The following is a 56,668-nucleotide window of genomic DNA, read 5'->3' on the forward strand; positions in this document are numbered from 1 at the left end:
ACGAGGCGCCGGACGGCGTGGCGGTGGCGGCCGGCGCCTTTGACGAACCCGAGCGCCTGCCGCCGACGATCCAGTACGGGGTCGAGCGCAAGCTGCCGTTCGTCGATACGCTGGCCAGCCTGCCGGCCCGTCGTACCGAGGAAGACATCGCGGCGCTGGAGTTCCTGGCCACCATCGTGTCCCATCAGCACCCGGACCACGACACGCCGCACTGGCCGCCGCGCAGCCGGTAGCGCCCCTGTAGCGCCGAGCCCAAGTTCGGCTGGCAGGCCGCCGCGGCCTCAGCTCGGCAGCGAGCGCAGGCTCGGCTCAACAGGGGCCCCGCCGCAGCGCCCGGCCCGCCGATGCTCTACCATAGCCACCCCCTTTCCGGTCCCCGCCCGCATGAGCAAGAACAGCCAGTGGATCGTCGGCGTCAACGCCGTCGCCTCCTCCATCGAGAACGACGCCGAGAACGTCCGCGAAGTGCTGGTCGAGGCCGGTGCGAAGAACCCGCGCCTGACCGAGATCGAGGAAAACGCCCGCCGCAAGGGCATCGACGTGCGCAAGGTGAACAGCCAGGCGCTGGACGGTGTCGGCGGTTCGGTACGCCACCAGGGCGTGGCCGCTCGCTATGCCGCCGCCCGCACTTACAGCGAGAACGAGCTGGAGGGCCTGGTCACCGCAGCCGAGGGCAAGGCCCTGCTGCTGGTGCTGGACGAAGTGCAGGACCCGCACAACCTTGGCGCTTGCCTGCGCTCGGCGGCTGCCGCAGGCGCCACTGCCGTGATCATCCCCAAGGACAAGTCGGCCACGGTGAACGCGACCGTGCGCAAGACCTCGGCCGGTGCCGCCGATCTGATCCCGGTGGTGGCGGTGACCAACCTGTCGCGCTGCCTGAAGGACCTGCAGAAGCAGGGCGTGTGGATCTACGGCCTGGCCGGCGAAGCCACTGCGTCGCTGTACCAACTGGACCTGAAGGGCAACATCGCCCTGGTGCTGGGTGGCGAGGCCGATGGCCTGCGCCGCCTGACCCGCGAAAACTGCGATGGCCTGGTCAAGATCCCGATGCCGGGCGAGATCGAGAGTCTGAACGTTTCCGTCGCCGCCGGCGTCAGCCTGTTCGAGGCCGTGCGCCAGCGCGGTTGATTTCGGGGCCGGATCCCTTTTCCTTGTGCCGTGTCGACCAAGGTCGACACCTACCGGGCCGTTGCCGTGTCGACCAAGGTCGACACCTACCGGGCCGTTGCCGTGTCGACCAAGGTCGACACCTACCGGGCCGTTGCCGTGTCGGCCAAGGTCGACACCTACCGGGTCGTTGCCGTGTCGACCAAGGTCGACACCCACCGGGTAGTCGCCAACCTGGGTTGGCGCCCTTGCCGCCTCACCCCGCGCTGCCGCCCAGTGCCTTGAACAGGGTGACGTCGTTGTTCAGCTGGCCCTGGCGCACGCGCGCCAGCGACAGCTCGGCATCACGCCGGGTCTGCTGGGCCTCCAGCCAGGTGCGCAGGTCGGTGGCACCTACGCGGTAGCGCACTTCCTGCGCGCGCTCCACTTCCACCGCTTCGTCGTACGACGCCTGCGAGGCCGCCACCTGGCGCGCCAGCTGTTCGCGTGCCGACAGCGCGTTGTCCACTTCCGACAGTGCGGTGTACAGCGTCTTGCGGAAATTGGTCGCGGCGATCTGATAGCTGGTGCCGGCGATGTCGGTATCCAGCTGTGCGCGCTGCAGGTTGAGGAACGGCAGCGACAGGCCGGCGCCCAGCGTGGCCACCGGGTTGCGCAGCACGTCACCCAGCGACGTTGCACTGGAGCCGAGGCTGCCGGTCAGGCTCAGCGCCGGGTAGTACTGGGTAGCGGTCACCTTGATGGTCTTCAGGCTGTTGCGCAGGCGAAGTTCGGCCGCGCGCAGGTCGGGACGGCGGCCGAGCAGCTCGGCCGGCAGGCCTTCGTTGATCCACGGGCTGCGTGCGTCCAGCAGGTCCTGCGGTTCGTCCTGCTGCGGCCAGGGCGTGCCGTCCAGCAGCACGGTCAATGCATTGCGCACCTCCACCCGCTGCTGTTCCAGCGCGCTCTGCGAGGAACGCTGCGACTGCAGGTTCTGCAGCGCCTGGCGCACTTCCAGGCGCGATACCGCACCAGCGTCGAAGCGGGCCTGCACCAGGTCGCGGGTGCGCTCCAGCCGCTCCAGGTTGGCCTGGCCGGTGGCGATGGACTGGTTGAGATAGGCCAGGTTCCAGTACTGGGTGATGGTGTCGCCGATCACCAGCAGCGCGGTGTTCTGCCGGTCTTCCTCGCTGGCCTCGGCTTCCCAGCGGGCGATGTCGCGCTGGGTGCGCAGACGGCCCCACAGATCGACTTCCCAGCCCAGCGAGACGCCGGTGGAATAGCTGCGGCGCCAGTCGTCGGCCTGATCGGTGGCGCGGCTGGCATTGCCGCTGACGCCGGACGACGACGGCTGCGGCCACAGCGCGTTGCTGGCCAGTCCGGCCTGCAGGCGCGACCGCTGCACGGCCAGGCCAGCGGCGGCCAGATCGCTGTTGGCGGCCAGCGCCTGCGCCACCAAGCGGTTCAGTCGTTCATCGCCAAAGCCCGTCCACCAGCTGTCCTGGCGGATGTCGCGGCCCGGTGTATCCAGGCTGCTGCGCGGGTCGTCGGCCGGTGCGTTGAGGGTGGCATCGCCACGGCCGTAGCTGGCCGCCACGTCGGGGGCCTGCACCGGGTAGCGGCCCACCGAGGCACAGCCTGAGAGGGCAAGCAGAACAGCGCCCACCAGTAGCAGGCGCGAGGGAGCAGGGAAGGGCAGTCGGGTCATCATCTTCATTCGCGGGCCAGGGCCTCCACCGGGTCCAGCTGCGCGGCGTTGCGCGCGGGCAGGAAGCCGAATGCCACGCCGATCAGGGTCGAGCAGGCGAACGCGGCAACGATCGAGGCGGTGGAGAACAGCACCTGGAAGTCACTGGCGAAGCGGCCGATCATCGAGCCCAGCAGCAGGGCCAGGCCGATGCCGAGCAGACCACCGAGCAGGCACACCAGCACCGCTTCGATCAGGAACTGCTGGCGGATATCACTCTGCCGTGCCCCCACCGCCATGCGCACCCCAATCTCGCGGGTACGCTCGGTGACCGACACCAGCATGATGTTCATCACGCCGATGCCACCGACCAGCAGCGCGATGGCGGCGATGGCGCCGATCAGCAGGGTCATCGTGCGCGTGGTCTGCTCGATGGTCTGGCGGATCTCTGCGCTGTTGCTGAGGAAGAAGTCCTCGGTGCCGTGGCGCAGGGTCAGCAGGCGGGTGATCGCTTCCTGCGCCGCATCCATCGGCGTGTCGTCGTCCACGCGCACGGTGATGCTGGAAACGTGGCTCTGGCCGAGCATGCGCGACATCACCGTGGTGTAGGGCACCCACACGCTGAGGCTGGTGCTGCCACCAAAGCCGAAGCTCTGGCGCTTGGCCACGCCGACTACGCGTGCCGGTACGTTGCCGAGCAGGATCACCTGGCCGACCGGATCGACATCGGGGAAGAACTGGGTCTGGGTGTTCTCGTCGATCACCGCCACCTGGCCGAGGCCCTTCACCGCGTCGGTATCGAAGAAGCTGCCGCTGAGCAGGGTCACGCCCTTGACCCGGAAGAACTGCTCGCCGACGCCACTGACCTGGGCGGTGGAGGACTGGTTGCGGTAACGCGCGGTGACCGAGGTCGACACGCTGGGGGTGGCGCTGTCCACGTAGCTCTGCTTTGCCAGTGCATCGGCATCGCTGGCCTTGAGCGTCTGTACCCGCGCCGAGCGCATGTCGCCGAAACCACGGCCGGGATAGACGTCGATGGTGTTGGTGCCGAGCGCGCTGATGTTCTGCAGGATCTGCTGCTGCGAGCCATTGCCCAGCGCCACCACCGAGACCACCGAGGCGATGCCGATGATGATGCCGAGCATGGTCAGGAAGGTGCGCAGCCGATGTGCGTTCATCGCCAGCAGGGCCATGCGGAACGCTTCGGTGAAGCGGTCACGGGCCGCCCGCCAGCTGTTGCCGCGGGCCACGCCGGTGCTGGCCTCGCGCTGCGCGCGGTAGGTCGGTGCGTTCGGATTGGTGCGGTCGGCGATGATCTCGCCATCGCGGATTTCGATGATGCGCTGCGCGTGTTCGGCCACGCTCATGTCGTGGGTGACGATGATGATGGTGTGGCCTTCGGCGTGCAGCTCGCCGAGGATCGCCATCACTTCCTCGCCGGATTTCGTGTCGAGCGCGCCGGTCGGTTCGTCGGCCAGGATCACCTCGCCGCCGTTCATCAGCGCACGTGCGATCGACACGCGCTGCTGCTGGCCACCGGACAGCTGGCCCGGCTTGTGGTGCATGCGGTCGCCCAGGCCCAGCCGCTGCAGCAGCTGCTCGGCACGCGCGTTGCGCACCGGGCCGGGGCTGCCGGCATACACCGCCGGTACCTCCACGTTGCCGCGCGCATCCAGGTCGCCCAGCAGGTGGTAGCGCTGGAAGATGAAGCCGAAATGCTCGCGGCGCAGTTCGGCCAGTTCATCCGGCGCCATCCTGCCGGTTTCGCGGCCGGCCACCTGGTAGCTGCCGCGGGTAGGGCGATCGAGGCAGCCGAGGATGTTCATCAGCGTCGACTTGCCCGAGCCGGACTGGCCGACGATGGCCACCATCTCACCGGCGTGGATATCCAGGTTGACGTCGCGCAGGACGGCGATCACATCATCGCCAGCCGGGAATTCGCGTCGCAGGTCGCGCAGGCGCAGCAGCGGCGCCTTCGTGCTCATCGGCGCGGACCCATGCCCGGGCCGCCGACCCGCATCTGCATGCCGCCGCGGTTGCCGCCGCCGGCGCTGGCACCGGCCGCACCGGCTTCGCCCACCACCACGCGTTCGCCTTCCTTCAGCCCGGACAGGATTTCGGCCGAGGCGCCGTTGTTGATGCCCACGGTGACCTTGCGCGGTTGCGGCTGGCCCTTGTCGTCCAGCACCCTCACCATGCGCTCGTCGCCGCGGCGCTTCGGTCCCAGTGCCACCGCCGGCACCATCAGCACGTCCTTGGCCTGCTTCAGCAGTACCGAGACCTGCGCGGTCATGTCGATGCGCAGGGTGCCGTCCGGGTTTTCCACGTCGAACAGCGCGTTGTAGTAGACCGCGCTGCTGGAACTGGAGCTGGACGAACTGCTGGAGCTGGACGAATTCTCGTTGGCGATCGAGGCCGGCGCCGGATTGATCTGGCGCAGCGTGGCGTGGTACTTGCGGTCGGGGTCACCCAGGGTGGTGAAGTACACCGGCATGCCGGCCTTGATCTTGACCACGTCGGCCTCGGAGATCTCGGCGTTGACCGTGACCACGTCCAGCCGCGCCAGCATCACGATGGTGGGCGCGGTCTGGTTGGCGTTCACGGTGCGGCCTTCCTCGGCCACCACCGCCACCACGGTGCCATCCATCGGCGCGGTGATGCGGGTGTAGGCCAGGTTGGCGCGGGCGGTGCCCAGCTCGGTCTGGCGGCCCTTGATCTGCGCCTCGTAGGACTGCAGCTGGGCGCGGGCAGTTTTCAGCTGTGCTTCGGCGGCATCGTATTCCTGGCGCGAGGTGGCCTCGGCCGCCAGCATCTGCTGCTGGCGCGCGAACTCCAGTTCGGCCTGGCGCAGGGTGGCCTGCTGCACGGCGCGTTGGGCGGTGACCTGGTCCAGCGAAGCCTGCGCATTGAGCACCTGGTTCTGCTGGGTGGTGGCATCGATCTCGGCGATCAGGTCGCCTTCCTTCACGGTATCGCCCAGCTGTACCTTCAGCGACTTGATCTGGCCCGAGGCCTGCGCACCGACGCTGACCAGCTTGTAGGCGTCGATCACGCCGGTGGCTTCCACGGTCTGCTCGATGTCGCCGCGGCTGACCGGCGTGGTCGCCACCGCCGGGGCGGCGGGTTTGCGCAGCAGCCACCAGGCGGCGACGGCCACGATGAGGGCGAGCAGGGCGATCAGTATCAGGCGACCACGGCGGGTCGCGGGCAACAGGCGGAACGTCACGTCGTGGCTTCACTCTCGGGGCCGCGGCGGCGGCGTTGGTGGGCATTGTGAAGACCGGGCGACAGGCGGCTCAATCCTCGGGGTATGTCTCTATGTAACACTGTCGGTGAATACGCGTAACCACAGGTATCCCGCTCATGGCTGGATACACTGGTACGCATTGCCCCGGATGCGGTTCAGCTGCCGACACGGGATGATCGCGACATGGAGACTGAAAACACGATGCATCGACTGCTGATCGTCGACGACGACAACGACATCCGCACCCTGCTGGCCGAGCAGCTCGGCCGCGCCGGCTACCAGGTGAGCACGGCCGCAGACGGCACCGCCATGCGCCAGCTGCTGGACCGCGAACACGTGGACCTGATCGTGCTCGACCTCAACCTGCCGCGCGAGGATGGCCTGACCCTGTGCCGCGACCTGCGCGCGCGCTCGAACACCCCGGTGATCATGCTGACCGCGCGCGCCGAGCCGATCGACCGCGTGCTCGGCCTGGAAATGGGCGCCGACGACTACCTGGCCAAGCCGTTCGAACCGCGCGAGCTGCTGGCGCGCATCCGCAACGTGCTGCGCCGGACCGAGGCGCTGCCGGCCAACCTGGAGCCGCTGGCGGTGCGCCGTGCGCGTTTCTCGCGCTGGGTGTTCGACCTGGAGCATCGCCACCTGGTCGATCCGGACGACCGCGTGGTGGTGCTGTCCGGTGCCGAGTTCCGCCTGCTGCGCGTGTTCATCGCCCATGCCAACAAGGTGCTGTCGCGCGAACAGCTGGTCGCGCTCAGCAGCGGCCGCAACTACGAGGCGCAGGATCGCGCGATCGACCTGCAGGTCAGCCGCCTGCGCAACAAGCTGGGCGATGACGGTGGGCCGGATGGCCTGATCAAGACCGTGCGCAACGAAGGCTACGTGCTGGCCTCCTCGGTGAACCTGGAATAAGCCGTCATGAAGCGCCTGCGCCATTTCCTGTCCTCGATGGTCGGGCGGTTGTTCGTCATCCTGCTGTTGGGCATGAGCGTGGCTGCGATCGGCGCGACCATGCTGGCCACCTCCAAACGCCAGCAGGAATTCGAGCGGCAGAACCTGAACCGCATCGCCGACCGCCTGCAGGGCTACGTCAACCTGCTCGATGGCAATCCCGAACTGCGCGAGCGACTGCTTGAGATCGGTGGGCCCAGCGTGCGTGCGCTGCAGCCCGGCGCGCGCCTGGGGCGGGCGGATACCGCACTGATGGAAGTCCTGGATGACCGGCCCGGCCCGGTGTCGCGCGCGCATGTGCATTTCACCTCGTTCCGTTCCTGCATTCCCAAGCTGCAGGATCTGCTGCCGCCACCGCCGCCGGGGCACCGACGGCATCCGCGTGAGCGCGATCCGGCCTTCATTCCGCCCAAGTGTCGCGCGGTCGATGTGACGCTCAACGACGGTACGCTGCTGAAGCTGGCGCTGGATTCGCCAGCAGTGGCCCACAACGGCATTCTGGCCGTGGACCCGTGGTTCCTGACCCTGCTGGTGCTGGCCATCGCGGTGCTGGCCTACATCGTCGCGCGCATGGCCAGTGCGCCGCTGCAGGAGCTGGCGGCAGCCGCGGAGGATCTCGGCGACGATCTGCAGCGCGATCCACTGCCGTTGCGCGGGCCGCGCGAGGTGCAGCGCGCCGCCGAGGCCTTCAATGCCATGCAGCACCGCCTGCAGCGGCACCTGGCCGAACGCACGCAGATGCTGGCGGCGATCACCCATGACCTGCAGACCCCGTTGACCCGCCTGCGCCTGCGCCTGGAGAACGTCAGCGACGAGGTGCTGCGCGAGCGCCTGATCGGCGATCTGGCGGCGATGCAGGCACTGGTGCGCGAAGGGCTGGAGCTGGCCCGCAGTGCCGAGAGCGCCGAGCAGCGCGCCGCGCTGGATCTGGATTCGCTGCTGGAAAGCATCGTGGAAGACGCCGCAGAGGGTGGTGCCGACGTGGTCTTCGAGGGCGGCACCGGTGCGGTGCTGATGTTGCGCCCGCTGGCCATGCACCGTCTGTTCTCCAACTTGGTGGATAACGCCGTGATGTATGCCCACCGCGTGCGCGTGCGGGTGGAGCGCAGCGGCGGCACGATCACGGCGATGGTGTCCGACGACGGCCCGGGCCTGGCTGAAGACCAGCTGGAGGCCGTGTTCGACCCGTTCGTGCGGGTGGAAACCTCGCGTTCGCGGGAAACCGGCGGTGCCGGGCTGGGCCTGACCATCGCGCGCGCCCTGGCCGAGAAGGATGGCGCGCGGCTGTGGCTGCGCAACCGTGCCGAGGGCGGTCTGGAGGCGGTGGTGCAGTGGCCGGCCAGTGCGCAGGTGGTGCCGCCTGGCCGGCCCGGCTGACCCCGCCGTCCGCATGCGATGACGCCGGGGCCAGGGTTTGGCCTATCATCTGCGCATCTCCCCAGTTTCTCCCCGATGAGTCAGCCCGTTCCTGACGGCACGCCGTTCCGCGTTGCCCGGTCGTTCCCGCTTGCTGCCATGCCCTGCAGCCGCTACCGGCCACTGCCGTCGAGCTGATGGGCAGGTCAGGGGACAACGGGTGCTGGGTGGAGCGCCGCGTTTCGAAGGCCAGGCAGGCACTGCAGCGCGGTCTGCTGTGGGTGTTGCTGGTGCTGGCGCTGCCGCTGGCCGCGCAGGAGGGCGCGCCGCCGCTGCGCGACTACGCCATCGACGTGTGGACCTCGCGCAATGGCCTGCCGCACAACTCGCTGCGCGATATCGCGCAGACTCCCGAGGGGCACCTGTGGTTTGCCACCTGGGAAGGCCTGGTCCGCTACAACGGCCTGGATTTCACCGTGTTCGACCGCAGCACCCGCCCGGGGCTGCGCGACAACGGCATCGGCGCACTGCTGGTCGATCGGCAGGGAGGGCTGTGGATCAGTGATTCGCGCGGTAACGTCAGCCATCGTGGCAACGACGGCCAGTGGCGGGTCTGGGAGCATCAGGCCGACACCCCGCAGGTGCTGATCCAGTCCATGCAGATGGACAGCCAGGGGCGCCTGTGGCTGCTGTACGAAGGCAAGGGCATCGGCTATCTCACGCCGGACAAGGGCATCGTCTACCAGGCGCCGGCGGCCGACCTGCCGATGGCGATGAGCTTCACCAAGCTGGTGGTCGATGCGCAGGACCGGGTCTGGGTTGGCACGCTTGACGGGCTGGTGCTGCGCGACAACGACGGCGTGCTCAAGCGCGCGCCCGCGGCGTGGGGCCTGGGGGCCGGCACCGGCCTGTCCTGGCCGTACCGGGCTCCTGATGGCGCGCTGTGGATCGTCGCTGGCGAGCGCCTGTACAGCGTGGAGGACGATCAGCTGGTGCTGGTGCACCGGCTGCCGGGACAGCTGCACATGACCTCGATGCTGCAGGACCGGCACGGCGACCTGTGGCTGGGAACCGAGAACCAGGGCCTGCTGCGGATCTCGGCGCATGGCCTGGAACGATTGCCGGCCGGCCTGAACCTGCCGGGCGGGCGCGTGGTCAGCCTGCGCGAGGATGCCGAAGGCAGCATCTGGGTGGGGGCCAACGGTGGCCTGTATCGCCTGCGCGAAACACTGTTCAGCAGCTACACCGAGCGCGATGGCCTCAGTGGCGACTATGTGCGCACGGTGCTGGAGGACCGCGACCGCCAGTTGTGGGTCGGTAGTGCCAGTGGTCTCGATCTGCAGACACCCGATGGCCGCTTCCGCGCGGTTCCGCTGCACAACCGCGGCGGCAAGGCGCCATCGGTATTGAGTCTGGCGCAGGGGCCGGACGGCGACCTGTGGGTGGGTACGTTCGGCGACGGCGTTTACCGGCTGGACCGCGATGGCAGTCTCCGCCACAACTATGCGGCAGCCGACGGCATGCCGGGTGGCAACATCCGCGCGATCAGTGTCGATCCGCAGGGCAGGGTCTGGGCGGGTACGCAGAAGGGCGTGGTACGCATCGACGGCGACCGGGTGCAGGTGTCGACTGCCCCGGGCATGCCCGGTGGCCTCATCACCGCACTCGAGCATGACCACCAGGGCAACCTGTGGATCGGCACCATCGAGGGCATCCGCGTGCTGCGTGGCGACCACGTGCAGTCGATCGACCTGGCACCGATGGGCGGGGGCCGCAGTGTGTTCGGATTCCACCAGCTTGGCGAAGCGATGTGGATCAGCAGCGACCGCGGCCTGTACCGTTGGCTCGACGGAAAGCTGGCGCGCGTCGGCCTGGAGCAGGGCATGCCGGTGGATGCGGTCTTCCAGCTGGTGCCGGATCGTCTTGGCAACGTGTGGATCAGCAGCAACCGCGGCGTGCTGCGCACCGACATGGCGACCCTCAATGCCGTGGCCGATGGCCGCGCACCACGAGTGGTGGTGGAGCGCTACAACGAGATCGACGGCATGGCCAACGCGCAGGCCAACGGCAGCTCCGGGCCATCGGCCATCCTGCGCCAGGACGGCACCTTCTGGGTGGTCACCGCCGGAGGCCTGAGCACCGTCGACCCGCAACGCCTGCAGCGCTTCCGCGAGCGCCCATCACCGCCGGCAGCGATCGAGAGCGTGCAGGTGGATGGCGCACCCGTGCATTGGGAAGGCCCGGATCGCAACTACATTCCCGGCGGCCGACGTCTGGCGGTGAGCTATGTGGGCCTGAGTTACCTGATGTCGGACCGGATCCGCTATCGCACGCGGCTGGATGGCCTGGACACCGGCTGGGTCGAGCGCGGCCCGCAGCGCAGCGTCGAGTTCGTCGGCCTGCCTCCGGGTGACTACACCCTGCACGTGTCGGCGGCGCATCCAGGCGGGGCCTGGGGCCAGCAGGAAGCCGTGTGGAGCTTCACGGTGGAGCCGTTCTGGTGGCAGCGCCGCAGCGTGCAGCTGCTGGGCGGGTTGTTGCTGCTGGCTGGGCTGGTGGTGCTGTACCGCCTGCTGCTGCAGCAGCTGAAGGCCAGCAACCTGCGCCTGGCACGGCGCGTGGACGAGGCAACCTTCGACCTGCAGGCCAAGACCGTGCACCTGCAGGCACTGAACCAGGAAAAGACCGAGCTGGCCGAGCGCCTTGCACGGCAGGCCGAGGCCTTTGAGCGGCAGGCGCGCGAGGATGCGCTGACCGGACTGGCCAATCGCCGTGCCTTCGATGAAACGCTGGCGCGCGACTTCGCCCGTTCACAGCGCAGCGGCCACCCGCTGTGCCTGGTGGTGCTGGACATCGACCACTTCAAGGACGTCAACGACCGCCACAGCCACAGCATCGGCGATGCGGTGCTGGTGCAGGTGGCCAGGCTGATCGCCGCGGCCTGCCGCGATTCGGACCTGCCCGCGCGGACCGGTGGCGAGGAGTTCGCGCTGCTGCTCAACGACACCCGCCTGGAAGAAGCCGCGCAGCTGTGCGCGCGCCTGCGCGGCCTGTTCCATGACCACCCCGACTGGGCCGGTGTAGCGGGCCTGCGCGTGACCTTCAGCGCAGGCCTTGTGGAACTGGATGCCGATGACCGCACCCCGGCGCTGCTGTACCAGCGCGCCGACCGCGCGCTGTACCGCGCCAAGAGCGACGGCCGCGATCGTACGAGTATTGGTTGATCGCATCCACGCATGGCGTGGATCTACTGGTGTTGTCGTACCAACCGGCGGTGCCGACCAACGGTCGGCACCCACCAGAGAAGTGCGGCTAAGCCCCCAGGGGCGGGTTCACGGCGTCCCCCGCGAACCCACCTTGTCCGGCCCGACCGCTGATTTGCTTCACGCCACGAGGGGCTCCGCCGCTGGCTGTCTTACCGCGGCCAGGCGTTGGCGATGGTGCAGAACAATCGTGCGGTCTGTTCGGTGTCATACACCGCACTGTGCGCTTCGTTCGCATCCCAGCCCAACCCGGCGGCCGTGGCTGCACGCGCCAGCACCGTCTGCCCGTAGGCGATGCCGGCCAGGGTGACGGTGTCGAACACGCTGAACGGATGGAACGGATTGCGCTTGTGGCCGGTCCGGGCCACGGCGGCGTTGACGAAGCCCAGGTCGAAATGGGCGTTGTGGCCGACCAGGATCGCGCGCTGGCAGCCGTACTTCTTCATCGCCGCGCGTACCGGGGTGAAGATGTGGTCCAGTGCGGCCTTCTCTTCCTTGGCCAGCCGGAACGGGTGGTCGAGGATGATGCCGGTCACTTCCAGCGACTTCGGGTCGATCTCCAGGCCCTCGGCCGGCACCACATGGGCACTGGCGGTCTGGCCGGGGTAGAGCAGGCCGTTCTCGTCCATCTCGATCGGCACCGCGGCGATTTCCAGCAGGGCGTTGCGCTGGCTGTCGAAGCCGCCGGTTTCCACGTCCACCACCACCGGCAGGAAGCCGCGGAAGCGTTGTGACATCGCGCGCTGCGCCTGGGGGATTGCGGAATCGGAGGCGGCGGCAGGTGCGGGAGTGGGGTCATTCATGCGTGAATTCTAGCAGAGCGACCCTGAGCGCCCGGCCAGCCCGTGGCGCACGGGTTCCCTGCGCAGGAGCGTGTCGACCAAGGTCGACACCCACCGGTGCACCGCGCGCCCACGATTCCGGTAGGTGCCAACCTGGGTTGGCACACAACGCGCCGACCAGGGTCGCCATCTACCGGACTGCGGGCCGTGCCGTCGTGCCCGATGGCTGCCACCGTGCCAACCACGCATCCACGCTCAGCCTGCCGGCGCCGCTGAAAATCAACGGCAGCAGCATCGCCATGAACAGCACCGGCAGCTTGAAGTTGCCGAAGCCCTGGTCAGTGATCGCATAGCCCATCGCGAGGTCACCCAGCGAGTCCCATTGCATCGGCCAGTGCACGGCGTAGGTGGCCACCACGGTCAATACCAGCAGGCTGGCGGCGGCGAAACGCGTACCGAAACCCAACAGCAGGCAGGCCGCGCCGACCAGTTCGAACCAGGTCGCCAGCTGCCAGTTCAGCGTGCTCGGCAGCTGATCGAACGGGAACGGAAAGGCATCCTGCAGGTCGGCGAACCAGTTCTGGCCGTGTAGTTTCTCGCGGCCGGATTCGAAGTATTCCCAGGCCAGCAGCAGGCGCAGGCCGAGCGGGGCCAACCAGGGGGCGAGACGGTCCAGCTGGCCACGCGCGGTGGCCAGGGTCGGAAGGTTCATCAGGGGGTCTCCGCGAATGAGGTGTGTCAGGGAGGGGCTGTGATCGGGCCGATCACGCCGGCCTGCAGGAACTGCCGCAGCAGCGCGGCGCCGGGTCCGGCCAGCGCGTCCTCGGCCAGGCCGTGCGCGGCGGCCAGACGCTGCAGGTAGGCCTGACCATCAAGGCCGGGCTGTTCGCCGATGCTGGACAGCAGGAACACCGCCAGAGGGCTGAGCGTGGCGAATCGCACCTCGCCGTCGGCATCGCGGCGGACCAGAAGGCCAGTCGGCTCGGCCGGCGGCTCGGTCGGTGCGTCCTCGGCACCGAGCCGGTGCACCGGCCACTGGTACAGCAGCGGCCATGCCAACGGCGAGCGCTGCAGCGGCACCCGCAGCGGGTCGGTGTCGTCCTGCGCCGGCAGCGGTTCGGCATCCAGCTGGTACAGCGCGGTTTCCACCCACTCGTAGTGGGCCAGTTCGGCCAACGCCGGATGCGGCAGCAGTGGCTGCGCCTGCAGCCACTGCACGAATTCGGCGGCCAGTTCGGTGAACAGCGGTGTCTGGCAGCGATGGGTCGCGAAGTACTGGCGCACCAGTCCGCTCCAGGCCGGTTCGCCGAGCAGGCGCACGCAGACCGGGAAGCCGTTGCTCAACAGGCCGAGCAGGTTGTTGAACAGGAGTCGTTGGTATACCGCGACCCGGCGTGATTCCAGCCCGGTCGGCGGCGGCACGCCCTGTGGATCACGCAGATGGGCAGTGAATGCGTGCTGCTGCGCGCGCAGCGTGTCGGGAGCATCAGCCATGTGCGCTCCCGGCGTGCGTCGCCTGCAGGCGGCGGATGGTCTGCAGCTCGCCCTGCAGTTCGGCGTAGGGCGGGAAGTTGAAATCGCGCTCAAGCAGGGTGGGGCGTGCGCCGATGCGCGCATAGGTGCGTGCCAGCAGCGCCCAGACCGGGTCGATCACCGCACTGCCATGGGTATCGATCTTCAGGTCCGGTGCCTCGTCCAGGTGCCCGGCCACGTGCAGGCAGACGATGCGTTCTGCGGGCAGCCCGGCAATGAAGGTGTCGGCGTCGTAGCCGTGGTTGCAGGCGTTGACGTAGACGTTGTTGACGTCCAGCAGCAGGTCGCAGTCGGCCTCGGCGAGCACGGCGTTGGTGAAGGCCAGCTCGTCCATCGCCGGCTCCGGCGCCAGGTAGTAGGACACGTTCTCCACTGCGATGCGGCGACCCAGCAGGTCCTGCACACGGGCGATGCGTGCGGCGGTATGGCGCACCGCTTCGTCGGTAAATGGAATCGGCAGCAGGTCGTACAGGTGGCCGTCGTCGCTGCAGTAGCTCAGGTGCTCGCTGTACAGCGGCACGCGGTGCTTTTCCAGGAACTGGCCGACCTGTTCCAGCAGCCGGGTATCCAGCGGCGCACTGCCGCCCAGCGACAGGGACAGGCCGTGGCAGCTCAGCGGATGGCGCTGTGCCAGCTCGGCCAGTGCATCCCCGGCAGGACCACCGACATGGATCCAGTTCTCCGGCGCGCATTCGAGGAAATCGAAGTCGCCCGCCGGTGCATCACGCAGCTCCTGCAGCAGCGCCCGGCGCAGCCCCAACCCGGCGGCCGCCGCACGAAGCGGCGACCGCGGGCTGACGACGCTGGCGCGGACGTCAGTGCTTGCCACCGCACTTGCCTTCGCCACACTTGCCTTCGGCCGCCTTCTTGTCGCCGGACGTGGCCTTGGCGCCTGCCGCAGCGCCGGCAGCCTTGCCCTTGTCGGCGCCGCACTTGCCTTCGGCGGTCTTGCCGTCGGCGCCACACTTGCCTTCGGCATGCTTGGTCGCGTCAGCGGCCATCTTGGTGTCTGCGGCCTTGGCGTCGGTACTGGCCTTGGCTGCCTGCCCGGCAACCAGGTAGCCCTGGGCGAGGTCGCTCATGCTCAGGGCCGAGGCACTGGCGGTCATGCCCAGGCCGGCGGCCAGGGCGGTAGCAGTCAGCAGGGACAGGGTCTTGTTGGAACTGCTCATCGGTCGTGCTCCTGGGTGGTGTGGGCGGGTGCCCGGATGGCCGGCAGGGATGCCGGTGGAAACGATGGTGCAGCGATCCTACTCAACGAATCCTCGCCAAGAACTCAAATTTTCGTGAGGTTTGTTACAGAAGCATCCGGAAGGTTCGCACCGGGCACGCCCGGCGCCCACAACGCGGGTGGAACGCCCAGAAACAGGAAGGCCGCTGTCACCAGGACAGCGGCCACCTTGGAGTCGACTCCGGTGTTGCAGTGCAGCGTCAGGGCTGGCCGGTGCTGGAGGTCTCGTCGCGCTTCTCGCGCGGCGGCAGCGGCTGCTCGCCGTGCACCAGGAACCACACGTTCTCGGCGATGTTGGTGGCGTGGTCACCCACGCGCTCCAGGTTCTTGGCCATGAACAGCAGGTGGGTGCACGGGGTGATGTTGCGCGGGTCTTCCATCATGTAGGTCAGCAGCTCGCGGAACAGCGCGGTGTACTGCGCGTCCAGGCGGGCATCGTCCTCGCGCAGTTCCAGCGCGGCATCGGCGTCGTTGTCGCGGTAGGCGGCAATGGCACGGCGCACCTGCTGCGCAGCCAGGCGGCCCAGCGCACGCAGGCCCTGGATCTGCGGCAGCGGCGGCACCTTGCCCAGCGCGATCGAACGCTTGGCGACGTTGGCCGCGTAGTCGCCGATACGCTCGATGTCGGCCGGGATGCGCAGGCCCGCCAGGATCTCGCGCAGGTCGCGCGCCATCGGGCCGCGCAGGGCCAGGCGCATCACGTCATGGCTGATCTGCTGCTCCAGCGCATCAATGGCTTCGTCGTTGGCGATGATGCGATGGGCGGCGTTCTCGTCGCGCTTCTCGATCACGTCCATCGACGCTTCGAGCTGGGCGACGGCCATCTCGCCCATGCGCACGATTTCGGCCACCAGGCGTTGCTGCTCTTCGTCGTAGCTCTTGACGATGTGGTCGTTGGGAAGGTTCATGGTCTGCAATCCGGGTAGAGCCAGGCCGTGCCTGGCTGGGACATGTGGCGAAGGATCAGCGTCGATCAGCCGAAGCGACCGGTGATGTAGTCCTCGGTCTGCCGCTGCGACGGCTGCGAGAAGATCACTTCGGTGCGGTCGTGCTCGATCAGGTCGCCCAGGTACATGAAGGCGGTGTAGTCGGAAACGCGCGCGGCCTGCTGCATGTTGTGGGTGACGATGACGATGGTGTACTCGTGCTTGAGCTCTTCCACCAGCTGCTCGATGCGGCTGGTCGAGATCGGATCCAGCGCCGAGGTCGGCTCGTCCAGCAGCAGCACCGACGGGCGCAGCGCCACGGCACGGGCGATGCACAGGCGCTGCTGCTGGCCACCGGACAGGCCCAGCGCGCTCTGCCCCAGCTTGTCCTTCACTTCGTCCCACAGTGCGCCCTGGCGCAGTGCCTGCTCGACGCGGTCGGCCATGTCGGCCTTGCTCAGTTTCTCGTGGTGGCGGATGCCGTAGGCCACGTTCTCGAAGATGGTCATCGGGAACGGCACCGGCTTCTGGAACACCATGCCGACCTTGCTGCGCAGGCGGTTCATCGGGTACTTCGGCGACAGGATGTTCTCGCCGTCCAGCAGCACTTCACCGCGCGCTTCCAGCTTCGGGTACAGCGCGTAGATGCGGTTGAAGATGCGCAGCAGGGTCGACTTGCCGCAACCGGAGGGACCGATCAGCGCGGTCACGCGCTTTTCCGGAATCTCCAGGTTGATGCCCTTCAGGGCGTGGAACTTGTCGTAGTAGAAGTCCAGTCCACGCGCAGCCAGCTTCACCGGCGACGGCGTGTGCAGGCTCTCGTGCGAGGACGGCACGGCGATGCGCTGCATCGGCACGGCGTTGGAAAGGTCGTTCATGGCGTTGTCCACGGAAAGGTCAGTCATGGGAGATACGGTTGCGCAGCAGGATGCCGCGGGCGGCAAGGCTGACCAGCAACACGAAGACAGTCAGCACCAGGGCACCGGCCCAGGCCAGCACCTGCCAGGATTCATACGGGCTGCCGGCGAACTGGTTCATCACCACCGGCACCGAGGCCATCGGCTGGAAGATGTTGTTGTTCCAGTACTGGTTGCCGAAAGCGGTGAACAGCAGCGGAGCGGTCTCGCCGGAGATGCGGGCCAGCGCCAGCAGGATGCCGGTGATGATGCCGGCCGAGGCACTGCGGTACAGCACCTGCACGATCACCTTCCACTGCGGGATGCCCAGCGACAGGGCCGCTTCGCGCATCTGCGATGGCACCAGCCGCAGCATCTCGTCGGTGGTGCGCACCACCACCGGCAGCACGATGAAGGCCAGCGACAGGGCACCGGCGAACGCCGAGAAGTTGCCGCCGGTCTGCATCACGTACAGGGTGTAGACGAACAGGCCCAGCACGATCGACGGTGCCGACAGCAGGATGTCATTGACGAAGCGGACCACGGTGCCGGCCTTGCGGGCATTGCCGTACTCGGCCAGCCAGGTACCGGCCAGCACGCCCAGCGGCGTGCCGATGCCGATCGCCAGCGCACACATCACGGCACTGCCGAAGAAGGCGTTGGCGAGGCCACCGTCCTGCATCGGCGGCGGCGTCATCTTGGTGAACAGGTCCCAGTTGATGCCGGCCAGGCCTTTCGAGGCCAGGGTGAACAGGATCCAGCCCAGGAAGAACAGGCCGAACAGCGCGGTGGCGCAGGAGGCGGTGATCGCAACGACGTTGCCGATGCGGCGGCGCAGGTACAACGAATCAGCGGTGGTGGACATCAGTTGCCCTCCTTGCGGGACAGGCGCATCAGCATCAGGCGGGCGATGGCCAGCACCACGAAGGTGACGATGAAGAGGACGAAGCCGAGCAGCAGCAGGGCCGAACGGTAGGTTTCAGTGGCTTCGCCGAAATCGTTGGCGATCAGCGCGGCGATGGTGGTGCCCGGCTCCAGCAGCGACGGCGACAGGCGCACGCTGTTGCCGATCACGAAGGCCACCGCCATCGTCTCGCCCAGGGCGCGGCCGAGGCCGAGGAAGATGCCGCCGATCACTGCCGAGCGGGTGTAGGGCAGGACGATGTCCCAGCTCACTTCCCACTTGGTGGAGCCCAGCGCGTACGCCGACTCCTTCAGGCGGGTGGGCACGGTCAGGAACACTTCGCGCATCACCGAGGAGATGAACGGAATGACCATGATGGCCAGCACGAAACCGGCGGTGAGCATGCCGATGCCCAGCGGCGGGCCCTGGAACATCGGGCCGATGATCGGCCATTCGCCCAGGGTCTCGTTGAGGAACGGGGTGACGTACTCGGTCATCACCGGCACCAGCACGAACAGGCCCCACATGCCGTAGATGATCGAGGGAATGCCGGCCAGCAGTTCGATGGCGGTACCGACCGGGCCACGCAGCCAGCGCGGCGCGACTTCGGTGAGGAAGAAGGCGATGCCGAAGCTGACCGGCACGGCGATGACCATCGCGATGAGCGCGGTGACCAGGGTGCCGTAGATCGGAGCGAGGGCGCCGAACTTGTTTTCGACCGGATTCCAGTCGGCGGAGAAGAAGAAGCTCAGGCCCTGCATCTGCAGGGCATGGCGGCCGCCCCACAGCATCGACAGCGCGGCGCAGGCCAGGGCGATCAGGACGAAGATGACGGTGCCGACCAGCACCCATCGGAACAGTTTGTCGTTGCGGGCATCACGCGCATCACGCGTGGACGGGGCGGCTACAGGCTGGGCGATGGCATTCATGGGGACGGCAGGGCCAGGAAGGGGCGGGGCGGCACGGCGTGGAAGAAGCGGTGCCCGCGTGGGGCGGGCACCGTCGTGTCCATCACTTCAGGTCGGTCGCCCAGTAGGCCTCGATCTGCTTGACCAGTTCGGCCGGCAGCGGCACGTAGTGCAGCTCGTTGGCCTGCGCCTGGCCGTTTTCGAAGGCCCACTTGAAGAAGGCCAGGGTGTCCTGGTTGCGCTTGGCGTCCTTCGGCTTCTTCTGCATCAGCATGAAGTTGGTGGCGGTGATCGGCCACGCCTGCTCGCCCGGAGCGTTGGTGATGACCAGGTTGAAGTCCTTGGCGCTGGCCCAGTCGGCGCTGGCGGCCGCGGCGGCGAAGGTTTCCGCGCTCGGCTCGACCCAGTTGCCGGCCGCGTTCTGCATGGCGGTGTACGGCATGCCGTTCTGCAGCGCGTAAGCCAGTTCGACGTAGCCGATCGAGCCCTTGATCTGCTTCACGTAGGAAGCGACGCCTTCATTGCCCTTGCCACCGACGCCGTCCGGCCACTGCACCGAGGTGCCTTCGCCGACCTTGCTCTTCCACTCCGGGCTGACCTTGGACAGGTAGTTGGAGAAGTTGAAGGTGGTGCCCGAACCGTCCGAACGGTGGACCAGGGTGATCTTGCCGTCCGGCAGCTTCACGCCCGGGTTGGCGGCGACGATGGCCGGGTCGTTCCAGGTCTTGATCTTGCCCAGGAAGATGTCGGCCAGCAGGGCGCCGCTCAGGCGCAGCTTGCCGGCTTCCAGGCCTTCGATGTTGACTACCGGCACCACGCCGCCGATGGCGGACGGGAACTGCGCCAGGCCGGCCTGGGCCAGCTCTTCGCTGTTCAGCGGCTTGTCGGAGGAACCGAAGTCGACGGTGCCGGCCTTGATCTGGGCAATACCGCCGCCGGAGCCGATCGACTGGTAGTTGATCTTGGCGCCGGTGCTGGTGTTGTAGTCAGCCGACCACTTGGAGACCAGCGGGAAGATGAAGGACGCGCCCGCGCCGGACACTTCGGCGGTCACCTTGGCACCGGCAGCGGCCGGGGCGGCGGCGCCGTCGGCAGCCGGCTGCTGCGCGGCCTGCTTGTCGCCACCGCAGGCCGACAGGCCCAGGGCGATGGCCAGGGAAAGGGCGGCGAGGCCGGCCGAGTGCAGTTTCATGGTCACTCCATAGCGGGGAAGAGCCGACGTGGTCGGCGGATGCGGCTATGAAATGATGTTTTTGTTACAGCCGTATTACGACCATGACAGGGGTGTCCTGGATCACGTTCTGACAAGGGTTTCACAGGATTGGCGCCGATCCGGCAGGTGCCCGGAAACCCCCGATCTGCGCACCGATATGACGGTCGGTTGGCCCTTGTAGAGTTGAGCCATGCTCGACTGCTCCCTGTTCTCGGTAGGTGCGGACCGTTGGTCCGCACGCTCCAGCACCCAGCCGAGCGTGGGCTCGTCTCTACAAACGCTCCTGCCTTCCATGACCCCACCGACTCCCCCATGGATCAGCGAAGGCGCAGCGCTCTTCACGACCCATCCCCCAAAAACAAGAAGAGCGCGAGATCTCGAGGATCTCGCGCCCGGGTGGGAGCGGCGGGGGAGAGAGGACCCGCCGCCCCCGTTCCTGCGGGGGAACGCGCTTACTTCAGGTTCTGCGACCAGTAGGTCTCGATCTGGCGGACCAAGCTGTCCGGCAGCGGCACGTAGTCCAGCTGGCGGGCCTGGGCGTCGCCATTCTTGTAGACCCAGCGGAAGAACTCCTGGGTCGCCTTGCCATTGGCAGCATTCTTCGGCGTCTTCTGCACCAGGATGAAGTTGGTGGCGGTGATCGGCCAGGACTCGGCGCCCGGCGCGTTGGTCATCACCAGGTAGAAGTCGCGGGCGTTGGCCCAGTCGGCGCTGGCGGCAGCGGCTGCGAACGAGGTGTCGCTCGGCTGCACGAACTTGCCGGCGGCATTCTTCATCGCGGTGTAGGAGAGCTTGTTCTGCAGCGCGTAGGACAGTTCGACATAGCCGATGCCGCCCTTGATCTGCTTCACATAGGCGGCAACACCTTCGTTGCCCTTGCCGCCGATGCCGGCGGGCCACTGCACCGAGGTGCCTTCACCGACCGAGCTCTTCCACTCCGGGCTGACCTTGGACAGGTAATTGACGAAGTTGAAGGTGGTGCCCGAGCCGTCCGAACGATGCACGACGGTGACCTTGGCGTTGGGCAGGGTCACGCCCGGGTTCAGCGCGGCGATGGCCGGGTCGTTCCAGGTCTTGATCTTGCCCAGGAAGATGTTGGCCAGCACCGCGCCGTCCAGCTTCAGCGCGCCCGGCGCGATGCCGGCCACGTTGACCACCGGCACCACGCCGCCGATCACCGACGGGAACTGCGCCAGGCCCGCAGCAGCCAGGTCTTCCGGCTTCAGCGGCGCGTCGGAGGAGCCGAAATCAACGGTCTTGGCCTTGATCTGGGCAATGCCGCCGCCGGAACCGATGGACTGGTAGTTGACCTTGTTGCCGGTTGCGGTGCTGTAGTCGGCCGACCACTTGGACATGACCGGGTAGATGAACGATGCGCCCGCGCCGGTGATATCGGCGGCGTTGGCGGCGAACACGGACGATGCGGCCAGGATGGCGACAGCGGCGCGCGACTTGAAGGCGTGGATCACGGGGAGACTCCTGGGGTGGTGGTCGAAGGGCGGTTGCCCGACGTTTCGGTGCACATTCCATAACGGTTGCGTGACACCCCCGCGTCTGTCATATGACGCGGGCGTGACACGCGTCATGAGCGATGTCACGTCCGCTGCGCCGGCAGGGCAGCGCGGCTACCGATGCAACGACGAAGGCACGGCCGGGGCCGTGCCTTCGCGGGTCAACGCAGGGGGCTGGACTTACCAGAAGAACTGCGCGCGGGCTTCCAGGATGTTGGGATCATCGTTGACGAAACCGCGCGCCGTGGAGCTGTACTTCTTGCTGTCGACCATCACGTAGTTGAGCATCAGCTTGAAGTTGGAACGCAGGTACCAGTTGGCGCCAACGGTCCAGATGTCCATCTTGCCACCCAGCACGCCATCGACGATCGGCGGGCGACCGGCAACCGGGTTGGCGGCGAGGTTGCCGTCATTGAGGTCCATGTGGTCGTAGCGCACGCCCAGCTGCCACTGGCCGCCGGCCGGGTTGTTCGGCAGGCCGGTGCCCGGGGTCCCGCCCTTGTAGCTCCAGGTCTCGCCGGTGACGTTCCACACGCCGCTGATGTAATAGCCGTCGCTGGTGTAGTTGTCGTGGTCGTAGCGCTTGGCCTTGCTGGTGTAGTACTCCGCCTGGGCCTTGAACGGGCCCTGGAAGTACATCGCTTCGGCACCGATGGTGCTGACGCGGTCGGTGTCGGTCAGGTTGCCGCTGTCGACCAGGCGGGCCGTGGCGAGGTCGGCATTCGGACGTGCACGCACGCGCAGGGTGTCGGCGTCGGTGTCGTAGTTGACGTAGCTCAGTCCGAAGTGCAGGACCTGGCCCTTTTCATTGATCGGGGCCCAGGTGCCACGCGCGCCGTAGCCGCTGCCGTGGGCCAGGTTGCGGGTCAGCTCGCGGCCGAAGGCGCTGGCAGTCACCGACCAGTTGTCCTGGCCGTAGCTGTACGCGCCGCCCAGGCGGCGGGCGATGGCATAGGTGTTGGTGACCGCTGCCTTGGAAATGAAATCGTTGTTCTTGGTGCTGGACAGTTCTTCCAGGCTGTTGGGCTGCTTGAACTGGCCCAGCTGCAGGAAGTGGTTGGCGTTGCCCAGCAGCTTGTACTTCACGTTGGTGTCGAGGAACTTGTCGGCCTTGGCGTCATAGCCGACCACCCACTCCACGTTGCCCGGGCCCTTGCCCTTCAGCACCAGCTCGGCGCGACGCAGTTCGAATTCGCTGTTCTTGCCGTTGCCGGCGTCGCCACCGTTGAGGTCGACCACATCGTTGTGGAACCAGTTGCCGTCGGCCTGGACCAGGCCTTCGAAGGTGATTTCCGAACCGCCGATCACGTCGATGGCGACTTCGGCGTGTGCAGCCGGCACATACAGCGCAGCAGCCACGGCCACCGTCAGGAGTTGGTGATGCAGTTTCATGGAGAGGAGCCTTGCAGGCAGGTGGGAAGATGCGCGCAGGCTAGAAGGTAAAGATTGCGTAAATGTGACAGTTCACGCGCGGCAGACATCCACCGCAGGCCCCGTCACGGCAGGGCCTGCCATTGAAACCGCTTGCGTATGACGCCCGGATTGCGCCTTGGTTGCAGTCGATCCACGCCCTGCATGGATGCGGCCGTCACTCGGCCGGGGTCTTGTCCTTGAACCGGCACAGATCGGCGATCACGCATCCCGGGCAATCCGGCTTGCGCGCCTTGCACACATAACGTCCGTGCAGGATCAGCCAGTGATGCGCGTCGAGCAGGAATTCGGCGGGGATCACCGTCACCAGCTTGTCTTCCACTTCGCGCACATTCTTTCCCGGGGCCAGGCCGGTACGGTTGGAGACGCGGAAGATATGCGTGTCCACCGCCATCACCGGCTCGCCGAACGCGGTGTTGAGCACCACGTTTGCGGTCTTGCGGCCCACGCCCGGGAGTGCTTCCAGCGCATCGCGATCGCGCGGCACTTCACCGCCATGCTTTTCCAGCAGGATCGCGCAGGTGGCAATCACGTTTTTCGCCTTGGCGTTGAACAGGCCGATGGTGGCGATGTACTGCTTCAGTCCTTCTTCGCCAAGCGCGAGAATCTTCGCCGGCGTGTTGGCCACCGGGAACAGGCGGCGCGTGGCCTTGTTGACGCCGACGTCGGTGGCCTGCGCCGACAGCGCCACCGCCACCAGCAGCTCGAACGGCGAGCTGTACTCCAGTTCGGTCTTCGGGTGTGGATTGAGTTCGCGCAGGCGGGTGAACATCTCCACCACGTCGGCGCGCGGCATCGTGCCGCCACGCCGCGCCGGGGCGCGTGCGGTCTTCTTTGTGGTGGCCATTACTGCTCCTTGCCGCTGGCGCGGGCCTTGGCCCGGGCGAGGATGGCGGCCGCTGCGGCGGGCAGGGCGGGCTTCACGTCCGGCGCCGGGGCGGGCGTGCGCCGCGCGTCGCGTTCGGCTTCGCGGCGGGCCAGTCGCACCGCACGCGCGCGGTAGCGTTCGCGTGCCGCCCAGGCGGCCTGAAGCTGCTGCTGGGCCTGCTGCAACCGCTGCGGGAGTTCCGGGTGGCCGGGCAGCAACTGCGCGTCGTCGGCGCGGGCGACATAGTCCATCAGCCCGGCCTGCAGGGCGCCATCGAGATCGTCTGCCTGGACCCGGGCAAACAGCTGCGCGGGGTTGGGTCGGGATGCCATGGCGTCAGCGGTTCTGGAAGGCCGGCGGGCGGCGCTGCAGGAAGGCGCTGGTTCCCTCGCGCATGTCCTCGGTGGCGAACAGCAGGCCGAACTGTGCGCTTTCGTATTCCAACCCGGCTTCCAGGCTGCATTCGCCGCCCACGTGCACCGCATCGAGCAGGCCGCGCAGGGCCAGCGGCGCCGAGCGTGCCAGCTGCCGGGCGATGTCCTGCACGCGGTTGTCCAGCGCGTCGGCCGGTACCACCTCGTTGACGATCCCCAGTTCCAGCGCACGTGCGGCATTGATCGGTGCACCCAGCAGGCATAGCTCCAGGGTGGCGGCGCGGCCGCACAGGCGCAGCAGGCGCTGGCTGCCGCCGAAGCCGGGAATCAGCCCGAGATTGATTTCCGGTTGGCCGACTTTGGCGGTATCGGCGGCAATGCGCAGGTGGCAGGCCATGGCCAGTTCCAGGCCGCCGCCCAGGGCAAAACCGTTGACGCGGGCGATGACCGGTTTGGGCATGCGCTCGATCTGGCGCATCAGGGCCTGGCCCAGCAGCGAGAAATCACGTCCCTGAACCGCGCTGAGTGTGTTCATCTCGGCGATGTCAGCGCCAGCCACGAACGCCTTCGGGCCGGCACCGGTCAGCACCACCACGCGGATCTCCGGGTCTGCTGCGGCGGCGCTGAAGGCCTCGGCCAGGGCCTGCAGGGTCGCGGCGTTCAGGGCGTTGAGCTTGTCCGGGCGCTGGACGGTCACGGTGCGGATGGCGCCGTCGTCGGTGACAGCGATCAGGGCATCGGCCACGGGGAAACTCCTGGAACGTTAAAAAAAAGTGATATTGAACTCCGCGAACGCAGACGGGTCATAGCCTGCATCGTGAGTAGCGGTTACACGTTGCGCCCGTTATCCTAACCCGTCGCCTCAGGGCGGCGCAGAACGTCCCTGAGTTACCACCCCTGGAGAACTGTTTGATGAAGTTGCGTTCTATCGCGGTCGCCGTCGCGGCCCTGGCCCTGACGGGCAATGCCTTCGCCCAGGACGTCTCGTCCGAGAAGGGCAAGCTGAGCTACTACTTCGGTTACGACTACGGCAACAACCTGGCGGAGCTGACCGGTCGTGGTGAGCAGCTGGACATCAACTCGGTGGTGAAGGGCCTGCAGGATGCCTACGCCAAGAAGCAGCCGGCGATCACCGCCGAGCAGCTGAAGCCGGCCGTTGAAGCGTTCCAGAAGCGCGAGCAGGGCCGTGCCCAGGCTGCCAAGGCCGAGTACGAGAAGGCTGCTGCCGAAAACAAGACCAAGAGCGATCAGTTCATCGCGGCGAACAAGGCCAAGGCCGGCGTGCAGTCGCTGCCGAGCGGCGTCCAGTACCGCGTGATCGAAGCCGGCAAGGGTGCCAAGCCGACCCAGGCCAGCACCGTGCAGCTGGAAGTGGCCGGTCCGTTCCCGTACGGCCAGCGCCCGACCGAAGCCCGCCCGGCCCAGCAGATCCCGTCGATCAAGGTCAGCGAAGTCGAAATGAAGGCCATGCGCGAGACCCTGCTGCAGATGCCGGCCGGCTCGAAGTGGGAAGTCACCCTGCCGCCGGACCAGGCCTACGGTGCGGACCCGCGCACCCCGTTCCCGCCGAACGTGGCTGTGCAGTTCGAGATCAAGCTGGTCAGCGTCAAGTAAATCGAAGCAGTAAACCAAACGCGCCGGTGATTCCACCGGCGCGTTTTTGTTTGCGCAGTGCCTGACGGTACAGTCGACTGTCAGTCGACTGCTCTTGGGTCACATCGGGGAAACGCCCGCGCTGCGCGCGCTAGTCGACTGACAGTCGACTCTACCGTCCGACCGGCCCACCCGCGCAAATTCAGCCCGTTCGCGCTACTGTTGCCGGGTGCAAACAATGGAAGAAACGGCGCGTGTTGTCGCAAGTCCCTGCATCGGAGTGTGCACGCTGGATCCGCACCGGCAGTGCACCGGCTGCGGGCGTCATATCGATGAAATCGCACGGTGGTCGTCGATGAGCAACGACGAACGCAGTCGCATCCTGCATCGCGTGCAGCCGTTGCGGGCGCAACTCCAGCAATCACTGCGCGGCTCGCTGGCCGACCACGAACGTTTGATGCGCGCGCTGCATCCGTTGGCCGATCCGCCGGCCGGCGATGGCTGGAACCGCAGCGAACTGATCGATCTGCTGCCGCCCGGGCCTCCGGTGGAAGCGGCCGTGCTCGCGGGAATCGTGCCGCGCGCCAGTGGCGCGCAGGTGATCCTCACCCGTCGCACCGAAACCCTGCGCACGCACGGTGGCCAGGTCGGATTCCCCGGCGGCCGCACCGAGCCCGACGACCGCGACGCACTGGCGGCAGCATTGCGTGAGAGCCAGGAAGAAATCGCCTTGGCTCCGGGCCAGGTGCAGGCGCTGGGCTATCTCGATCCCTTCGTGACGATCACCGGCTATCGGGTCACCCCGGTGGTGGCGGTGGTCGATCCGGACTTCGTGCCGGTGCCGCAGCCCAGCGAAGTGGCCGAGGTGTTCGAGGTGCCGCTGGACTACCTGATGGCGGCGGACAACCTGCGCCAGGTCGAAATCAACCATCGCGGCCGCATCCGTCACGTCCTTGAGTACAGCTGGCCCGGCCAGCGCATCTGGGGCGCCACCGCGGCCATTCTCTACAACCTGCGTCGCCGCCTGGAGCAAGTGCAATGAACCCGAACGATCCGCCGTGGACCACCCTGGTCGATGTCGCCACCCTGGCCGCTGCGTTGGGCGAGGGCGTGCGCGTGGTCGACGCACGCGCCACCGCCAGCACCGCGGTGCGGGTGGTTGATGCGCGTTCCTCGCTGGCCGATCCGCAGGCAGGTAGCGGCCAGTACCTGGCAGGTCATATCCCGGGTGCGGTGTATGCCGATCTGAATCGTGACCTGTCCGATCTGTCGCGCGTCGGCCATGGTCGCCATCCGCTGCCGGACAGCGATGCCTTCGCCGCGAAGCTCGGCCAGTGGGGCATCGGTCCTGACACGCAGGTGGTGGTCTACGACGGCAGCGACGGCAGCATGGCCGCCTCGCGCCTGTGGTGGCTGCTGCGCCTGATCGGGCACAGCAAGGTGGCCGTGCTCGATGGTGGTATCGCCGCGTGGCAGGCCGCACGGCAACCTTTGGCGACGGGGCCGGATGAGGTGACCGCGCTGCCGGCTTACCCGGGCCGTTTCGACACCACCCAGATCGCCAATGCCGAGGAGATCAGCGCACGCCTGAAGCACGCGCCGGGCTGGCTGGTCGACGCACGCGCGGGCGAACGCTTCCGCGGCGAAGTCGAGCCGCTGGACCCGGTCGCCGGCCACGTACCCGGCGCGGTCAACCGTCCGTTTGCGTTGAACGTCGCCGACGGCCGGCTGCGCGATGCACAGGAACTGCGCGTCGAGCTGCAGGGTGTGATCGGCAACCGTGATCCGCAGCAGGTGGTGCTGATGTGCGGCTCCGGCGTGACCGCCTGCCACCTGCTGCTGGCGATGGAAAGCGCAGGCCTGAGCGGCGCACGCATCTACGCCGACTCCTGGAGCGGTTGGGTGAGCGACAGCAGCCGCCCGGTGGCGACCGGCGCCTGAGCGATCCGAGCAAAAAGCAGTCGAGCATGGCTCGACGCGACAAAGGCACCCTCCGATCGATTCGACCCCGTGCCGACCAACGGTCGGCACCCACCAACAGCGGCAGAAATCTGTCGAAGGCGGGGTGGGTCCGGTTGCGGGGGTGTCCGCGGCATGGATGCCGCGGCCAAGCCCCCATGGACGGGTTTACGGCGTCCCCCGCAACCGGCCCCACCCCGCCATCCCTCGGAATGCGAGCTCTTGACGTTGACGTTGCTTCTGCGGGGCAGGGCGCAGCCCTGCCGCTTACCCAACCGGCTGCAGTGGCACCTTCGCCAGCACCCGCGCCCACGGGAACAACGGCCCCGGATCACGCTTGCGCGCCACCATCAGCGTCGGGTCATCGCTGGCCGGCACCTGCTCCCGATCCAGCTGGTCATGCCCGGCAATTCGCTGCAGCGACGGATAGCGTGCCACCAGCGCCTGCAGCAGCTGCTCCAGCGCCTGCAACTGTGCTTCGGTGTACGGCTCGTCCATCGCCTGGTGGCGGCTGTCGAACCAGTGCGGGTAGCGCCCGGTATTGACCAGCTCGATGCCCAGCGTATGCGCGTTCATGCCGCGCACGTGGTGGGCCACCCGTTCCGGTGCCACGTACTGCACCACGCTGCCATCGCGGTCGATGTAGAAATGCCCGCTGTTGCCGGCACCACTGTCGTACAGCACACGCTCGCCGTACTCGCGGGCCATCGCCAGGTCGGGCAGCTCGGTGCAGTGGATCACCACCATCTCCAGCGTGGCCGGGTCGCGCAGTGGCAGGCGGTCTTCGTAGGGCAGGGGCTGCAGCTGCAGGCCGGGCAGGAGCGGGTTGGGCATCCGGCGATGCTAGCATTGCGGCATGAACCTGCCTTCCCTTTCCTTGTCGGCCCGTTCGTGCGGAGCGCACGCATGAGCCGCGGCCACTGCATCCTGTCCCACGGCTTCGAGAGCGGCCCGGAGGCGACCAAGGTCACCGCGCTGGCCGAGGTGGCACAGCGCCTGGGCTGGACCCACGAGCGCCCCGACTACACCGACCTGGACGCGATGAGCGAGGTCAGCCGGGTGGGCGACGTGCCGACCCGCCTGCGCCGCCTGGTCGAGCGCGCCGCCATCGCTGCCCGGCAGGGGCCGGTGGTGCTGGCCGGCTCCAGCCTGGGCGCCTACATCTCCGCCATCGCCTCGTTGCAGGTGCCGGTGGCCGGCCTGTTCCTGATGGTGCCGCCCACCACCATGGGCCCAATGCCGGCGCTGGATGCCGCCGCCGTGCCGACCACCGTGGTGCAGGCCTGGCATGACGATGTGGTCCCGGCCGCCGGGGTCATCGCCTGGGCGCAGGCGCGTTCGGCGCAGCTGCTGCTGGTCGACGACGGCCACCGCCTGGAACGCCACGTGGAGGCCTCCGCGCAGGCCTTCGAGCGCCTGTTGCGGCAACTGTGAAGCCCGGGCGCACGGCGCGCCCGCCCGCATTGACTACAATGGCAGCCCCGCCGCCCCTGGCGCGGGCCTGCCGGCCGTGCCTACGGCCCTCCTTTCCGACCGGCCCGGCCCCTGTGCCGCGCCCGACCACCTGCGAACCGATCCCGTGAAATTCTTCGTCTCCTGCGCCAAGGGCCTGGAATACCTGCTTGCCGATGAACTGTCGGCCCTGGGCCTTGGCAAGGCCACTGCCACCATTGCCGGCGTCAACGCCGAGGGCGAACTGGAGCAGGCGCTGCGGATCGTGATGTGGTCGCGCCTGGCCAGCCGCGTGCTGTGGCCGATCAACGAGTTCGAGTGCCCGGACGAGCAGGCCCTGTATGACGGCGTGCGTGCGCTGCCGTGGCACGAGCACATCAAGCCGGAGATGACCCTGGCGGTGGACGCACACGTGTCCGGCGACAAGATCACCCATGCCCGCTTCGCCGCGCAGCGGATCAAGGACGCCATCGTCGATCGCATGCGCGATGAAGGCCTGGAGCGTCCCTCGGTCAACACCGACCTGCCTGATGTGCGCGTCAACCTGTCGCTGCGCAAGGGCCGCGCCTCGCTGTCGATCGACCTCGGCGGTGGCCCGCTGCACCGCCGTGGCTGGCGCGGTGCTGCCCACGAGGCACCGCTGAAGGAGAACCTGGCCGCCGCGCTGCTGCTGCGCGCGCAGTGGCCGCGCCTGCACGCCGCCGGTGGCGGCCTGCTGGACCCGATGTGCGGCAGCGGCACGCTGCTGATCGAAGGCGCGCTGATGGCCGCCGACGTCGCCCCGGGCCTGATGCGCCACGGCAGCCTGCCGCCGAGCCGTTGGCTGGGCTTCGACAAGTCGGCCTGGAAGACTATCCAGAGCGAAGCGCGCGATCGCGAGGCCGCCGGCCTGGCCGCGCTGAAGCCGGTCATCCACGGCAGCGACATCGACCCGACCGCGATCCAGGCGGCACGCGAGAATGCCGAGGTCGCGGGCGTCGCCCACGCGATCCGTTTCACCCGTGCCGATGTGGCCGACCTGGCCGCGCCCGAACAGGAGATCGGTGCGGTGGTCTGCAACCCGCCCTACGACGAGCGCCTGGCTGCGGATCCGGCGCTGTACCGCGCATTGGGCAATGCCCTGCAGAAGGCGGTGCCGCAGTGGCGCGCCAGCCTGCTGTGCGGCAACGACGAACTGGCCTTCGCCACCGGCCTGCGCGCGGGCAAGAAGTACCAGATGTTCAATGGTGCGCTGGAATGTGCGCTGATCGTCTGCGACCCGATCGCCGTGCCGGGCCGTGATCCGGCACAGCCACGCGAGCTGAGCGAAGGCGCGCAGATGGTGGCCAACCGCCTGCGCAAGAACCTGAAGAAGTTCAAGAGCTGGCGTGCCCGCGAAGACATCACCTGCTTCCGCGCCTATGACGCTGACCTGCCGGAGTACGCGGCCGCCATCGACGTGTACGAGGAAGACGGCGGCAAGCGCCGTACCTTCCTGCACGTGCAGGAATACGCCGCACCGGCCGCGATTCCGGAGAACGACGTGCGCCGCCGCCGCAACGAGCTGCTGGCTGCCGCGCGCGAAGTGTTCGGCGTGTCGCCGGAACAGGTCTCGATGAAGTCGCGCGAGCGCGGCAAGGGCGGCAGCAAGTACGGCCGCTTCGAGCAGCGAGATGAATTCATCGTGGTGCGCGAGAACAACGCACTGCTGCAGGTGAACCTGTTCGACTACCTCGATACCGGCCTGTTCCTCGACCATCGCCCGCTGCGCCGGATGATGGCCGAGCAGGTGCGTGGCAAGCGTTTCCTCAACCTGTTCTGCTACACCGGCGTGGCCAGCGTGCAGGCCGCCGTGGCTGGTGCCGCCAGCACCACCAGCGTCGACCTGTCGGCCACTTACCTGCAGTGGTGCTACGACAACCTGGCGTTGAACGGGCAGGGCGGCAACCAGCACCTTCTGGTGCAGGCCGATGCGATGGCCTGGCTGGAAGGTGACCGTGGCCAGTACGACGTGATCTTCTGTGACCCGCCGACCTTCTCCAACTCCGCACGCGCCGATGACTTCGACGTGCAGCGCGAACAGCTGAAGCTGCTGCGTGCGGCGGTGGCGCGGCTGGCCCCGGGGGGCGTGCTGTACTTCTCGAACAACTTCCGCCGCTTCAAGCTGGAAGAAAACGCCATTGCCGAATTTGCCCAGTGCAGCGAGATCACCGCGCGCACCATCGGCCCGGACTTCGAACGCAACGCGCGCATCCATCGCGCGTGGGAGCTGAAGCGGTTGGGGTAACACGACGCCCGGGGTCGGATCCCCTGCGCGAAGCGCAGGGGCTCTGACCCCATCTGGATCTACGTACCAGGGGTCAGAGCCCTTGCGCTTCGCGAAAGGGATCCGACCCCGGTGGCCCGGTTACAGCAACGCCACCAGTAGCCCGGCCACGGGCAGCGCGACCGCCAGCGGTGCGATCCATTTCGGTCGGTACGGATACAACCCGAACGACAGCGCCACGCCGCCTACAGTCATCGTGCCCAGCCACAGCACCGGGCCGATCGCCCAGCCGTGGTCGGCCACGCACAGTGCGAACGCTACCGCCAGCAGTGCCCAGCCCAGTACCCGCCACTGCGTGCGCCGTGCCGGGGGGGCTGCAGCCTTGCCGTGCAGATCGTGCTGGTGCTTTTCCATCGCCAGCGACAGCGCAGTAAACGCAGAGAACGACAGGGTCAGCGCCAGCAGCATCATGCGCTGGCCTCCGCTTCGGCCGCTTCTGCAGTGTTCACCGATGCCTTCGGCGCAGCCGCAGCGGCCGCACGCTTCTTCTTCTCGGCCGCACTCAGCGGTGGCGTCCAGCGCTGCATGCGCCAACCGCACAGCGCCAGCATCGCGCCGAACGCGATCATCGACAGATCGAAGCCAGCCAATACCCAGTCGCCGTTGCGCAGGGTGTTGCCCAGGTGCGCATGCGTGGTCAGCGCATTGACCACCGGTACCAGTGCGAACGCGGCCGCGCCCAGGTAGAGCTGCCACGCCCACATCATCCGCTTCGGCCAGATGAAGGCGGCCAGCAGCGCGCCGGCCCAGGCGTAGAAGAACACGTTGGCCTCCGCACTCGAGCGCTCGGCGATGTCCAGCGGCAGCAGGCGGTTGCCCCAGAAATAGGCGGCGAAGGCGATCGGCAGGCCGGCCACGGTGCCGATGTTCAGCGCATCGACCAGGCGCAGGCCGAAGCCGGTGCGGCCGCTCTTGGCATGCTTCGGGCGTTCCTTCACCGCCCACAGCACCACACCGCTGGCGACCATCAGGCAGCCGACCAGGCCGGACAGGAAGAACAGTGCACGCAGGCCCCAGTCGGCGAAGCGGGCCAGGTGCAGGCCATACAGCACGCCACGGGTCGCGGTAGCTCCGCCCGACGGTGGCGTCTCTTCCAGCAGCGCACCGCTGACCATGTCGTAGCGCACGGCCGGGGTGTCGGTGGACAGGCGCTTGCCGTCACGCTGGCGGATGTCGATCACCGCATTGGCCGCGCCCGGGTTGGATACGGTGAAGCCGGCCACTTCCATGCCGTGCCAGTGTGCACGTGCGCTGTCCAACAGCTGTGCGATCGGCAGCGGCGCGGCGCGGCCTTCGGCCGGTGCGGTCACCTCCGGCATGCCACCGAAGGCCTCGAAGAAGAACTGGTCCTCGTCCTGCGGGTAGGCCACCTTCACCCCCCACGGCAGGTACATGATCATCAACGTCACAATGCCGGTGTAGGTGATCATCGCGTGGTAGGGCAGGGCCATCACCGCGCTGACGTTGTGGAAATCAAGCCAGGAACGCAGGCCCTTGTCCTTGCGGAAGGTGAAGAAGTCCTTGAAGATTTTCTTGTGGGTGATGACGCCGGTGATGATCGCCACCAGCATGAACATCGCGCAGAAGCCGACCAGATAGCGTGCCCACAGCACCGGGATGTAGTGCAGGTCGAAGTGCAGGCGGTAGAAGAAGTCGCCGCCGCGGGTCTCGCGCGCCTTCAATGCCTGGCCGGTGTTGGGGTCCAGCGTGGCGTCGCCGAAGCCACCGCGGCGGCCACGGCTGGGATCGGCCAGTTCCGGCGGCAACCGCCAGAACATCTGCATGGCCGGGTTGCGCGGCTGCGGCAGTGTGACGAACCAGTTTTCGGCCTGCGCGGCGTTGGCCTGCAGGTAGTCCACCGCGCGCTGTGCGGCGACGTCGATGCTGACGTTGCTGGACGGCAGTTCCGGACGCATCCAGCGGCTGATTTCCTCGCGGTAGTAGCTGGCCGTGCCAGCCATGAAGATCAGCAGCAGCAACCAGCCAACCAGCAGCCCGGTCCAGGTGTGCAGCCAGGCCATCGACTGGCGGAATCCGTTCTTCATGCCCAGGCCCCCATCAGGCGCGCAATGGCGGCCATCAGCAGCGCGGGCGCGAGGATGCCGACCCAGGCGCGCAGCGCGCTGCGGGTGGCGAAGGCCCACAGTGCCGCACAGGCGGCGACCAGGATGGCCAGCAGCATGCCGGTCAGCACGGTCTGGCCACGTGCGCCGGGCAGGGCCACGGCGCAGAACACGCTGGTCACCGAAGCCAGCGCGTAACCGCCGAAGATCGCGGCCAACGAGCGTGACAGCACGCCCCAGCGCGGGTTGGAAAAGAAGGTGCGGGGGCTGGCGGTTGCGGGCGAGCGGTCCACGGCATTCCTGCAGGTAGGAGAGGGGATGGAACGCGTCCGCGGCCCCCTTGCGCCCTGCGCATGTCGCCCAGCGTGTCCCATCGACAAAGCACGGCCCGCGCAGACGGGCAGTCCAGAGGTCGGGGATGTACACGGGCGATGGGTGCGTCTTCCGCACCCGATTGGCTAAGCGTACAACCGATCAGTAAATGATAGGCATTCGCATTTTATGAATCAAGCGTGATGACCCGAGGGGCGGGTTGAGGCCTAGAACCTGAACACCACTGTCGCCGCATGCAGCAGCAGGCCGATCAGGCCACCCACCAGGGTGCCGTTGAACCGGATGAACTGCAGGTCGCGGCCCACGCTCAGTTCCAGCTGTTCCACCAGATGGCGCTCGTCCCAGCCCTTCACGGTCTGCGCGATATGCGTGGTCACGCCTTCGCGCAGGCGGCCGGTCAGGCGTTGCGCGCCTTCCAGCAGGTGCTGGTTGAGGGCCTCGCGCAGCGCCGGGTCGGCCTGCAGGCTGGCACCGAGCGAACCCAGGCTGCGTTGCAGGTGGCCGACCAGCGCCGAGTCCTCGCGCTGCAGGTCCGCGCGCAGGCTGGCATGGATGCGCGCCCACAGCCCCTGCACGTAGTCCTGCAAGGCCGGGTGGTCGATCATTTCCTGCTTGAGCTGTTCGATGCGTTCGGCCAGGGCCGGGTCCTCGCGCAGGCGCTGCACGTAGTTCTGCAGCCAGCTCTCGTAATCCTGGCGCAGCGGATGCTGCGGCTCGGCCAGTACCTGCTGCAGCTCTTCCAGTACCGCGCGGGCCAGGCGCTCGGCCAGGCTGTCGCCGATCTCGTCAATCGGCTTGACCCAGTTCACCGTGCTCGACAGCGTCGGCCATTCGCGCTGGATGTAACGCACGATCAGCTGCGAGGCGCGTTCTTTCACCTCGGGCTGCTCGAGCCAGCGGCCCAGCCGCTGCAGGCCTTCGTCCAGCACGCGTTGATGGCGACCATCGGCGGTCAGCAGGGCCAGCAGCTCACCGGCAGTGGCAGCGGCATTCCACTGCCGCAACTGCTGCACAACGAAGCCGTGCAGCTGCCGGCGCACGGCGGTTTCGTCGAAGAAATCCAGTGCCTGCAGCGCCCAGCCGCGGGCCATGTCGGCCAGCATGCGCGAGCGTGCCGGGTCGGCCAGCCAGCTGCCGAGGCGGCTGGCCGGATCGAACACCTGCAGCTTGGCCAGCAGCACGCCCGGCTCCAGGAACTGGTCGCGCACGAACAGCGCAAGGCTGTCGCCGATGCGTTCCTTGCTGCGCGGGATGATCGCGGTGTGCGGGATCGGCAGGCCCATCGGCCGCCGGAACAGCGCGACCACGGCGAACCAATCGGCCAGTGCGCCCACGGCTGCGGCCTCGCAGAACGCCGAAACCCAGGCCCAGATGCCGCGCTCGCCCTGCCAGTGGCTGACCGCGAAACCGGCCAGCATCAACAGCAGCAGGCCCAGCGCGAGGGCTTTCAGGCGCCGCAGCTGAGCGCGGCGCGGATCGTTGGCAGACGTCATGCCGGAAGTCTAACCGGCACGGCATGAGCATCTGGTAGTGCCGGCCGCTGGCCGGCATCCTCAACGCACCCGATACGTTCATGGCGTTGCCGGCCAGCGGCCGGCACTACCCCTTGGTTCAGAGCGCTTCCAGTTGCTTGCGCAGCGCGGCCAGTTGCGCGCGCAGGGTGTCGTTCTCGCGGGTCAGCGCGACCACCCGACGGCGCAGCGCCGGTGCGTCCTCGCCCAGCTGCTCCAGCGCCGACAGCACCTCGGCATCGCGGCTGGCGATCTCGTCCTCATTTGCCTCCTCGAAATCCATCCCGGCTGCTTCCGGCTTCGGCGCACGCGGCTTGCGCTTGGACTCGCGCACGCGCTTGGCGGCCTGCTTCAGCTCGTCCTTGCCACCGGCGGCGGCGGCGCGCTGCTCTTCTTCCGGCAGGTCAGCCACGGCGGCGGCGGCGCTGATCGAGATCACGCCGGCCTTGACCGCTTCCACCACCTCGGCCGCGGCCTGGGCGTGGATGCGCTCGATCATGCCAACCTGGCTGGTGCTCAGCTTGGCTTCGCGGGCCAGCTCGGCGCGGCTGATCTTCGGCGCCGGTTCCCACGGCGGGCTGTCTTCACCGGCCTCATCGGTGACGTCGGCAGTGCCATCGCTCTCGCGCTGCAGCTGCGCCTGCTCGATCTGCTTGCGGGCGGCCAGGATGTCGCGCTTGCGCAGCGCCAGCACGCCGCGCTGGAAGTCGGACACGCTGCGACGGCCCAGGTGCTGCTCGATCATCCACAGGTGCACGTCTTCCATGCTCTGGAAGCGGGTGTTCTGTACGGTGTTGAAGGGCAGGCCATGCTTCTGGCAGATGCCGAAGCGATTGTGGCCGTCGACCAGTACGTTGCCCCACAGGACCAGCGCGTCACGACAGCCCTCGGCCAGGATGCTGCGCTCCAGCGCGTCATGTTCGTCCGCAGTCAGCGGGTCGATATAGGCCTTGAGTTCTTCTTTGACGACGATATCCATGGGCACGGCAGCGAGCAGGAGCGGAACCGCCCATTGTACCCGCTCGCCGCCACCGGCCAGGGCTCAGGCAGTGGCCCGGATCATCTCGCCCAGCGTGCCGGTGATCTGGTCGATCTGCGCCTTGTCCACGATCAGCGGGGGCGACAGCGCGATGATGTCACCGGTACAGCGCACCAGCAGCCCGCCGTCGTGGAAGCAGCGCCGATAGACCTCGTAGCCCCGGCTGCCCGGCGCATCGCGGCGAGGCGCCAGCTCGACCGCGCCGACCAGGCCGAAGTTGCGGATGTCGATCACGTTGGGGAGGCCCTGCAGCGCATGCAGCCGTTCCTGCCAGTACTCGCCCAGCTCGATGGCGCGCTCGAAAAGGCGCTCCTCGGCGTAGACCTCCAGCGTGGCCAGTGCGGCCGCGCAGGCCAGCGGATGCCCCGAACAGGTATAGCCATGGAACAGCTCGATGGCCTGTGGCGGTGCCTGCATCAGGGTTGCATGCACGGCGTCGCTGGCCAGCACGCCGCCCAGCGGCACTGCGCCGTTGCTGACCGCCTTGGCGAAGGTCAGCAGGTCGGGGGTGACCCCGAAACGCTGTGCGGCGAATGGCATGCCGACCCTGCCGAAACCGGTGATGACCTCGTCGAACACCAGCAGGATGCCGTGGTGGTCGCACAGCTCGCGCAGGCGCTGCAGGTAGCCCGGCGCCGGCAGAATCACCCCGGCGGAACCGGCAATGGGTTCGACGAAGACCGCCGCGATGGTTGAGGCGTCATGCAGTGCGATCAGTCGTTCCAGGTCATCGGCCAGCTCGGCGCCCTGGCGCGGCAGGCCTTTGCTGAACGCATTGCGCTGCAGGTCCAGGGTGTGGCGCAGGTAGTCCACGCCGCCCAGCTGCAGGCCGAACGCCCTGCGGTTGTTGGGCAAGCCGCCCAGCGCCATGCCGCCGAAGCCCACGCCGTGGTAGGCCTTCTCGCGGCTGATGAAACGCGTGCGCTGGCCCTCGCCACGCTGGCGGTGGTAGGCCAGCACGATCTTCATCGCGGTATCCACCGCCTCCGAGCCGGAGCTGGTGAAGAACACATGGTTCAGTGGCGTCGGCGCCAATGCGGCCAGTCGCTGCGCCAGCGCGAAGGCCGGCGGTGAGCCCATCTGGAAGGCCGGCGAGTAGTCGAGCGTGCGTGCCTGCTCGACGATGGCCTCGACGATGCGTGGGCGGGCATGGCCCGCGTTGCAGCACCAGAGGCCGGCGGTGCCATCGAGGATCTGGCGACCGTCGACGTCCTCGTAGTGCATGCCTTCGGCGCGTACCAGCATGCGCGGCGCGGCCTTGAACTGGCGGTTGGCGGTGAACGGCATCCAGTACGCCTCCAATGACTCCGGGCGTTGGGTAGCCAGATCGTGCAGGTCGCTCGCGGAACGCTTCATGCCAGCTCCATCGGGTCCGATGGGGGAAATGTAGCGCAGCCACGTCACGGCGGAGTCGCGGCCGCGCCGGTATAACCGGGGAAACTGTTCCGAGGAGCCCGACATGGCCGACTTTCCCGACCGCAGCCACTGGCAGGTGCTGGCCCAGCAGCTTTCGATACCCGCACAGGCCTTCATTGATGGTCGTTACACCGATGCTGCCAGCGGCGCGCGCTTCGACTGCATCAGCCCGATTGATGGGCGCGTGCTGGGGGTGGTCGCCGACTGCGATGCAGAGGACGTGGAGCGCGCAGTGCGGTCGGCGCGGCGTGCCTTCGATGCGGGCCACTGGTCAGAGGCCAGCCCGGCCCATCGCAAGCGGGTGTTGCTGGCCTTGGCGGCATTGGTGGAAAAGCACGCTGATGAGTTGGCCCTGCTGGAAACCCTGGACATGGGCAAGCCGGTGCGCGACGCACGCCGTATCGACCTGCCCGGCGTGGTGCGCTGCCTGCGCTGGACCGCCGAAGCGGTGGACAAGCTGTACGGCGAAGTCGCACCGACTGGCCCACACGAGCTGGGCCTGGTCACGCGCGAGCCAGCCGGCGTGGTCGCAGCGATCGTGCCATGGAACTTTCCGTTGCTGATGGCCTGCTGGAAGATCGCGCCTGCGCTGGCCATGGGCAATTCGGTGGTGCTCAAGCCTTCCGAGCGGTCGCCCTTGAGTGCGTTGCGATTGGCCGCGCTGGCCGCTGAGGCGGGCCTGCCGGACGGCGTGCTGAACGTATTGCCAGGCCACGGTACGCGCGTCGGTGAACCGTTGGCGCTGCACATGGATGTGGACGTGCTGGCCTTCACCGGTTCCACCGCCACCGGCGCGAAGCTGCTGGAGCATGCGGGACAGTCCAACCTCAAGCGGGTCTGGCTGGAATGCGGTGGCAAAAGCCCGCACCTGGTGTTCGCCGACGCACCGGACCTGGACGCAGCGGCCAAGGCCGTGGCGCAGGGCATCTTCTTCAACCAGGGCGAAGTCTGCACCGCCGGCTCGCGGCTGCTGGTGCAGCGCTCGATCCGTGAGGACTTCGTGCACCAGGTGATTGCCTACGGCCAGCATATGCAGCCGCAGCATCCACTGGAGGCCGATGCACCGATGGGCGCGCTGGTCGATGCCGAGCACGTGGACAAGGTGCTGGCCGATATCGCACGGGCCGAAGGCGAGGGCGCCCGCCTGCTGCTCGGCGGCCATCGGGCCGAGGTGGAGGCCGGCGGCTGCTATGTGCAGCCCACGGTGTTCGACCAGGTGCGTCCGGACCACGCGTTGGCACGCGAGGAGGTGTTCGGCCCGGTGCTGGCGGTACTTGGTTTCGAGGATGAAGCGGAGGCAGTGCGCGTGGCCAATGACAGCCGCTATGGGTTGGCGGCGGGCCTGTGGACACGCGACCTCGGCCGCGCCCATCGTGTCGCACGCCAGCTGCGCGCCGGCAGCGTGTGGGTGAACGGCTGGGATGGTGGCGACATGACCGCACCGTTCGGTGGCTACAAGCAGTCCGGCAATGGGCGCGACAAGTCACTGCATGCGTTCGACAAGTACAGCGAGATCAAGGCCACCTGGATCCAGCTGTAACGACGTGGCTGCTTGACCGCTGTTCGTTCTTTGTAGCGTCGAGCCCTGCTCGACTGCTTCTCGCGAAGAGCAGTCGAGCCTTGCTCGACTCTACAGAAAGCAGACAGCCGTCGAGCTACCGGCAGCGGGCACTCACCTGCAGCACTGCCGCACGCAGCATGTCGCGGTCGGCTTCTTCGACCGCGTTCTGGAAATAGTCCATGTCCTGTTTACCCAGTTCGCACGGGTCGACGATGTATCCCGGCGGCCAAAGCCCCAGCAGTTGCGCCACGCCATGCACGATCTGCTCGGGGCTCATCTGCCGACGGATCCGGAAGTAATTGCGGCGAGGCCCGAACGCAGGATGGACCTCGCGCCGACCGATCAGGCGCGGCGCCACGCCAGCTGCGCTGATGCCGTCACCACCGTCGATGCTGCCCGCAGGCAGGCTCAGGATCAGTGGCGCCACTGCAGCCACGTTCCCCGGGGCAGGCAGGGCGCTCTCTGCCTGTGCAACCGGAGCAGGGCGGGGCATCATCGATGCGGCCGGACGCGTCATCTTTGCGGAGGGCAAGGCGGGCTGTTGAGGTACCGGCGCCGGCGGTTCCGGTGGCAGCCAATGCAGCGAGATCCGCGGGCCCTCACCGCTGCGCAGTTCGATCCGGCCGCTGTCCAGCAGCCACAGAGCGAGCCCGCCATGCACCAGCAGTACCACCAGCCACGCCGCCATCCGCGGCAGCTTCGGCAAATCGGAGCATGACAACGCAACTGCAGCCATGGGCAAGGCATCCATGCAGGGACCGGTGGCGCAGCCTAGCCGGCGGCCGGAAAAATTCCGTTGGCATCGGTGTCGGCTGAAACCATCGTCCCGTGCGGCCATCGGCCCGTGGCAGAATCGGGCGATCCGCCGTTACCCGTGTTGCCGATGTCGACGATCACTGCTGCCGCGCCGCCCGTGAATTCCCCCCGTCGTGTCCTGCTGGCCAGCCTGATCGGCACCACCATCGAATTCTTCGATTTCTATATCTACGCCACGGCCGCGGTGCTGGTGTTCCCGCACCTGTTCTTTCCGGACAGCAGTGAGCAGGCGGCCCTGCTGCAGTCACTGGCGACCTTCGCGGTGGCGTTCATCGCGCGTCCGGTCGGCTCGGCGGTGTTCGGCCATTTCGGCGACCGCATCGGTCGCAAGGCCACCCTCGTCGCCGCGCTGCTGACCATGGGCCTGTCCACGGTGCTGATCGGCCTGCTGCCGACCCATGCGCAGATCGGGCTGTGGGCGCCGGCGCTGCTGGCGCTGTGCCGTTTCGGCCAGGGCCTGGGGTTGGGCGGCGAGTGGGGTGGGGCGGTGCTGCTGGCCACCGAGAATGCGCCGCCGGGCAAGCGCGCCTGGTACGGCATGTTCCCGCAGCTGGGCGCACCGCTCGGCTTCCTGCTGTCGGCCGGCATCTTCCTCGTGCTCGGCCGCTGCCTGAGCCAGAACGACTTCCTGCAGTGGGGCTGGCGCATTCCGTTCGTGGCCAGCGCACTGCTGGTCGGCCTTGGCCTGTGGGTGCGCCTGAACATCCACGAGACGCCGGACTTCAAGAAGGCGCTGGAGCGCAAGGCGCCGGTGCGGTTGCCGATGTGGACGGTACTGCGTGACCACCCGGTACCGATGCTGCTCGGCACGCTGGGCGCCTTCGCCACCTTCGTGCTGTTCTACCTGATGACGGTGTTCAGCCTTGGTCATGGCACCGCGGTGCTGGGCTACAGCCGCGAGCAGTTCCTGCTGATGCAGATGGCCGGCATGCTGTTCTTCGCGCTGGGCATCCCGCTGTCGGCGCGCTATGGCGACCGTTGGGGCACGCGGCGCACGATGATTGTCGCCAGCGTACTGATCGTCGGCTTCGGCGTACTGTTCGCACCGTTGTTCCAGCCGCACAGCCCGTGGCTGGTCACCGCCTTCCTGTGCCTGGGCCTGTTCCTGATGGGGCTGACCTACGGCCCCTGCGGCACCTTCCTGGCCGAGATCTACCCGGTGGAAGTGCGCTACACCGGTGCTTCGCTGTCATTCAACCTGGCCGGCATCCTTGGTGCGGCACCGGCGCCGTACCTGGCCACCTGGCTGGCCGAGCGCTTCGGCCTGGTTGCGGTGGGTTATTACCTGTGCCTGACCGCGGTGGCCACCCTGTGCGCGCTGGTGGCACTGCACCGGCGCGCGCTGCGGCTCAACCAAAGAAGCGCTTGAGCGTGCGACCCAGCCAGCCGCCGCCCTGGTGTTCGCGGGCGAACTGGTTCAGGTGCGCCTTGACCTGTTCGGCATAGGCCTGGTCGTCGCCACGGATGTGGTTGAACAGCCAGCGCGAGAGCATGGTGCGCAGCTCGTCACTGATGTCTTCGCCGGCCTGGAAGCGCATGCGGTACTCCGAGACACGCTTGATGAAGACCTCATGCACGCGTTTGTGCGCGGCACAGAACGGGTAGCCCGCTTCCTCCATCAGCTCTTCCTCGAACGCGAAGTGCGACATGGTGTAGTCCACCACCTCGTCGATCACTTCACCCACTGCGGCACGCTGCATGCTGGCCTGGGCCACGTGCAGGTGGTTGAGCATTTCGATGATGCGGCGGTGTTGTTGGTCGATCACATCGATGCCGATGTTCAGATCGTCCTGCCAGACCAGTAGTGCCATCCCCGGCTCCCCTTCATGCGTATGTCGGGGCCGACTGTAGAGCCGCCCGGCGCGGGCGGCGTTGATCTGGATCAAAGCGTACCGGTCAGGGCAGCGCCGGCTCGCGTGGGCGCAGCGGGCTGGCGACCGTGGTGCAGCTGACCCGGTTGCGGCCACCGGCCTTGGCCAGGTACAGCTGGCGGTCGGCTTCGGAGATCAGCCGGTGCAGTGCATCGCGCTGCGGGCGCAGGCAGCACAGCCCGATGCTGACCGTCATGCGCAGCGTGGCGGTGCCGATGTCCACCTCCAGCGCGGCGATGCGCTGGCGCAGCTCCTCGAAGTACAGCAGCGCCTCGTCCTGCTCCATGTCCGGCACCAGCAGGCAGAATTCCTCGCCGCCGAAGCGCGCGATCAGGTCGTGGCTGCGTGCATGCGTGGCCACCGCGCCGGCCACCGCGCGCAGCGCATCGTCGCCGGCTTCGTGGCCATGGGTGTCATTGATGTGCTTGAAGTGGTCGATGTCGATCATCGCCACCGCCACGCACTGGCCGTGCAGCTGCAGCTGCGGCAGCTGGCGCTGGCTCTGCTCCAGGAAGCAGCGGCGGTTGGGCAGGCCGGTGAGGAAATCGCGGGTGGCCAGGTCCTGCAGGGTGCCGATCAGCTCCAGTTGGTCCACATTCTGCGAGACCCGGCAGAAGAATTCCTCGCGCGAGAACGGCTTGCGCAGGAAATCGTTGGCGCCGTTCTTCAGGAAGCGCGGAATCAACGATGCATCGGTATTGCCGGAGATGCCGATCACCGCCACCTTGTCGCGCGAGCGCAGGGTGCGCAGGCGGCGGGTGAACTCCACGCCCTGCATGCCCGGCATTTCCTGGTCGACCACGGCGAGGCGGATCGCCGGATACGCCTCGATCGCGGCCAGGCCTTCGTTGCCATCGGCCGCTTCGTGCACCTCATGGCCGTACATGCGCAGCAAGGCTGCGGCGTAACCGCGCGCGGACGGTGAGTCGTCCACCACCAGCGCGGCGATGCGCCGGTTGCGCTCCAGTCGCTGCACCAGCCACACCAGGTAATCGATGCTGCCGGGAGTGTTCTTCAGCACGTAGTCGATGATCTGCTGCTGCAGCACGCGCTTGCGCAGGTCCTCGTCGTAGACGCCGCTGACCACCACGGTGGGCAGGTCGCGCTTGAGGAAGAACTCGACCACCGCGTCGCGGTCGCCATCGGCCAGGACCAGCCCGGTCAGTACCAGGAACCAGCCGCCACCTTCGCTCAGCAGGCGGTCGGCCTCGGCCAGGGTGGAGGCGATCACCACCGGCAGTTCCAGGCGCTGCTCGATGGCCTCGCGCAGCATGCCGGTGAAGGCGCGGGAGTTTTCGACCAGCAGGATCCGCTGCGGCAGCGGATCGGCCAGGTCGCCATCGACGGCGGCCTGCGGCAGGACGGGCATGATGCGGTGGCTCACGAGGGAGGGGCTCGGCACGGATAACGGCGGTTTCGAGTGTAACTTTAGCGGCGAACGTTGCGCGCCGGGCCAGATTCCGCGTCAGGCCGCCGCTGGCGACGCGTGGGTGATCGGTTCATGCAGGACCAGCCGCAGCCGATTGCCGCGGCAGTGGACCGTTCCGCCGTAGGCAAGCATCCGTCCGGCCAGGCGCTCGACGGCCTGTTGGGTGGTACGCGTGGAAAGCGGGCGACCACGGTCGAGCAGGCTCACCACGGCAACAATGCCGCGATGCTTGCCTGCCCGACCGCTTCGGGCGCGCACGCAGACCTGCCCGGTTTCCAGTTCCAGCAGAAGTGAAACCGCCTCGATCAGCGAGCGATAGATGGCCAGTTGCAGATCCACGGTCAGCAGGCAGGGATTGCCCGCCAGCCTGGGTGGAATGACGCGATGCGTGTTGTTCCAGATTTCGCATGCACCGCCGGCTTGCAGCGCGATGTAGAGCCCGACCTGCTCCAGTCCGGTGGGATAGACCAGGCTGGCCTGTTCGCGAAACAGCCGTGAATGTACCGACGACGCGTGCTGCAGGCTGTTTGCGACCGCATGGTGGCCTTGGGACTTCAGCCAGCTGACCATCTCGCTGAGCGAATTGTCCATGCCCTCGCCCAGGTGCTTCAGGTGGACGGCCCGTTCACGCAGCTCACGCTCGCTGGTCTGAAGCGAGCCGCGTGCCAGGCGCAGCGTGGTTGCCTCGGCCAGGCCGCGGGACCGGGCGCGCTGATGGTGATAGCTGATGCTGGAACCGAGTGCCAGCAGTGCGACACTCATCACCGCCATGTTCTGTTGGGTGGCGAACGTGCCCAGGTCGAACGAGGAAGGCAGGCCAGTGCTGGGCGTTGCGCCGTGCAGGGGGAGGTTCAACAACGGAATCGCGATGGCTGCGCCGCGCCACCCGTGCATGAAGGTCAGGGCGATGGCGGGCAGGGCGGCCAGCAGCACCATGTGTGTCCGCGTCGTGTGGGCGTCGGCGCGTGTCAATTGCATGCACAGGCCCAGCACCAGCATCACCAGGATCGCCGAGGCGGTAGGGGCGACGAAACGGTCTGTCCAACCGGGGTCGGCCTGCCGCTGCGACCAGAGGAATGCCAACGGTACCAGGGTGATGATGGCGGCGAAGTGGCCAAAGATCGTCCGGTCGACCGCGTCCAGCAGGTTGCTGGGTGGTGGGTTCGACCATAGGACATATGAAATGCCCAGGTTGAGGCCCGGCACGAACAACGCTGTGCAGAACGACAGCGACAGCAGCCACAGACCGGTGGCTGCTTCGGACGGCATTCTCATCCGATGCAGGTAGACCACCAGCATCGCCATCGGCATCAGCAGCGTCGAAGCCAGGATGACCCAATCCAGGCCATAGGTGTCGATCATGGGGATGCGCAGCGTTGCAAAGTACGCGTACTCGCCCAGCAGCAGGTAGGGCCACAGGCGGGTCGGGACGATCAGCAGTGCCGCTGCGCGGATGCCCGCCGGCAGGAAGAACTGATCCAGCGAGAGCTGACGCGAGCCGAGGCAGCTCAGTGCATAGACGGCCGCGAGTGCGATGCCGGCTGGCCGGATACGGAAGCTCAGTTCAACTGCCTTCTTGAATCGGTCCAAACCCGAGCCTCCCTTGCTCGTGACATGGCAGCGGCCGTGCGGGTTGCTTGAACGCGCCATGACGCGCCATTGGATGACAGTATCGATGGAAGCAGGGGGGCGCAATTGCACGCCGGCGCCAGATCCTGACGGGGTGGGTTCGGCGCCGACCAAAGATCACTTTCGCGCAATGATCTGCAGCTCCTTTCACCGGGATAGTCAGATCGCGGCCCGGGGGGCGCCAGCGTCCATGGAGCGTGTGCTTTCCCTCAAGGCTTCAGCAGCGCCTGCCTGGCGGGGAGCGTCCCGTGCTTCGGTCAACACCATCCTGAGCCTGTTGCCACTCAGGTCCATGTAGCCAGCGTGTGCGAGCACTCGGCCCAGCAGCTGCTCGTTTGCCAGCGCCTTTGCACGGCTTCCCAGTGATGCGTGGCGGTCCAGAAGAGCCACGCAGATGAAGGCACCACGCTTCCGGAAGGAGCTTCCGCAGCGGATACTGACCGAGATCTGTCCACACTCGCACTTCAATAGAAGCGAGACCGCATCGACCACGAGTCGATAGGCAGCAAGCTGCAGGCCGACCCCGAGTGCGCAGGGGTCACCCTTCAACCTCGGCTGGCCGATGCGATGCGTAGCATTCCATGCCTCGCGCACCCCGCCAGCCTGCAACGCCACGTACAGGCCCAGCTGTTCCAGGGCGGCGGGATAGATCATGCTGGCCTGGGCCCGGAACAGGCGCGAATGCACCTCCGAGGTATGCCGCAGGCTGTCGGCCACGGCGTGATGACCCTGCGCATGCAGCCAGTTCACCATTTCGTTCAGCGACAGGTCCATGCCATCGCCCAGCTGGCGCAGATGGGCCGCGCGCTCACGCAGGTCCATCTCGCTGGCCAGGTGTGAGTTCCGCGCAAGCTGCAGGGCCGCTCTGCCATCTTCCTCGCGCAGCCGGTGCTGGTTCTGGAAGTGGGTGATGCGAGCGCCCAGCAACAGCAGGGCGATGCTGGCGATGGCCATGGCCTGCTGGGTAGCGAAGGTAGCCGGGTCGAATGCCGTCGGATGGTCGGCGGGGGTGCTGAGGCCAAGAATCATGTTAACGGCGGCGACACCGATGGCCGCACCGCGCCATCCCAGCAGGCAGGTCAGGGCGATCGCGGGAATAGGCAGGATCAACAGCAGCTGCAGCGAGCCGGGGGCCGTGATCGAGGCCGGTACCGGCGTCGCCTGCAGGCCAATGACCAGCATGGCGCCGAGTGCTGCGACCGTGGCCGCGACAGACCCGGTTGTCCATTTTTCCTCGGCGCGGCGGATCCACAGCAATGCCAGGGGTGCCAGGATCAGGATGCCGGTGAAGTCGCCCAGCGCATAGCGCAATACGTTGGTGATGAATGACGCGTTCTGCAACGGCTCCCAGAGCAGGTACGAGATTCCCAGGTTGAGCAGACTGATGACCGTCGCGGCGCATACCGCAATGGAGATCACGCCGACGATCGTGGTGCGTGCCAGCAGTTTCCGGTGCAGGCGCACGATCAGCATCACGGCAGGCATCAGGAACACCGAGGCCAGGATTACCCAGGTCAGGTTGTATTTGCTGATCAGGGGGATGCGCAGATGCGCGAAGTAGGCGTATTCACCCATCAGCAGGTAGGGCCAAAGACGGGGCGGGCACAGCAACAGCGCGGCCACCCGCACGCCGGCAGGCAGGAAGAACTGGTCCAGTGACAGCTTGCGCGCACCCCAGCAGGCGAGGGCATAGAGCAGCGCCAGCGCCAGCCCTTCTGGGCTGACCCGTATCCTCAACAGCAGGCCGTCCTTCCACCACTGCATCCACGTGCTCCCCAGCTCCTGCGCCGATTATGTGGCTGGGAAGGGCCCCGCTACCACAACGCATCCCGCAGCTTGTACCACGACATCGCCGCCACCAGCAGGGGCGTGCGCAGCAGCCGACCGCCGGGGAAGGGCGCATGCCGCAGGCGCTGGAACACGTCCAGGCGCTCGCTCTGGCCGGCGATGGCGGCGGCGATCACCTCGCCGGCCAGTCCGGCGGCGGCCACCCCATGGCCGGAGAATCCCTGCGCGAAGTACAGGTTGCCGTCCAGCCGGCCCCAATGCGGGGCACGGTTGCGGGTGATGTCCACGTAGCCACCCCAGACCTGGTCCAGCACCACGTCGGCCAGCTGCGGGAAGACGTCGTGCATGCGTCGCTGCATCACCCCGCGCAGGCCGGGCGGGGGCAGTGCCGAGTAGCTGGCGCGGCCGCCGAACAGCAGGCGGTGGTCGTGGCTGAGGCGGAAGTAGTCCAGTGCCCAGGCGGTGTCGGCCACGGCCATGTTGTTGCCGATCAGGGCGCGGGCACGTTCTGCGCCCAGTGGCTCACTGGCACCGATATAGGTGCCCACCGGCATGATCCGCCGTTCCAGCTCGGGCAGCAGGCCCTGCAGCCAGGCATTGCCGGCCACCACCAGATGCGTGGCGCACACGCTGCCCTGGGCAGTGTGCAGGCTCGGCCGTGGCCCGCGCTGGATGCGCACGACGGGCGAATCCTCGTGGATGACCACACCTGCCGCGCGCGCTGCATCGGCCAGACCGCGTGCATACGCCAGCGGGTGCAGGTGTGCGCTGAGCGGGTCGAACATCGCGGCGCGGTAGCGCGGGCTGTCCAGCTGCGCGCGCAGAGCGTCACGGCTCCACCACTGCATGGGGTAGTCGTAGTGGCGTTGCAGGTGCTCGCAGTTGGCGTGCAGGTCACGCTCGTGGCGTTCACGGATGGCCACGCTGGCGTGGCCTTCAACCCAATGGCAGTCGATGCGGTGGCGATCGATGCGCGTGCGCATCGCCTGCACCGCGTCGCGCGACCAGTCGAACAGGTGGCGTGCATCATCACGACCCAGCTGACGCTCCAGTTCGTCCACCTCGCAGCCGTAGCCGACCAGCGCCTGGCCACCATTGCGGCCGGACGCGCCCCAACCGATCCGCTGCGCCTCCAGCACCACCACGCGCTGGCCACGTGAGGCCAGTTCCAGGGCCGCGGTCAGGCCGGTGTAGCCCGCACCAAGCACGGCGACATCGGCCTGAACCTCGCCCCGCAGCTGGGGCAGCGCGGGTGGTTCGGGCAGGCTGGCGGCATACCAGCTGGGCGGGAACGCGGCACTCACCGCAGGCCTCGCGGGCGCAGTGCGGTGGAGGAGAGCGGGGGAGGACGATCAGCATTCACCCGAGTAGTTTCGCCGATGCGTGACAGCCATGGTGTGACGGCGACGACTTGCCGCCTTCGCCGGACGGCGGGTAACGTGTCGGCACGCCAAGGAGTTTTCCCATGTGCCGCCTGCCCTGGGTGGGCCTGCCCACCGACAGCACCGTGCTCGGCCATCACCGTTTCGCGGTAGCCGGCGAGAAGTATGTGCGCGCGCTGGCCGAGGCCGCCGAGGTGACCCCGGTACTGTTGCCGAGCGTGCAGCCGCCGCTGCCGGCCGGCGACTGGCTGCAGGGGCTCGATGGCCTGCTGTTGACCGGTGCGGTCAGCAACATCGAACCGCAGCATTACGACGGCGGTCGCAGCTGGCCGGGCAATCCGCATGACCCGGCCCGTGACGCCAACGCGTTCGCGCTGCTGCACGAGGCGCTGGCGCTGGACCTGCCGGTGCTGGCGATCTGCCGCGGCCTGCAGGAGCTGAACGTTGCGCTGGGTGGCACGTTGCATCCGCAGGTGCACGCGGCGCCCGGTCTTTCGGATCATCGTGAAGACCCGAAGGCGCCGGTTGATGTGCAGTACGGGCCGGCCCATGCGGTCGCCCTGGCGGCGGATGGCTGGCTGGCGCAGTGGCAAGGCGGTGACCGCGCACAGGTCAATTCGGTTCACGGGCAGGGCATCGACCGACTGGCACACGGGCTGCAGGTCGAGGCCAGGGCCGATGATGGACTGGTCGAGGCAGCGCGCAGCCCACGCCATCGTTTCGTGCTCGGCGTACAGTGGCACCCGGAGTGGCGTGTCATGGACTCGCCGTTCTATCACGCTATTTTCCGTGCGTTCGGCCAAGCTTGCCGGCAGCACCAACAGAACCGACTGGATTCCCGATGAGTTCCCGAACGCGCCCGCGCAAGACGGCTACGCCCCCCGCACCGCAGGAAAGCAGCCTGCTGCGCTGGCTGAAGGAGCGGCGCATCACCGAGGTCGAATGCCTGGTCCCGGACATCACCGGCAACGCGCGCGGCAAGATCATTCCCGCCGACAAGTTCTCGCATGATTACGGTACGCGGCTGCCCGAAGGTATTTTCGCCACCACCGTCACCGGCGAGTTCCCTGATGACTACTACGAGCTGACCTCGCCGTCGGACTCGGACATGATGCTGCGTCCCGATCCGGACACGGTGCGCATGGTGCCGTGGGCGGCCGACGCCACCGCGCAGGTCATCCACGACTGTTACACCAAGAACGGTGAGCCGCACGAGCTGGCGCCACGCAACGTGCTGCGCCGCGTGCTGGCGGCCTACGCCGAGCTGGGCCTGCGGCCGGTGGTGGCGCCGGAGCTTGAGTTCTTCCTGGTGCAGAAGAACACCGACCCGGACTTCCCGCTGCTGCCACCGGCCGGCCGCTCCGGGCGCCCGGAAACCGCGCGGCAGTCGTACTCGATCGATGCGGTCAACGAATTCGACCCGATCCTCGACCTGATGTACGACTACGCCGATGCGATGAAGCTGGATGTGGACACGCTGATCCACGAATCCGGTGCGGCGCAGCTGGAGGTCAACTTCACCCATGCCGATGCGATGGACCTGGCCGACCAGGTGTTCCTGTTCAAGCGCACCATGCGCGAGGCGGCGATGCGCCACGGCGTGTATGCCACCTTCCTGGCCAAGCCGATGGAGAACGAGCCGGGCAGTGCCATGCACATCCACCAGAGCCTGGTGCGGGTGAGCGACGGCAGCAATGTGTTCGCTGGCGATACCGATACCGAAGGCGAGTTCAGCCCGGTGTTCGGCCACTATCTGGGCGGCCTGCAGAAGTACGCGCCGCAGGCGATGGCGTTCTTCGCGCCGAACGTGAATTCCTACCGCCGGCTGGTGTTCGGCGAAGTCTCGCCGAGCAACGTGCACTGGGGCTTCGACAACCGCACCTGTGGCCTGCGCGTGCCGCTGGACACGCCGGAAAACATGCGCGTGGAGAGCCGCTTCGCCGGTTCCGACGCCAACCCCTACCTGGCGATGGCGGCGACTCTGGCCTGCGGCCTGCTGGGCATCCGCGAGCGGTTGGCACCGGATGCGCCGGTGACCGGCAGCGCCAAGGAACTGGGCTACAACCTGCCGCGCTCGCTGGGCGAAGCGCTGGATGGGCTGGAGCAGTGCAGCGAACTGCAGGCCCTGCTGGGCGAGCGCTTCTGCCGGGCCTACATCTCGGTGAAGCGCAAGGAATACGAGACCTTTTTCCGTGTCATCAGCTCGTGGGAGCGCGAGTTCCTGCTGCTGAACGTCTGAGCATCCGGAATAGAAAAATCCGCCGCCGGGGGGTAGGCTGGCACCCGTCGCCGGCCCCGCCGGCCCCCCTCCCCGCATTCTGGAGCACCCGATGAAGCTGCGTATCCTCACGCTCGGCCTGGCCTCCGCCATGCTCGCCGCCTGTGGCGGTGGCAATGGCGGCGCGCAGGACAGCCAGGTCCTGAACGTCTACAACTACAGCGATTACATCGCCGAGGACACCATCCCGACCTTCGAGAAGGAGAGCGGCATCAAGGTGACCTACGATGTGTTCGACAGCGATGAGATGGTCGAGACCAAGCTGCTGGCCGGCAACAGCGGCTACGACGTGGTGGTGCCGACCCTGAACTTCTTCGGTCGCCAGATCCAGGCCGGTGTGTTCCTGCCGCTGGACAAGAGCAAGATCCCGAACCTGGCCAATCTCGATCCGGCGGTGATGAAGCGCATCGCCACCCAGGACCCGGGCAACCAGTACGGCGTGCCGTACATGATCGGCACCACCGGCATCGGCTACAACGTGGAGATGCTGAAGCAGCGTTTCGGTGGCAGCACCGACATCGCCAACAGCTGGGACCTGGTGTTCAAGCCGGAGAACATCAGCAAGATGAAGGACTGCGGCGTGACCATCCTGGACACGCCGGCCGACATGATCCCGATCGCGCTGCATTACCTGGGCCTGGACCCGCACAGCGGTGACCCGGCCGAGCTGCAGAAGGCGGCCGACCTGCTGAAGTCGATCCGACCGTACGTGCAGAATTTCCACTCCTCGCAGTACGTGGGTTCGCTGGCCAATGGCGGCACCTGCCTGGTGGTCGGCTGGTCGGGTGACATCATCCAGGCCCGCGACCGCGCCGAGGAAGCCAGCAATGGCGTGCACGTGGCCTATTCGATCCCGAAGGAAGGCGCCCCGCAGTGGTTCGACATGCTGGCGATCCCGAAGGACGCCAAGCATCCGGAGGCCGCTTACGCCTTCATCAATTACCTGCTGCAGCCGAAGGTTGCCGCGGCCAACACCAACTTCATCCACTACGCCAACCCGGTGCCGACCGCGACCCCGCTGGTGGATGAGGCGATCCGTACCGACCCGACCATCTACCCGCCGGCCGACGTGGCCGCGAAGATGTTCACGTACTCGATCAACACGCCGGAAACCGACAAGCTCTACACCCGGCTGTGGACCGAGGTGAAGACCGGCCGTTGAGCCGGCCTGGTGCCGCCGGGTCATGCCCGGCGGCTGCCTTACCCTGGGTCGATGCCGGTACTCCCGCTTCGGCCCAGGTGCCGCAGGATGGCAGGCAGCAGGTCGCGTGCATCGCGACCGCCGTTGCACAGGAACGATGAACTCATCCGCTGCAGGTTGTGCATGCCGATGAAGAACAGCCCCGGTTGCGGTGAAACACCGAAGTCGCCGAGCGGGTAGCCACGTGAATCCAGCGCGCCCGGTACGTCGAGCCAGGGCCATTCGGCGACGAAGCCGGTGGCCAGCACCACCGAGCGGATGCCTTCCGCCTGCAGATCCAGTTCGCGCGGGGATGCGTCCGGTTCCCAGTGCAGATAGACCTCCTCCGGAATGTAGCGGGCATCGTCGGTGCGTGGCTCGGGACGCGTGGCGTAGTACGCGCTGGCCAGCGAATCAAGATAGGCGTACTCGGCCTGCGTGGCCTCGATCGCGGTACGCAGCTGCGGGCGCACATCGGCGAAGCGGGCGACGTTTCCATCGAAGCCCTGCAACCGGCCCAGCAGCCTGATGCCCGCGCGGTGCATCGCCAGCAGGCTGATCGAGCTGCCCAGGCCACCGTTTCCCTTGCCGGAAATAAGTGGGAACTCTGCGGTGCGGGCCTTGCGCAGTGCATCCGGTTCCCCGGCAAGTACGCCCGCCGCTTCACTCACATGCTGGTGGATGCGCCCGGCCATGTCCCACCAGGTCATCGAGTCCTTGCCGCGCAGCCGGCGGGTATGCGAATGCCGCTGGGCCAGTGACCAGTGCACGCTGCGACCGCTGTCGCGCAGGTCCTGGGCGATCTGCGCGCCGGACTGGCCGCCGCCGATGACCAGCACGGCGCCGTCGGGCAGTTGGCCGGCATTGCGGTAGTCGCCCGAGTGCAGCACGGTCAGGCCTGGCGCGGGCGCGAACGGGACCCGGGGCATCCGTGCGCGGCGGTATTCACCGGTGGCGACCACCACTGCGCGGGCATGGATCAGCCCCTGGCTGCTGTGGATGGCGTAGCCACCGGGCCCAGGCCCAACCCGATGCACCCCGCATCCCTCGTTGATCGGCAGGGAACGCTCGCGGGCATAGTCGCGGAGGTGCCGGATCACCTCCGGGGCGCCCATGAAGCCATCCGGGTCATCGCCGGAATAGGCATGACCATGCAGGGCCATCGTCGCGTTGGCGGTGTTGGTCTGGAACGACTCCCAGCGCCGCTGCCAGCTGGCGCCCACGGTTTCGGCCTCCAGCACGCGATGCTCGACGCCGTTCTCCTGCAGGAGCGCGCTGAGCGACAGCCCGGCCTGGCCGGCGCCGATGATGACCAGCGGCAGCCTTGCAGGCAGGGAGCCGGGCAGGCGGGGCGGGAAAGGGGAGGGGCTGTCCGGGGAAATCACCAGTGTGGGTCCATGCAAGGCCTTGATCAGAGCCATTGCGCGGGGAATGCCCCGGGCCTTCAACAGATCCGGTTCTGAAAAACGTTGCAGATCGAGGCGTCGCCTGTGGTGTCTGGCCGGGACGGCCGCAGGGTCGTCCCGGGGAGCCTGGGCCTTTGCGCGGGCAGGCCACCATGGCGGGGGGAAACCGACACTCCTGGGGCCCCCGGAGCCGGCCAGCGGCCGCTTCCGCCTGCCGCCGTCATATCCCCTGGGCCCCCCGGCCGTTAGAATGGCGGCCGCTGTCCACCGCCCGCTCCCGGAGCCCCCATGCCCGTTGAAGCCCAGCCGGTAGCCACCGTCGTCGACACGACCGGTGCGCCCGGCTATCTCTCCATTCGTGACCTGCGCAAGGAATTCGACGGTTTCGTCGCCGTCGACGACGTCAACCTGGACGTGCGCAAGGGCGAGATCTTTGCCCTGCTCGGTGGCTCCGGCAGTGGCAAATCGACCCTGCTGCGCTGCCTGGGCGGCTTCGAGACGCCCACCAAGGGCAGCATCACCCTCGATGGCCAGCGCCTGGACGCGCTGCCGCCGTACCAGCGGCCGGTCAACATGATGTTCCAGTCCTATGCGCTGTTCCCGCACATGACGGTCGAGCAGAACATTGCCTTCGGCCTGAAGCAGGATGGTCTGGGCAAGGATGCGATCGGCAAGCGCGTGGGCGAGATGCTCGACCTGGTGCAGATGGGCCACCTGGGCAAGCGCAAGCCACACCAGCTGTCCGGCGGCCAGCAGCAGCGCGTGGCGCTGGCGCGGTCGCTGGCCAAGGGGCCGAAGCTGCTGCTGCTGGACGAGCCGATGGGCGCGCTGGACAAGAAGCTGCGCTCGCAGATGCAGCTGGAACTGGTCAGCATCATCGAATCGTCGGGCGTGACCTGCGTGATGGTCACCCACGACCAGGAAGAAGCGATGACCATGGCCACCCGCATCGCGGTGATGGATGCCGGCTGGATCCAGCAGGTCGGCAAGCCGGACGAGGTCTACGAGCAGCCGGCCAACCGCTTCGTCGCCGAGTTCATCGGTTCGGTCAACCTGTTCGACGGGGTGATCGACGAGGACCTGCCGGAGTACGTGACCGTACGCTCGCCGCTGTTCCCGGCGCCGATCTACATCGCCCATGGCATCACCGGCTATGAAGGGCAGCCGGTCGCGTTCGCGCTGCGCCCGGAGAAGGTGATGATCGGCAAGGACGAACCGGAAGGGCACACCAACAAGGCCCAGGGTGTGATCGAGGACATCGCCTACTTCGGCAGCCATTCGGTCTACCACGTGCGCCTGCCCAGCGGCGCCAAGGTACTGGCCAACTTCGCCAATTCGCAGCGCTGGGCCAGTGATGGCCTCACCTGGGGCGACGAGGTGTGGGTGCACTGGCGCGACAACGACGGCGTGGTGCTCACCTCATGAGCACCGCCGGCCTGAAGCGCTGGCTGCCGGGGCTGCGTGCCACGGTGATCGGCATTCCGTACCTGTGGCTGCTGCTGTTCTTCGCAGTGCCGTTCCTGATCGTGCTGATGATCAGCTTCTCGCTCAGCCGGGTCGGCTCGCCGCCGTACACCTGGCTGCTGCAGTACGCCGACGGCGGTTTCTCGCTGAAGCTGAACCTGGAAAACTACCTGGCGCTGTTCCGCGATTCGATCTATGCGCAGGCGTTCCTGAGCTCGATCAGGATCGCGGCGATCTCGACCTTCCTGACCCTGCTGATCGGCTATCCGATGGCCTATGCCATCGCGCGCCTGTCGCCCGCCGCGCGCAACGTGGCGATGATGCTGGTGGTGCTGCCGTCGTGGACCTCGTTCCTGATCCGCGTGTATGCGTGGAAGGCGATCCTGGACCGCAATGGCCTGCTCGACCAGTTCCTGCAGTTCACCGGCCTGCAGACGCTGATGACGTCGATGGGCCTGCCGAAACTGCAGCTGATCGACACCCCGACCGCCGCCTACATCGGCATCGTCTACTGCTATCTGCCGTTCATGGTGCTCCCGCTGTACGCCAATCTGGTCAAGCATGACCACCGCCTGCTGGAGGCGGCCTACGACCTCGGTGCCAAGCCGTGGCAGGCGTTCCTGCGCATCACCCTGCCGTTGTCCAAAGCGGGCATCATCGCCGGCTGCATGCTGGTGATGATTCCGGCGATCGGTGAATTCGTGATCCCGGAAATGCTGGGTGGCTCGGAAACGCTGATGGTGGGCCGCCAGCTGTGGAACGAGTTCTTCAACAACCGCAACTGGCCGGGCGCCTCGGCGATGGCGGTGGCGATGATCCTGTTGCTGCTGGTGCCGATCCTGCTGTTCAACCGTTCCCAGCAGCGCCTGCTGGAAGGGAAGCAGGCATGAGCCCGCGTAGCGCAAAGGGCCTGGGGCTGGGCGTGCTGCTGCTCGGCTTCGCCTTCCTGTACCTGCCGATCCTGCTGTTGATGTTCTATTCGTTCAACAGCTCGCGGCTGGCGATGGTCTGGGCCGGGTTCTCCACCCGTGCCTACAGCGACCTGTTCGCCGACCGCGCGCTGATGGATGCGATGTGGACCAGCCTGGTGGTGGCGTTCTGGACTGCCTGCACGGCCACCGTGCTGGGCACGCTGGCAGCGATGGTCATGACCCGCTTCAAGCGCTTCCGCGGCAAGCCGCTGTTCGGCGCGCTGGTCACCGCGCCGCTGGTGATGCCGGATGTGATCCTGGGCTTCTCGCTGATGGCGCTGCTGGCCTCGATGGGCGCGATTCCCGGCTTCCCGGCACGCGGCCTGGCCACCATCTGGATCGCCCACGTCACCTTCACCCTGTGCTTCGTCACCGTGGTGGTGTCCTCGCGGCTGCAGGAAATGGACCTGTCGCTGGAAGAAGCGGCGATGGATCTGGGCGCCAGCCGGCTGACCGTGTTCGCCCGCATCACCCTGCCGATCATCGCGCCGGCGCTGGTGGCGGGCTGGCTGCTGGCGTTCACCCTGTCGCTGGATGACGTGGTGGTGGCCAGCTTTGTCGCCACGCCGGGCTCGACCACGCTGCCGATGAAGGTGTTCGCCTCGGTGCGCATGGGCATCAGCCCGAAGATCAACGCGTTGGCCACGCTGCTGGTGTCGGCGGTGTCGATCGCCGCGGTGATCGGCTGGTACATCAACGCCCGCGCCGAGAAGCGGCGCCAGCGCGACCTGCAGCTGGCGCGGCAGGACAACGGCTGAGGACACGGTCTGCCGACAACGCCGGCAACACCCGGCTCACAGCCGGCGGCGCACAATGGGGGTCTTCCAGATGGAGATCCCCCATGACCGTCGAGATCGTCGACCCGGCCACCGGACAGGTGACCTACCGCCATGAACTGATGGGCGCAGCCGACATCGAGCAGCGCCTGCAGGCCGCTGCCGATGCATTTCCGGGCTGGGCAGATCGCTCGCTGCAGGACCGCGGCGCCATCCTTCGCCAGATCGCCGCGCAGCTGCGCACGCGGCGCGACGACCTGCAGCAGGCGATGACCCACG

General features: G+C 67.5%; 52 protein-coding genes (2 of these 52 only partly in view). 20 read left to right on the forward strand and 32 right to left on the reverse strand.

Going from position 1 to position 56,668, the window contains the following annotated elements:
• The 3 genes from AC5P6X_RS00490 to AC5P6X_RS00500 all read left to right on the forward strand — a co-directional run.
• Positions 1-233, forward strand: partial view of a GFA family protein gene (locus AC5P6X_RS00490; protein WP_005408774.1) — the 3' end only. Its footprint begins 250 nt before the window's first position; only the last 233 of its 483 coding nucleotides appear in the window; its start codon lies off the left edge, out of view; its stop codon occupies positions 231-233.
• A gap of 151 nt (positions 234-384) precedes the next feature.
• Positions 385-1,128, forward strand: coding sequence for a 23S rRNA (guanosine(2251)-2'-O)-methyltransferase RlmB (gene rlmB, locus AC5P6X_RS00495; protein ID WP_005408775.1), 744 nt, complete (start codon positions 385-387; stop codon positions 1,126-1,128).
• A gap of 30 nt (positions 1,129-1,158) precedes the next feature.
• Entirely contained in the window at positions 1,159-1,392 is a 234-nt protein-coding gene (locus AC5P6X_RS00500) for a hypothetical protein (RefSeq protein ID WP_329755861.1), read from the forward strand.
• On the opposite strand, the gene AC5P6X_RS00505 is transcribed toward AC5P6X_RS00500, so the two are convergent.
• From AC5P6X_RS00505 to AC5P6X_RS00515, 3 genes are read right to left on the reverse strand one after another with little or no spacing between them, the layout of a single operon-like run.
• Positions 1,364-2,803, reverse strand: a complete 1,440-nt coding sequence (locus tag AC5P6X_RS00505) for an efflux transporter outer membrane subunit (RefSeq protein ID WP_099604849.1) — start codon at positions 2,801-2,803, stop codon at positions 1,364-1,366. The two genes, AC5P6X_RS00500 and AC5P6X_RS00505, sit on opposite strands and share 29 nt — an antisense overlap.
• Positions 2,800-4,758: a MacB family efflux pump subunit gene (locus AC5P6X_RS00510; RefSeq protein ID WP_005412764.1), complete on the reverse strand. Its 1,959-nt coding sequence runs from the start codon at positions 4,756-4,758 to the stop codon at positions 2,800-2,802. The genes AC5P6X_RS00505 and AC5P6X_RS00510 overlap by 4 nt, the downstream gene beginning before the upstream one ends.
• On the reverse strand, positions 4,755-5,999 hold the full coding sequence (locus AC5P6X_RS00515; protein WP_005408778.1) for an efflux RND transporter periplasmic adaptor subunit: 1,245 nt from the start codon (positions 5,997-5,999) through the stop codon (positions 4,755-4,757). Before AC5P6X_RS00515 ends, AC5P6X_RS00510 begins: the two co-directional genes overlap by 4 nt.
• Positions 6,000-6,203: 204 nt before the next feature.
• On the opposite strand from AC5P6X_RS00515, the gene AC5P6X_RS00520 reads away from it, so the two are divergent.
• The 3 genes from AC5P6X_RS00520 to AC5P6X_RS00530 all read left to right on the forward strand — a co-directional run bounded on the left by AC5P6X_RS00520 (position 6,204) and on the right by AC5P6X_RS00530 (position 11,551).
• Entirely contained in the window at positions 6,204-6,932 is a 729-nt protein-coding gene (locus tag AC5P6X_RS00520; RefSeq protein ID WP_005408779.1) for a response regulator, read from the forward strand.
• 6 nt (positions 6,933-6,938) lie between these two features.
• On the forward strand, positions 6,939-8,348 hold the full coding sequence (locus AC5P6X_RS00525) for an ATP-binding protein (RefSeq protein WP_005408780.1): 1,410 nt from the start codon (positions 6,939-6,941) through the stop codon (positions 8,346-8,348).
• 176 nt (positions 8,349-8,524) lie between these two features.
• Positions 8,525-11,551: a ligand-binding sensor domain-containing diguanylate cyclase gene (locus AC5P6X_RS00530; protein WP_099604847.1), complete on the forward strand. Its 3,027-nt coding sequence runs from the start codon at positions 8,525-8,527 to the stop codon at positions 11,549-11,551.
• A 191-nt stretch (positions 11,552-11,742) separates the two neighbouring features.
• On the opposite strand, the gene rnt is transcribed toward AC5P6X_RS00530, so the two are convergent.
• The 15 genes from rnt to AC5P6X_RS00605 form a co-directional block, all read right to left on the reverse strand.
• The gene (rnt, locus tag AC5P6X_RS00535) at positions 11,743-12,393 is read right to left on the reverse strand and encodes a ribonuclease T (protein ID WP_032965690.1); all 651 of its coding nucleotides are present in this window, start codon (positions 12,391-12,393) and stop codon (positions 11,743-11,745) included.
• A 169-nt stretch (positions 12,394-12,562) separates the two neighbouring features.
• Positions 12,563-13,084: an HvfX family Cu-binding RiPP maturation protein gene (locus AC5P6X_RS00540; RefSeq protein WP_059033839.1), complete on the reverse strand. Its 522-nt coding sequence runs from the start codon at positions 13,082-13,084 to the stop codon at positions 12,563-12,565.
• A 26-nt stretch (positions 13,085-13,110) separates the two neighbouring features.
• Positions 13,111-13,866 carry an HvfC family RiPP maturation protein gene (locus AC5P6X_RS00545; RefSeq protein ID WP_099604727.1) on the reverse strand — a complete coding sequence of 252 codons (756 nt, stop codon included), beginning with the start codon at positions 13,864-13,866 and terminating at the stop codon, positions 13,111-13,113.
• Positions 13,859-14,734: an HvfB family MNIO-type RiPP peptide maturase gene (locus AC5P6X_RS00550; protein WP_049449712.1), complete on the reverse strand. Its 876-nt coding sequence runs from the start codon at positions 14,732-14,734 to the stop codon at positions 13,859-13,861. Before AC5P6X_RS00550 ends, AC5P6X_RS00545 begins: the two co-directional genes overlap by 8 nt.
• Positions 14,721-15,077: an HvfA family oxazolone/thioamide-modified RiPP metallophore gene (locus tag AC5P6X_RS00555; protein ID WP_005408786.1), complete on the reverse strand. Its 357-nt coding sequence runs from the start codon at positions 15,075-15,077 to the stop codon at positions 14,721-14,723. Before AC5P6X_RS00555 ends, AC5P6X_RS00550 begins: the two co-directional genes overlap by 14 nt.
• Before the next feature lie 259 nt (positions 15,078-15,336).
• Positions 15,337-16,044, reverse strand: coding sequence for a phosphate signaling complex protein PhoU (gene phoU / locus AC5P6X_RS00560; protein WP_005408787.1), 708 nt, complete (start codon positions 16,042-16,044; stop codon positions 15,337-15,339).
• A gap of 65 nt (positions 16,045-16,109) precedes the next feature.
• On the reverse strand, positions 16,110-16,940 hold the full coding sequence (pstB, locus tag AC5P6X_RS00565) for a phosphate ABC transporter ATP-binding protein PstB (RefSeq protein ID WP_005408788.1): 831 nt from the start codon (positions 16,938-16,940) through the stop codon (positions 16,110-16,112).
• 19 nt (positions 16,941-16,959) lie between these two features.
• Positions 16,960-17,823, reverse strand: a complete 864-nt coding sequence (gene pstA / locus AC5P6X_RS00570; RefSeq protein WP_005408789.1) for a phosphate ABC transporter permease PstA — start codon at positions 17,821-17,823, stop codon at positions 16,960-16,962.
• Positions 17,823-18,791, reverse strand: a complete 969-nt coding sequence (pstC, locus tag AC5P6X_RS00575) for a phosphate ABC transporter permease subunit PstC (RefSeq protein WP_008267250.1) — start codon at positions 18,789-18,791, stop codon at positions 17,823-17,825. The genes pstA and pstC overlap by 1 nt, the downstream gene beginning before the upstream one ends.
• Before the next feature lie 82 nt (positions 18,792-18,873).
• Complete coding sequence (gene pstS / locus AC5P6X_RS00580; RefSeq protein ID WP_123958375.1) at positions 18,874-19,962, reverse strand: phosphate ABC transporter substrate-binding protein PstS; 1,089 nt, start codon at positions 19,960-19,962, stop codon at positions 18,874-18,876.
• Between the two features lie 473 nt (positions 19,963-20,435).
• Positions 20,436-21,452 carry a phosphate ABC transporter substrate-binding protein PstS gene (gene pstS / locus AC5P6X_RS00585; RefSeq protein WP_005408792.1) on the reverse strand — a complete coding sequence of 339 codons (1,017 nt, stop codon included), beginning with the start codon at positions 21,450-21,452 and terminating at the stop codon, positions 20,436-20,438.
• Between the two features lie 222 nt (positions 21,453-21,674).
• Positions 21,675-22,886, reverse strand: a complete 1,212-nt coding sequence (locus AC5P6X_RS00590) for an OprO/OprP family phosphate-selective porin (protein WP_005408793.1) — start codon at positions 22,884-22,886, stop codon at positions 21,675-21,677.
• 196 nt (positions 22,887-23,082) lie between these two features.
• A complete protein-coding gene (nth, locus tag AC5P6X_RS00595; protein ID WP_005412772.1) occupies positions 23,083-23,772 on the reverse strand; it encodes an endonuclease III in 690 nt (229 codons plus the stop codon).
• Positions 23,772-24,125: a hypothetical protein gene (locus tag AC5P6X_RS00600; protein WP_005408795.1), complete on the reverse strand. Its 354-nt coding sequence runs from the start codon at positions 24,123-24,125 to the stop codon at positions 23,772-23,774. The genes nth and AC5P6X_RS00600 overlap by 1 nt, the downstream gene beginning before the upstream one ends.
• Before the next feature lie 4 nt (positions 24,126-24,129).
• The gene (locus tag AC5P6X_RS00605; RefSeq protein ID WP_012479639.1) at positions 24,130-24,912 is read right to left on the reverse strand and encodes an enoyl-CoA hydratase/isomerase family protein; all 783 of its coding nucleotides are present in this window, start codon (positions 24,910-24,912) and stop codon (positions 24,130-24,132) included.
• 167 nt (positions 24,913-25,079) lie between these two features.
• On the opposite strand from AC5P6X_RS00605, the gene AC5P6X_RS00610 reads away from it, so the two are divergent.
• The 3 genes from AC5P6X_RS00610 (at position 25,080) to AC5P6X_RS00620 (ending at position 27,701) form a co-directional block, all read left to right on the forward strand.
• The gene (locus tag AC5P6X_RS00610; RefSeq protein WP_005408797.1) at positions 25,080-25,781 is read left to right on the forward strand and encodes an FKBP-type peptidyl-prolyl cis-trans isomerase; all 702 of its coding nucleotides are present in this window, start codon (positions 25,080-25,082) and stop codon (positions 25,779-25,781) included.
• Positions 25,782-25,998: 217 nt separating this feature from the next.
• A complete protein-coding gene (locus AC5P6X_RS00615; protein WP_024957875.1) occupies positions 25,999-26,802 on the forward strand; it encodes a CoA pyrophosphatase in 804 nt (267 codons plus the stop codon).
• Positions 26,799-27,701 (forward strand): sulfurtransferase, encoded by a 903-nt coding sequence (locus AC5P6X_RS00620; RefSeq protein ID WP_123958376.1) that lies wholly within the window; start codon positions 26,799-26,801, stop codon positions 27,699-27,701. The genes AC5P6X_RS00615 and AC5P6X_RS00620 overlap by 4 nt, the downstream gene beginning before the upstream one ends.
• A 285-nt stretch (positions 27,702-27,986) precedes the next feature.
• Here AC5P6X_RS00620 and AC5P6X_RS00625 read toward each other — a convergent pair whose 3' ends face one another.
• A complete protein-coding gene (locus AC5P6X_RS00625; protein ID WP_329755857.1) occupies positions 27,987-28,553 on the reverse strand; it encodes an N-acetylmuramoyl-L-alanine amidase in 567 nt (188 codons plus the stop codon).
• A 72-nt stretch (positions 28,554-28,625) separates the two neighbouring features.
• Between AC5P6X_RS00625 and AC5P6X_RS00630 the strand changes: the two genes are divergently transcribed.
• Positions 28,626-29,153, forward strand: a complete 528-nt coding sequence (locus AC5P6X_RS00630; protein ID WP_024958728.1) for an alpha/beta hydrolase — start codon at positions 28,626-28,628, stop codon at positions 29,151-29,153.
• 145 nt (positions 29,154-29,298) lie between these two features.
• Positions 29,299-31,437: a bifunctional 23S rRNA (guanine(2069)-N(7))-methyltransferase RlmK/23S rRNA (guanine(2445)-N(2))-methyltransferase RlmL gene (gene rlmKL, locus AC5P6X_RS00635; protein ID WP_495215284.1), complete on the forward strand. Its 2,139-nt coding sequence runs from the start codon at positions 29,299-29,301 to the stop codon at positions 31,435-31,437.
• A gap of 120 nt (positions 31,438-31,557) precedes the next feature.
• On the opposite strand, the gene AC5P6X_RS00640 is transcribed toward rlmKL, so the two are convergent.
• From AC5P6X_RS00640 to aptA, 6 genes are all read right to left on the reverse strand, one after another.
• A complete protein-coding gene (locus AC5P6X_RS00640; RefSeq protein ID WP_049451318.1) occupies positions 31,558-31,887 on the reverse strand; it encodes a DUF3325 domain-containing protein in 330 nt (109 codons plus the stop codon).
• The gene (locus AC5P6X_RS00645; protein ID WP_049451319.1) at positions 31,884-33,521 is read right to left on the reverse strand and encodes a PepSY-associated TM helix domain-containing protein; all 1,638 of its coding nucleotides are present in this window, start codon (positions 33,519-33,521) and stop codon (positions 31,884-31,886) included. Before AC5P6X_RS00645 ends, AC5P6X_RS00640 begins: the two co-directional genes overlap by 4 nt.
• Entirely contained in the window at positions 33,518-33,832 is a 315-nt protein-coding gene (locus AC5P6X_RS00650) for a DUF3649 domain-containing protein (protein ID WP_033834719.1), read from the reverse strand. The genes AC5P6X_RS00645 and AC5P6X_RS00650 overlap by 4 nt, the downstream gene beginning before the upstream one ends.
• 246 nt (positions 33,833-34,078) lie before the next feature.
• Entirely contained in the window at positions 34,079-35,365 is a 1,287-nt protein-coding gene (locus AC5P6X_RS00655; protein ID WP_024958724.1) for a DUF445 domain-containing protein, read from the reverse strand.
• A gap of 118 nt (positions 35,366-35,483) precedes the next feature.
• Positions 35,484-36,362, reverse strand: coding sequence for a ParB N-terminal domain-containing protein (locus AC5P6X_RS00660; RefSeq protein ID WP_329755854.1), 879 nt, complete (start codon positions 36,360-36,362; stop codon positions 35,484-35,486).
• Between the two features lie 63 nt (positions 36,363-36,425).
• Positions 36,426-37,778 (reverse strand): omega-aminotransferase AptA, encoded by a 1,353-nt coding sequence (gene aptA / locus AC5P6X_RS00665; RefSeq protein WP_049451321.1) that lies wholly within the window; start codon positions 37,776-37,778, stop codon positions 36,426-36,428.
• Positions 37,779-37,881: 103 nt separating this feature from the next.
• Here aptA and AC5P6X_RS00670 point away from each other — a divergent pair, with 103 nt between their 5' ends.
• Positions 37,882-39,378 carry an aldehyde dehydrogenase gene (locus tag AC5P6X_RS00670; protein WP_099605694.1) on the forward strand — a complete coding sequence of 499 codons (1,497 nt, stop codon included), beginning with the start codon at positions 37,882-37,884 and terminating at the stop codon, positions 39,376-39,378.
• Positions 39,379-39,493: 115 nt separating this feature from the next.
• Here AC5P6X_RS00670 and AC5P6X_RS00675 read toward each other — a convergent pair whose 3' ends face one another.
• Positions 39,494-40,135, reverse strand: a complete 642-nt coding sequence (locus AC5P6X_RS00675; protein ID WP_495215335.1) for a hypothetical protein — start codon at positions 40,133-40,135, stop codon at positions 39,494-39,496.
• 156 nt (positions 40,136-40,291) lie between these two features.
• On the opposite strand from AC5P6X_RS00675, the gene AC5P6X_RS00680 reads away from it, so the two are divergent.
• Positions 40,292-41,584, forward strand: a complete 1,293-nt coding sequence (locus AC5P6X_RS00680; RefSeq protein WP_174842179.1) for an MFS transporter — start codon at positions 40,292-40,294, stop codon at positions 41,582-41,584.
• Here AC5P6X_RS00680 and AC5P6X_RS00685 read toward each other — a convergent pair.
• From AC5P6X_RS00685 to AC5P6X_RS00705, 5 genes are all read right to left on the reverse strand, one after another.
• The gene (locus tag AC5P6X_RS00685) at positions 41,565-42,026 is read right to left on the reverse strand and encodes a bacteriohemerythrin (protein ID WP_004151683.1); all 462 of its coding nucleotides are present in this window, start codon (positions 42,024-42,026) and stop codon (positions 41,565-41,567) included. The genes AC5P6X_RS00680 and AC5P6X_RS00685 overlap by 20 nt on opposite strands.
• 85 nt (positions 42,027-42,111) lie before the next feature.
• The gene (locus AC5P6X_RS00690; protein WP_088436324.1) at positions 42,112-43,455 is read right to left on the reverse strand and encodes a diguanylate cyclase; all 1,344 of its coding nucleotides are present in this window, start codon (positions 43,453-43,455) and stop codon (positions 42,112-42,114) included.
• Between the two features lie 96 nt (positions 43,456-43,551).
• A complete protein-coding gene (locus tag AC5P6X_RS00695) occupies positions 43,552-45,105 on the reverse strand; it encodes an MASE1 domain-containing protein (protein ID WP_088436325.1) in 1,554 nt (517 codons plus the stop codon).
• Between the two features lie 198 nt (positions 45,106-45,303).
• Positions 45,304-46,908 carry an MASE1 domain-containing protein gene (locus AC5P6X_RS00700; RefSeq protein ID WP_049451325.1) on the reverse strand — a complete coding sequence of 535 codons (1,605 nt, stop codon included), beginning with the start codon at positions 46,906-46,908 and terminating at the stop codon, positions 45,304-45,306.
• A 50-nt stretch (positions 46,909-46,958) separates the two neighbouring features.
• Positions 46,959-48,236, reverse strand: a complete 1,278-nt coding sequence (locus AC5P6X_RS00705) for an NAD(P)/FAD-dependent oxidoreductase (RefSeq protein WP_049451326.1) — start codon at positions 48,234-48,236, stop codon at positions 46,959-46,961.
• A gap of 161 nt (positions 48,237-48,397) precedes the next feature.
• Here AC5P6X_RS00705 and AC5P6X_RS00710 point away from each other — a divergent pair, with 161 nt between their 5' ends.
• From AC5P6X_RS00710 to AC5P6X_RS00720, 3 genes are all read left to right on the forward strand, one after another.
• Positions 48,398-49,159, forward strand: a complete 762-nt coding sequence (locus tag AC5P6X_RS00710) for a gamma-glutamyl-gamma-aminobutyrate hydrolase family protein (RefSeq protein ID WP_329755853.1) — start codon at positions 48,398-48,400, stop codon at positions 49,157-49,159.
• Positions 49,156-50,553, forward strand: a complete 1,398-nt coding sequence (locus AC5P6X_RS00715) for a glutamine synthetase family protein (protein ID WP_049402723.1) — start codon at positions 49,156-49,158, stop codon at positions 50,551-50,553. Before AC5P6X_RS00710 ends, AC5P6X_RS00715 begins: the two co-directional genes overlap by 4 nt.
• Before the next feature lie 91 nt (positions 50,554-50,644).
• Complete coding sequence (locus AC5P6X_RS00720) at positions 50,645-51,754, forward strand: polyamine ABC transporter substrate-binding protein (RefSeq protein WP_005408819.1); 1,110 nt, start codon at positions 50,645-50,647, stop codon at positions 51,752-51,754.
• 38 nt (positions 51,755-51,792) lie between these two features.
• Here AC5P6X_RS00720 and AC5P6X_RS00725 read toward each other — a convergent pair whose 3' ends face one another.
• A complete protein-coding gene (locus tag AC5P6X_RS00725; RefSeq protein WP_108270471.1) occupies positions 51,793-53,193 on the reverse strand; it encodes a flavin-containing monooxygenase in 1,401 nt (466 codons plus the stop codon).
• Positions 53,194-53,466: 273 nt separating this feature from the next.
• Between AC5P6X_RS00725 and AC5P6X_RS00730 the strand changes: the two genes are divergently transcribed.
• From AC5P6X_RS00730 to AC5P6X_RS00745, 4 genes are all read left to right on the forward strand, one after another.
• Positions 53,467-54,603: an ABC transporter ATP-binding protein gene (locus AC5P6X_RS00730; protein ID WP_005408821.1), complete on the forward strand. Its 1,137-nt coding sequence runs from the start codon at positions 53,467-53,469 to the stop codon at positions 54,601-54,603.
• On the forward strand, positions 54,600-55,532 hold the full coding sequence (locus tag AC5P6X_RS00735) for an ABC transporter permease subunit (protein ID WP_005408822.1): 933 nt from the start codon (positions 54,600-54,602) through the stop codon (positions 55,530-55,532). Before AC5P6X_RS00730 ends, AC5P6X_RS00735 begins: the two co-directional genes overlap by 4 nt.
• Entirely contained in the window at positions 55,529-56,371 is an 843-nt protein-coding gene (locus tag AC5P6X_RS00740) for an ABC transporter permease subunit (protein WP_164222298.1), read from the forward strand. The genes AC5P6X_RS00735 and AC5P6X_RS00740 overlap by 4 nt, the downstream gene beginning before the upstream one ends.
• An 83-nt stretch (positions 56,372-56,454) precedes the next feature.
• Positions 56,455-56,668, forward strand: the 5' portion of a protein-coding gene (locus AC5P6X_RS00745) for an NAD-dependent succinate-semialdehyde dehydrogenase (protein WP_088436327.1). The gene runs 1,151 nt beyond the window's last position; only the first 214 of its 1,365 coding nucleotides appear in the window; it begins with the start codon at positions 56,455-56,457; the stop codon falls past the right edge of the window.

Source organism: Stenotrophomonas sp. YJH_SMC_40, from assembly GCF_059368615.1.

Coding starts and splice junctions, on each gene's coding strand:
- AC5P6X_RS00730 (WP_005408821.1), top strand. CDS start 53,467: ATGCCCGTTGAAGCCCAGCCGGTAGCCACCGTCGTCGACACGACCGGT.
- AC5P6X_RS00545 (WP_099604727.1), bottom strand. CDS start 13,866: ATGGCTGATGCTCCCGACACGCTGCGCGCGCAGCAGCACGCATTCACT.
- aptA (WP_049451321.1), bottom strand. CDS start 37,778: ATGAAGCGTTCCGCGAGCGACCTGCACGATCTGGCTACCCAACGCCCG.
- AC5P6X_RS00600 (WP_005408795.1), bottom strand. CDS start 24,125: ATGGCATCCCGACCCAACCCCGCGCAGCTGTTTGCCCGGGTCCAGGCA.
- AC5P6X_RS00685 (WP_004151683.1), bottom strand. CDS start 42,026: ATGGCACTACTGGTCTGGCAGGACGATCTGAACATCGGCATCGATGTG.
- AC5P6X_RS00675 (WP_495215335.1), bottom strand. CDS start 40,135: ATGGCTGCAGTTGCGTTGTCATGCTCCGATTTGCCGAAGCTGCCGCGG.
- AC5P6X_RS00530 (WP_099604847.1), top strand. CDS start 8,525: ATGGGCAGGTCAGGGGACAACGGGTGCTGGGTGGAGCGCCGCGTTTCG.
- pstS (WP_123958375.1), bottom strand. CDS start 19,962: ATGAAACTGCACTCGGCCGGCCTCGCCGCCCTTTCCCTGGCCATCGCC.
- rnt (WP_032965690.1), bottom strand. CDS start 12,393: ATGAATGACCCCACTCCCGCACCTGCCGCCGCCTCCGATTCCGCAATC.
- AC5P6X_RS00590 (WP_005408793.1), bottom strand. CDS start 22,886: ATGAAACTGCATCACCAACTCCTGACGGTGGCCGTGGCTGCTGCGCTG.
- AC5P6X_RS00510 (WP_005412764.1), bottom strand. CDS start 4,758: ATGAGCACGAAGGCGCCGCTGCTGCGCCTGCGCGACCTGCGACGCGAA.
- AC5P6X_RS00625 (WP_329755857.1), bottom strand. CDS start 28,553: ATGCCCAACCCGCTCCTGCCCGGCCTGCAGCTGCAGCCCCTGCCCTAC.
- AC5P6X_RS00660 (WP_329755854.1), bottom strand. CDS start 36,362: ATGGATATCGTCGTCAAAGAAGAACTCAAGGCCTATATCGACCCGCTG.
- AC5P6X_RS00710 (WP_329755853.1), top strand. CDS start 48,398: ATGTGCCGCCTGCCCTGGGTGGGCCTGCCCACCGACAGCACCGTGCTC.
- AC5P6X_RS00540 (WP_059033839.1), bottom strand. CDS start 13,084: ATGAACCTTCCGACCCTGGCCACCGCGCGTGGCCAGCTGGACCGTCTC.
- pstC (WP_008267250.1), bottom strand. CDS start 18,791: ATGAATGCCATCGCCCAGCCTGTAGCCGCCCCGTCCACGCGTGATGCG.
- AC5P6X_RS00700 (WP_049451325.1), bottom strand. CDS start 46,908: ATGCAGTGGTGGAAGGACGGCCTGCTGTTGAGGATACGGGTCAGCCCA.
- AC5P6X_RS00525 (WP_005408780.1), top strand. CDS start 6,939: ATGAAGCGCCTGCGCCATTTCCTGTCCTCGATGGTCGGGCGGTTGTTC.
- AC5P6X_RS00610 (WP_005408797.1), top strand. CDS start 25,080: ATGAAGTTGCGTTCTATCGCGGTCGCCGTCGCGGCCCTGGCCCTGACG.
- AC5P6X_RS00615 (WP_024957875.1), top strand. CDS start 25,999: ATGGAAGAAACGGCGCGTGTTGTCGCAAGTCCCTGCATCGGAGTGTGC.
- AC5P6X_RS00735 (WP_005408822.1), top strand. CDS start 54,600: ATGAGCACCGCCGGCCTGAAGCGCTGGCTGCCGGGGCTGCGTGCCACG.
- phoU (WP_005408787.1), bottom strand. CDS start 16,044: ATGAACCTTCCCAACGACCACATCGTCAAGAGCTACGACGAAGAGCAG.
- pstB (WP_005408788.1), bottom strand. CDS start 16,940: ATGAACGACCTTTCCAACGCCGTGCCGATGCAGCGCATCGCCGTGCCG.
- AC5P6X_RS00630 (WP_024958728.1), top strand. CDS start 28,626: ATGAGCCGCGGCCACTGCATCCTGTCCCACGGCTTCGAGAGCGGCCCG.
- AC5P6X_RS00720 (WP_005408819.1), top strand. CDS start 50,645: ATGAAGCTGCGTATCCTCACGCTCGGCCTGGCCTCCGCCATGCTCGCC.
- AC5P6X_RS00620 (WP_123958376.1), top strand. CDS start 26,799: ATGAACCCGAACGATCCGCCGTGGACCACCCTGGTCGATGTCGCCACC.
- AC5P6X_RS00645 (WP_049451319.1), bottom strand. CDS start 33,521: ATGAAGAACGGATTCCGCCAGTCGATGGCCTGGCTGCACACCTGGACC.
- pstA (WP_005408789.1), bottom strand. CDS start 17,823: ATGTCCACCACCGCTGATTCGTTGTACCTGCGCCGCCGCATCGGCAAC.
- AC5P6X_RS00740 (WP_164222298.1), top strand. CDS start 55,529: ATGAGCCCGCGTAGCGCAAAGGGCCTGGGGCTGGGCGTGCTGCTGCTC.
- AC5P6X_RS00725 (WP_108270471.1), bottom strand. CDS start 53,193: ATGGCTCTGATCAAGGCCTTGCATGGACCCACACTGGTGATTTCCCCG.
- rlmB (WP_005408775.1), top strand. CDS start 385: ATGAGCAAGAACAGCCAGTGGATCGTCGGCGTCAACGCCGTCGCCTCC.
- AC5P6X_RS00640 (WP_049451318.1), bottom strand. CDS start 31,887: ATGATGCTGCTGGCGCTGACCCTGTCGTTCTCTGCGTTTACTGCGCTG.
- AC5P6X_RS00505 (WP_099604849.1), bottom strand. CDS start 2,803: ATGAAGATGATGACCCGACTGCCCTTCCCTGCTCCCTCGCGCCTGCTA.
- AC5P6X_RS00655 (WP_024958724.1), bottom strand. CDS start 35,365: ATGACGTCTGCCAACGATCCGCGCCGCGCTCAGCTGCGGCGCCTGAAA.
- AC5P6X_RS00555 (WP_005408786.1), bottom strand. CDS start 15,077: ATGAGCAGTTCCAACAAGACCCTGTCCCTGCTGACTGCTACCGCCCTG.
- AC5P6X_RS00520 (WP_005408779.1), top strand. CDS start 6,204: ATGGAGACTGAAAACACGATGCATCGACTGCTGATCGTCGACGACGAC.
- AC5P6X_RS00670 (WP_099605694.1), top strand. CDS start 37,882: ATGGCCGACTTTCCCGACCGCAGCCACTGGCAGGTGCTGGCCCAGCAG.
- nth (WP_005412772.1), bottom strand. CDS start 23,772: ATGGCCACCACAAAGAAGACCGCACGCGCCCCGGCGCGGCGTGGCGGC.
- AC5P6X_RS00715 (WP_049402723.1), top strand. CDS start 49,156: ATGAGTTCCCGAACGCGCCCGCGCAAGACGGCTACGCCCCCCGCACCG.
- AC5P6X_RS00690 (WP_088436324.1), bottom strand. CDS start 43,455: ATGCCCGTCCTGCCGCAGGCCGCCGTCGATGGCGACCTGGCCGATCCG.